Source organism: Pectobacterium polonicum (genome assembly GCF_005497185.1).
GTDB lineage: Bacteria > Pseudomonadota > Gammaproteobacteria > Enterobacterales > Enterobacteriaceae > Pectobacterium > Pectobacterium polonicum.
In genome coordinates this window covers 57,412-115,082 of sequence record NZ_RJTN01000015.1, presented here as the reverse complement: position 1 = coordinate 115,082, position 57,671 = coordinate 57,412, and the positions used below count along the sequence as shown (strand labels likewise).

General features: G+C 53.7%; 45 protein-coding genes (2 of these 45 only partly in view). 20 read left to right on the top strand and 25 right to left on the bottom strand.

The window, feature by feature from the left end:
- The 7 genes from EDI29_RS15315 to bcsR all read right to left on the bottom strand — a co-directional run.
- A protein-coding gene (locus EDI29_RS15315; RefSeq protein WP_137741576.1) for a ShlB/FhaC/HecB family hemolysin secretion/activation protein crosses the window boundary here: on the bottom strand, nucleotides 1-1,350 show its 5' portion. The gene continues 333 nt to the left of window position 1, outside the view; the window shows 1,350 of its 1,683 coding nt (coding positions 1-1,350); the start codon lies at nucleotides 1,348-1,350; the stop codon falls past the left edge of the window.
- 258 nt (nucleotides 1,351-1,608) lie between these two features.
- On the bottom strand, nucleotides 1,609-5,088 hold the full coding sequence (gene bcsC, locus EDI29_RS15310) for a cellulose synthase complex outer membrane protein BcsC (protein ID WP_137741575.1): 3,480 nt from the start codon (nucleotides 5,086-5,088) through the stop codon (nucleotides 1,609-1,611).
- Nucleotides 5,070-6,185, bottom strand: coding sequence for a cellulose synthase complex periplasmic endoglucanase BcsZ (bcsZ, locus tag EDI29_RS15305; RefSeq protein ID WP_137741574.1), 1,116 nt, complete (start codon nucleotides 6,183-6,185; stop codon nucleotides 5,070-5,072). The genes bcsC and bcsZ overlap by 19 nt, the downstream gene beginning before the upstream one ends.
- A gap of 6 nt (nucleotides 6,186-6,191) precedes the next feature.
- Nucleotides 6,192-8,513, bottom strand: a complete 2,322-nt coding sequence (gene bcsB / locus EDI29_RS15300; RefSeq protein ID WP_137741573.1) for a cellulose biosynthesis cyclic di-GMP-binding regulatory protein BcsB — start codon at nucleotides 8,511-8,513, stop codon at nucleotides 6,192-6,194.
- A 74-nt stretch (nucleotides 8,514-8,587) separates the two neighbouring features.
- On the bottom strand, nucleotides 8,588-11,287 hold the full coding sequence (gene bcsA, locus EDI29_RS15295) for a UDP-forming cellulose synthase catalytic subunit (protein WP_137741572.1): 2,700 nt from the start codon (nucleotides 11,285-11,287) through the stop codon (nucleotides 8,588-8,590).
- A complete protein-coding gene (gene bcsQ / locus EDI29_RS15290; RefSeq protein ID WP_137741571.1) occupies nucleotides 11,284-12,021 on the bottom strand; it encodes a cellulose biosynthesis protein BcsQ in 738 nt (245 codons plus the stop codon). Before bcsQ ends, bcsA begins: the two co-directional genes overlap by 4 nt.
- A gap of 2 nt (nucleotides 12,022-12,023) precedes the next feature.
- Nucleotides 12,024-12,233 carry a cellulose biosynthesis protein BcsR gene (bcsR, locus tag EDI29_RS15285; RefSeq protein WP_167494520.1) on the bottom strand — a complete coding sequence of 70 codons (210 nt, stop codon included), beginning with the start codon at nucleotides 12,231-12,233 and terminating at the stop codon, nucleotides 12,024-12,026.
- A gap of 514 nt (nucleotides 12,234-12,747) precedes the next feature.
- Between bcsR and bcsE the strand changes: the two genes are divergently transcribed.
- From bcsE to EDI29_RS15255, 6 genes are all read left to right on the top strand, one after another.
- Nucleotides 12,748-14,337, top strand: a complete 1,590-nt coding sequence (gene bcsE, locus EDI29_RS15280) for a cellulose biosynthesis protein BcsE (RefSeq protein ID WP_137741570.1) — start codon at nucleotides 12,748-12,750, stop codon at nucleotides 14,335-14,337.
- On the top strand, nucleotides 14,337-14,555 hold the full coding sequence (bcsF, locus tag EDI29_RS15275; RefSeq protein WP_137741580.1) for a cellulose biosynthesis protein BcsF: 219 nt from the start codon (nucleotides 14,337-14,339) through the stop codon (nucleotides 14,553-14,555). The genes bcsE and bcsF overlap by 1 nt, the downstream gene beginning before the upstream one ends.
- A gap of 1 nt (nucleotide 14,556) precedes the next feature.
- Complete coding sequence (gene bcsG, locus EDI29_RS15270) at nucleotides 14,557-16,218, top strand: cellulose biosynthesis protein BcsG (RefSeq protein WP_137741569.1); 1,662 nt, start codon at nucleotides 14,557-14,559, stop codon at nucleotides 16,216-16,218.
- Between the two features lie 360 nt (nucleotides 16,219-16,578).
- Nucleotides 16,579-17,727 (top strand): HAMP domain-containing protein, encoded by a 1,149-nt coding sequence (locus EDI29_RS15265; RefSeq protein ID WP_137741568.1) that lies wholly within the window; start codon nucleotides 16,579-16,581, stop codon nucleotides 17,725-17,727.
- A 318-nt stretch (nucleotides 17,728-18,045) separates the two neighbouring features.
- Nucleotides 18,046-19,338, top strand: coding sequence for a dicarboxylate/amino acid:cation symporter (locus tag EDI29_RS15260; RefSeq protein ID WP_107168638.1), 1,293 nt, complete (start codon nucleotides 18,046-18,048; stop codon nucleotides 19,336-19,338).
- 393 nt (nucleotides 19,339-19,731) lie between these two features.
- Nucleotides 19,732-21,234 (top strand): M16 family metallopeptidase, encoded by a 1,503-nt coding sequence (locus EDI29_RS15255; protein WP_137741567.1) that lies wholly within the window; start codon nucleotides 19,732-19,734, stop codon nucleotides 21,232-21,234.
- 67 nt (nucleotides 21,235-21,301) lie between these two features.
- Here EDI29_RS15255 and kdgK read toward each other — a convergent pair whose 3' ends face one another.
- Together kdgK and yhjD are read right to left on the bottom strand one after the other, a co-directional pair.
- A complete protein-coding gene (kdgK, locus tag EDI29_RS15250; protein ID WP_137741566.1) occupies nucleotides 21,302-22,234 on the bottom strand; it encodes a 2-dehydro-3-deoxygluconokinase in 933 nt (310 codons plus the stop codon).
- A gap of 167 nt (nucleotides 22,235-22,401) precedes the next feature.
- A complete protein-coding gene (gene yhjD, locus EDI29_RS15245) occupies nucleotides 22,402-23,424 on the bottom strand; it encodes an inner membrane protein YhjD (protein ID WP_137741565.1) in 1,023 nt (340 codons plus the stop codon).
- Between the two features lie 117 nt (nucleotides 23,425-23,541).
- On the opposite strand from yhjD, the gene EDI29_RS15240 reads away from it, so the two are divergent.
- Nucleotides 23,542-24,738 (top strand): MFS transporter, encoded by a 1,197-nt coding sequence (locus tag EDI29_RS15240; protein WP_137741564.1) that lies wholly within the window; start codon nucleotides 23,542-23,544, stop codon nucleotides 24,736-24,738.
- Between the two features lie 40 nt (nucleotides 24,739-24,778).
- Here EDI29_RS15240 and EDI29_RS15235 read toward each other — a convergent pair whose 3' ends face one another.
- Entirely contained in the window at nucleotides 24,779-25,345 is a 567-nt protein-coding gene (locus EDI29_RS15235; protein ID WP_137741563.1) for a DcrB family lipoprotein, read from the bottom strand.
- A 187-nt stretch (nucleotides 25,346-25,532) separates the two neighbouring features.
- Nucleotides 25,533-26,210 (bottom strand): 7-cyano-7-deazaguanine/7-aminomethyl-7-deazaguanine transporter, encoded by a 678-nt coding sequence (locus EDI29_RS15230; RefSeq protein ID WP_137741562.1) that lies wholly within the window; start codon nucleotides 26,208-26,210, stop codon nucleotides 25,533-25,535.
- A 216-nt stretch (nucleotides 26,211-26,426) separates the two neighbouring features.
- On the opposite strand from EDI29_RS15230, the gene tusA reads away from it, so the two are divergent.
- Nucleotides 26,427-26,672, top strand: coding sequence for a sulfurtransferase TusA (gene tusA, locus EDI29_RS15225; RefSeq protein WP_137741579.1), 246 nt, complete (start codon nucleotides 26,427-26,429; stop codon nucleotides 26,670-26,672).
- A 137-nt stretch (nucleotides 26,673-26,809) separates the two neighbouring features.
- On the opposite strand, the gene EDI29_RS15220 is transcribed toward tusA, so the two are convergent.
- Both EDI29_RS15220 and EDI29_RS15215 read right to left on the bottom strand, forming a co-directional pair.
- The gene (locus EDI29_RS15220; RefSeq protein WP_137741561.1) at nucleotides 26,810-29,167 is read right to left on the bottom strand and encodes a zinc/cadmium/mercury/lead-transporting ATPase; all 2,358 of its coding nucleotides are present in this window, start codon (nucleotides 29,165-29,167) and stop codon (nucleotides 26,810-26,812) included.
- A 94-nt stretch (nucleotides 29,168-29,261) separates the two neighbouring features.
- Nucleotides 29,262-29,891 (bottom strand): lysoplasmalogenase, encoded by a 630-nt coding sequence (locus EDI29_RS15215; RefSeq protein ID WP_137741560.1) that lies wholly within the window; start codon nucleotides 29,889-29,891, stop codon nucleotides 29,262-29,264.
- 181 nt (nucleotides 29,892-30,072) lie between these two features.
- On the opposite strand from EDI29_RS15215, the gene EDI29_RS15210 reads away from it, so the two are divergent.
- Entirely contained in the window at nucleotides 30,073-30,393 is a 321-nt protein-coding gene (locus EDI29_RS15210; protein ID WP_107168647.1) for a DUF1820 family protein, read from the top strand.
- Between the two features lie 82 nt (nucleotides 30,394-30,475).
- On the opposite strand, the gene EDI29_RS15205 is transcribed toward EDI29_RS15210, so the two are convergent.
- Nucleotides 30,476-30,751 (bottom strand): DUF1145 family protein, encoded by a 276-nt coding sequence (locus tag EDI29_RS15205; RefSeq protein WP_167494521.1) that lies wholly within the window; start codon nucleotides 30,749-30,751, stop codon nucleotides 30,476-30,478.
- Between the two features lie 29 nt (nucleotides 30,752-30,780).
- Nucleotides 30,781-31,356, bottom strand: a complete 576-nt coding sequence (rsmD, locus tag EDI29_RS15200; RefSeq protein ID WP_137741558.1) for a 16S rRNA (guanine(966)-N(2))-methyltransferase — start codon at nucleotides 31,354-31,356, stop codon at nucleotides 30,781-30,783.
- Nucleotides 31,357-31,705: 349 nt separating this feature from the next.
- Between rsmD and ftsY the strand changes: the two genes are divergently transcribed.
- From ftsY to rpoH, 4 genes are all read left to right on the top strand, one after another.
- On the top strand, nucleotides 31,706-33,112 hold the full coding sequence (gene ftsY / locus EDI29_RS15195; RefSeq protein WP_137741557.1) for a signal recognition particle-docking protein FtsY: 1,407 nt from the start codon (nucleotides 31,706-31,708) through the stop codon (nucleotides 33,110-33,112).
- A gap of 5 nt (nucleotides 33,113-33,117) precedes the next feature.
- On the top strand, nucleotides 33,118-33,789 hold the full coding sequence (gene ftsE, locus EDI29_RS15190; protein WP_005976428.1) for a cell division ATP-binding protein FtsE: 672 nt from the start codon (nucleotides 33,118-33,120) through the stop codon (nucleotides 33,787-33,789).
- Complete coding sequence (gene ftsX / locus EDI29_RS15185) at nucleotides 33,779-34,747, top strand: permease-like cell division protein FtsX (protein WP_137741556.1); 969 nt, start codon at nucleotides 33,779-33,781, stop codon at nucleotides 34,745-34,747. The genes ftsE and ftsX overlap by 11 nt, the downstream gene beginning before the upstream one ends.
- 321 nt (nucleotides 34,748-35,068) lie before the next feature.
- A complete protein-coding gene (rpoH, locus tag EDI29_RS15180; RefSeq protein ID WP_107168652.1) occupies nucleotides 35,069-35,926 on the top strand; it encodes an RNA polymerase sigma factor RpoH in 858 nt (285 codons plus the stop codon).
- A gap of 88 nt (nucleotides 35,927-36,014) precedes the next feature.
- On the opposite strand, the gene panM is transcribed toward rpoH, so the two are convergent.
- Nucleotides 36,015-36,461: an aspartate 1-decarboxylase autocleavage activator PanM gene (gene panM / locus EDI29_RS15175; RefSeq protein ID WP_107168653.1), complete on the bottom strand. Its 447-nt coding sequence runs from the start codon at nucleotides 36,459-36,461 to the stop codon at nucleotides 36,015-36,017.
- A 405-nt stretch (nucleotides 36,462-36,866) separates the two neighbouring features.
- Here panM and EDI29_RS15170 point away from each other — a divergent pair, with 405 nt between their 5' ends.
- The 6 genes from EDI29_RS15170 to EDI29_RS15145 all read left to right on the top strand — a co-directional run bounded on the left by EDI29_RS15170 (nucleotide 36,867) and on the right by EDI29_RS15145 (nucleotide 43,059).
- Nucleotides 36,867-37,979, top strand: coding sequence for a branched-chain amino acid ABC transporter substrate-binding protein (locus tag EDI29_RS15170; protein WP_137741555.1), 1,113 nt, complete (start codon nucleotides 36,867-36,869; stop codon nucleotides 37,977-37,979).
- Nucleotides 37,980-38,133: 154 nt separating this feature from the next.
- The gene (livH, locus tag EDI29_RS15165; RefSeq protein WP_107168655.1) at nucleotides 38,134-39,060 is read left to right on the top strand and encodes a high-affinity branched-chain amino acid ABC transporter permease LivH; all 927 of its coding nucleotides are present in this window, start codon (nucleotides 38,134-38,136) and stop codon (nucleotides 39,058-39,060) included.
- The gene (locus tag EDI29_RS15160) at nucleotides 39,057-40,331 is read left to right on the top strand and encodes a high-affinity branched-chain amino acid ABC transporter permease LivM (RefSeq protein WP_137741554.1); all 1,275 of its coding nucleotides are present in this window, start codon (nucleotides 39,057-39,059) and stop codon (nucleotides 40,329-40,331) included. Before livH ends, EDI29_RS15160 begins: the two co-directional genes overlap by 4 nt.
- Entirely contained in the window at nucleotides 40,328-41,098 is a 771-nt protein-coding gene (gene livG, locus EDI29_RS15155; RefSeq protein WP_014917046.1) for a high-affinity branched-chain amino acid ABC transporter ATP-binding protein LivG, read from the top strand. Before EDI29_RS15160 ends, livG begins: the two co-directional genes overlap by 4 nt.
- A 5-nt stretch (nucleotides 41,099-41,103) precedes the next feature.
- The gene (gene livF, locus EDI29_RS15150; RefSeq protein ID WP_137741553.1) at nucleotides 41,104-41,805 is read left to right on the top strand and encodes a high-affinity branched-chain amino acid ABC transporter ATP-binding protein LivF; all 702 of its coding nucleotides are present in this window, start codon (nucleotides 41,104-41,106) and stop codon (nucleotides 41,803-41,805) included.
- Nucleotides 41,806-41,868: 63 nt separating this feature from the next.
- Complete coding sequence (locus EDI29_RS15145) at nucleotides 41,869-43,059, top strand: aminotransferase-like domain-containing protein (RefSeq protein WP_137741552.1); 1,191 nt, start codon at nucleotides 41,869-41,871, stop codon at nucleotides 43,057-43,059.
- Between the two features lie 109 nt (nucleotides 43,060-43,168).
- Here EDI29_RS15145 and EDI29_RS15140 read toward each other — a convergent pair whose 3' ends face one another.
- The 9 genes from EDI29_RS15140 to ltnD form a co-directional block, all read right to left on the bottom strand.
- Nucleotides 43,169-44,815 carry a methyl-accepting chemotaxis protein gene (locus EDI29_RS15140; protein ID WP_137741551.1) on the bottom strand — a complete coding sequence of 549 codons (1,647 nt, stop codon included), beginning with the start codon at nucleotides 44,813-44,815 and terminating at the stop codon, nucleotides 43,169-43,171.
- A gap of 594 nt (nucleotides 44,816-45,409) precedes the next feature.
- Nucleotides 45,410-47,080, bottom strand: coding sequence for a methyl-accepting chemotaxis protein (locus tag EDI29_RS15135; protein WP_137741550.1), 1,671 nt, complete (start codon nucleotides 47,078-47,080; stop codon nucleotides 45,410-45,412).
- A 730-nt stretch (nucleotides 47,081-47,810) separates the two neighbouring features.
- On the bottom strand, nucleotides 47,811-49,481 hold the full coding sequence (locus tag EDI29_RS15130) for a methyl-accepting chemotaxis protein (RefSeq protein ID WP_137741549.1): 1,671 nt from the start codon (nucleotides 49,479-49,481) through the stop codon (nucleotides 47,811-47,813).
- Between the two features lie 278 nt (nucleotides 49,482-49,759).
- Nucleotides 49,760-51,442 (bottom strand): methyl-accepting chemotaxis protein, encoded by a 1,683-nt coding sequence (locus EDI29_RS15125; protein ID WP_137741548.1) that lies wholly within the window; start codon nucleotides 51,440-51,442, stop codon nucleotides 49,760-49,762.
- Between the two features lie 280 nt (nucleotides 51,443-51,722).
- On the bottom strand, nucleotides 51,723-53,081 hold the full coding sequence (locus EDI29_RS15120) for a GntP family transporter (protein ID WP_137741547.1): 1,359 nt from the start codon (nucleotides 53,079-53,081) through the stop codon (nucleotides 51,723-51,725).
- 192 nt (nucleotides 53,082-53,273) lie between these two features.
- A complete protein-coding gene (otnI, locus tag EDI29_RS15115; RefSeq protein ID WP_010303260.1) occupies nucleotides 53,274-54,056 on the bottom strand; it encodes a 2-oxo-tetronate isomerase in 783 nt (260 codons plus the stop codon).
- A gap of 33 nt (nucleotides 54,057-54,089) precedes the next feature.
- Entirely contained in the window at nucleotides 54,090-54,746 is a 657-nt protein-coding gene (gene otnC / locus EDI29_RS15110; RefSeq protein WP_137741546.1) for a 3-oxo-tetronate 4-phosphate decarboxylase, read from the bottom strand.
- The gene (gene otnK / locus EDI29_RS15105; RefSeq protein ID WP_137741545.1) at nucleotides 54,743-56,017 is read right to left on the bottom strand and encodes a 3-oxo-tetronate kinase; all 1,275 of its coding nucleotides are present in this window, start codon (nucleotides 56,015-56,017) and stop codon (nucleotides 54,743-54,745) included. Before otnK ends, otnC begins: the two co-directional genes overlap by 4 nt.
- Nucleotides 56,014-56,928 carry an L-threonate dehydrogenase gene (ltnD, locus tag EDI29_RS15100; protein WP_137741544.1) on the bottom strand — a complete coding sequence of 305 codons (915 nt, stop codon included), beginning with the start codon at nucleotides 56,926-56,928 and terminating at the stop codon, nucleotides 56,014-56,016. Before ltnD ends, otnK begins: the two co-directional genes overlap by 4 nt.
- 337 nt (nucleotides 56,929-57,265) lie before the next feature.
- On the opposite strand from ltnD, the gene ygbI reads away from it, so the two are divergent.
- On the top strand, nucleotides 57,266-57,671 hold the 5' portion of the coding sequence (gene ygbI / locus EDI29_RS15095; protein WP_137741543.1) for a DNA-binding transcriptional repressor YgbI. Its footprint extends 356 nt past the window's final position; 406 of the gene's 762 nt are visible here — the first part of the coding sequence; its start codon is at nucleotides 57,266-57,268; its stop codon lies beyond the right edge, outside the window.

Here is a 57,671-nt window from a genome sequence, read left to right as displayed (position 1 = left end):
GCCGCCGAGCGAGATGCGTTCGCTGGTATACAGGTTGTCCGGCGTGATTTGGCCGTAAAGGGATGTCAGGAAGGTCAGCGAAGGTGCAAGCGGATAGAAATAGCTGCTGCTGACGCTAAATTTGCGGAACTCGCTGCGCGGCAGGCCACTGCTCTCTTTTACGTCATCCGTCGCGCCCCAGCTCCGCAGGCCGTGGCTTAACATTGGGTTGAGCGTAAAATATCCCCCGGCCAGCGTGGTGCTATAGCTGAGCCCAAGGCTGGCGCTACTGACCGTAGGGCTGCTGACTTCAAGACGCTCACCCGCCATCCGGTTCTCGGTGCGTCGACGAGAGAATGCGCTATCCAACGCCAGCTTCTGTTTCCCATCCCGATAGAGCGTTCTGTTAAGGCTGAGCCGATGAGTATTACTTTGCCCTTCATAGCGATACGCGCTGCTGCCGATCGGGATCGGTTGGAAAAAGTCATTCCAGGCGTATTGGTAGCCGAGCGTCCAGTAGCCATAAGGCAAAGACATCCCGCCCGATAAGGCTTTGCTGCCATAGCTATGGCTGAACGCACTATCGCGGCTGGCGGTGAGCCACCAGCGATCGGCGAGCCGCAGCGGGTTGTCGAGGGTAAGGTGGGTCGAAAGCTGTTCGCGGCCCGTGTTTTTTTGTCCGCTGTTGTCAGCGCTGAGAGTGAGGGTGACAGGGCGGGCTTGTGTGGTGCGTTTGAGATAAACAATCGAACTTCCTGCTTGTTTTCCCGGTTGAATATCAATGGCAACCTGCCGCGAAGGCAGACGGTTCAACTGTTCCATCCCTTGTTCGATGTCGCGCAGATTAAGAATATGTCCTTCCAGCCTGGGGAAGGCCATCTTGATTGCGAGTGGCGTTTCCCCTTCCATGCGAATGGCTTCTATCTTTCCCTCGCTGACGCTGATGATGAGCGTGCCGCCGGAGAGGTCTTGCTCTTGTAAATAGGCTTGGCTGGTGACAAAGCCACGATTGAGGTAGGCGTTAGTGGTTTCCCTTACGGCGTTATGGATTGTGGCTAAATCAAGGCAGCGGCTTTGGTAGCGTTGCTGAATGGCCGTGCGATCTTTCGCTGGGAGTGACTCTGCATCATGAAAAACAATCTTTTGGATGGGGAAACAGACGGCATCCTTTATGGTTGGTGCGGTGACTGTCGGTATTGTTAAGGTGGTGCCGTTTTCCAGCGATAAACGCTGCTGTTTGGCCTGTTCCAGTAATGACTTTTGTTGGAATTCCAGCGCATCTCGATCCGTTGGGCTGATGGCGGTGGCTACAAAGGTTGAGCCGCTGAGACTCAAAAAAATAAGGCTTATAAAAGAAAGAGTTTTACACAAAATGAACGCAATCCTTACGTTGATTTACATTTTGCGCTTATATACACAAATGCCTTATGCCGTGGCTAGGTAAAATCGATACCCGATAGAAATTCGACAGAATGCATTGAGAAATTTAATTTATGAGAATAAAAATGATAGTCATTATCATTTTTATATAAATAGGCAGGTAACTCTATCGCAAGATAGCGTCATCTTTATATTTATCATAGGGTTTCCGCTATGATGGAAACCCTATAAAGTCTGAAGTGAGGACGGTTACTTAAAGTCTGCGTACGGTGTAAGCGGCTGCGGTGGGCTGTCGAGATCGCCCTGCCAGCCGGAGGCGGAGTAGCGCAGGTAAAGGAGGCCGTGGCTTGGGGTGTAGTCCTTCGCCTGCTGAATGTCGATACCGACACCCAGCGTCCAGTGTGAGCTGAGGCGGCGTTCGACGATGGCACGCGCCGTATAGCCGAAACCGGAACTGCTGCTGCCTTGTTCGACGGTGTCCCTGTCGGTGAGCGCGGCGTTACCGAGCAGGCCAGTTAGCGGATAGCGTCGCTGGTCTTTGGTAGAGGAGCGTGACCACGACAGCGATCCGCCAAGTTCCCACGACCAGTTTTCCGTCCGTTGCCGATAGTTTACCGGCACGCCCAGCGAGAAGTATTGCTGTGGGCTGTAGTAGCCGCCCTGACCGAGTGAGTAGCCGCTTAAGTCTTTCTGGTGTCGCCACCACATGCTGTTCAGACCGACCGTGACACGTCGGTTATCTTCGTTAATCAGCTTGTAGTAGTAGCCCGCCATCGCACGGGCGCGATCGTTATCAGCCACGTTTTTACCGGTAATCTGGTGGACGCTGAAATCACTCCAGACGCCGTGTGCTTCGCCCCGATCGTAGCTCAGACCAAGGCTAACACCCGTCGCACGTACGCCGCCCCAGGTAACGCCGGTGCCCGGATCTCTGGTGCCGCCGAATGCCAGTAATGAGCTGGAGATCGGGCGGCGTGAGGCGGTCGCCGTCCAGCCGATTTGCCGCCAGTCGCCGCTGTAGCTGGCACCGCCGACGACATCGACCACGTCAAAGCCGAGCGGCGTGGTGCCGATATCCGCTGACCAACGGTTGTTTTTCCAGCCTGTGGCGACGCTGGTGCCAGTCGCTTTCTGTGATTTCCCGTCGAAACAGTCCCGCGTGGCGCAGGTGCCGAAGGTTTCCCGGTAGGCACCGGTACTGTCTGCTGAGAAGGAACCGGCGTTCATCTGCACAGTATCGGTGCGGAAGAAGGCACGGCCATCGTACAGCGGCATATCTACCTGCAACAGGGTGTTGTGAGCGCTTAGATCGGAAATCCCCCCGGTGCCGCTCGAACTCGAGTAATCATGATCGAGGGTGACGGTAATATCCTGTTTGCGATACAGATCTGCGGCATCGGCGCGGATGCTGCGTTGTAGCCAGTCGTCGCTGCGATGATTACGCGTCAGTCGGGTGTAGTCGTCGTCGCTTTGTGGCAGCGCGGGGGTAATGCTGCTGGCAACCATGGCCTGTTTATAGTCCTGCTTTGCCTGCTCTGGTTGAGACTGCTGCTGTTCAACCCGTGCCGCATCGCGGTAGACCAATGCTTTGCCCTGACCGATCGGTTCTTTCTGGGCGTCGATTTTTAGCTGATGGAAAAGCGCTGTCGATTTTTGTGGATTCCCTACCGCTTGCCAGGCGTTGGCGACGCGCCGCTGGCCGTTGAGGGACTCTGCCGCCTGTGCTGAGAGCTGGTTCAGACGCTGGCGCGCGTCATCTTGCCGACCCTGCGCGATAAACGCGTCGATCTCGCCCAGTTGTGCGTCAGGGTTCTGTGGCTCACGTATGCGGATGCGTTGATATTCCGTCAGTGCCGTCGCGTATTCACCCCGTGCCAGCGTCCAGTCTGCCAACAATAGATCGATACGAGGGTCTGTCGGTTGTTGACGCAGGAATGCAATGGCGGCAGATTCGTTACCTGAATCGCGCATCGCTTCCGCTTTCGCAAGCCGGGTCTGCATTGCCAGACGCTGGGATAAGTCGCGCATATCATCGCTCCATTGCGCTGTGGGAAGCGTGTTCAGGTGAGCGAGTGCTTGCACATCCCGGTTGGTGGACGACAGGTAAAGTGAGTAAACATAGTTTTTTTCCGCGCTGGCGGGTGGAACGGCAGTAGCACGCTGTACCACGCTGTCCGCCTGCTGCGTTTTCCCCTGTTGGCGCAGTACCTGAGCATAGTGATAGGCCAGCCAGACGTCATTCGGGTCTTGCTGGTTCGCCTGACGGTATTTCTCCTCCGCCTGCGCCCATTGCTGCTGCTCTGCCAACCGATCCGCCTGCTGTTTCAGGATGTCGAGTTGCAGGGCAGCAAGTGTCTCTCGCTGGGTATTCTGCTGGCTGCGCGGCAGGCTGTTGAGGTAAGCGAGTGCTTTCTCCGGCGATTGGCGTTGGTAAATACCGACCAGACCGCGCAAGGCGTTGTCATTGCTGGGTTCGAGATGTAAAGCCTGTTGATAGAGTGGTTGTGCGGCGGCATCATTTTTACTGGCAACAGCCACGTCGCCCAGACCAATCAGCGCATAAGCATTGGTGTTATCCATTTGACGTGCCTGCTGATACTTCTGCCGCGCCAGCGGTAGGTTGTTAGCTTTCAGCGCGTTGTCGCCTTCCGCAATCGTGTTCCAATATTGCGTGCTTTGGATGAGACCTTCCCATTTACCGCTGTTGAGGCGATCAGTATCCGCCTGCAATGCTTTCTGGAACTGTGTCAGTGCTTTTGCCCGATCGCCTGCGCGCAGATAAACCAGACCCACTGCGCCGATCAGCTCAGGATCGTTTGGCGTGGCAGCCAGCGCTTTATTTAACTCGCCAAGCGTGGCGCTATTGCCGCCGCCATCCTCAATCTGTGCCAGCGCGCGCAGCCGACCCTGATAAACCGGGTCGGCGAGTATTCCCTGCTGACGACTGAGTTCTTTACGTGCGGTTTCTGCCTGCTCACCTTCATCAAACACGGTCAGAAAACGGTTTAGTTCAGCCACGCTTTGTGGTGTAACCAGCATCCGGCCAATAATTTCCAGCCACAGCGAAGCCGCCTGTCCACGTCCGACAGGATCGTTAGAAAGCTGCTTCAGTAGGGGATAGGCTTGTTCGTTACGATTCTGACTAAACAACAAGCGCGATAGCGCCATGCGCAGCGGCACATTATTAGGATAGGCCTGATCCAGCGTTTCCAGTTGCTTAATGGCAAGAGGTTGCTGGTTTGGCAAACGTGAAACCAGACGCCAATACTCCACGGCAAGCTCGAGCGTGGGTGGGTCGCCGTGAAAGAGCGCGTCATATTGCACTTTGGCTTCCGCATAGCGCCCGGATGCTGATAACAAGCGCGCCTGCTGCAATTGTTTACGCGGTTCTTCCTGCGTCAGCGCCAGCGTTATTGCTGACTGACGGTAGATGGCAGAGTTGGGTGCCACAGCCTTTAACTTTTCCAACTGCTGGCGCGCCTGCGCCTGATCGCCTTGACGCAGTACCAGCCGCAATCTGGCAGCGATAACATCGGGGTTATCCGGGTTGATCAGTTCCAGTCGATAGAGTGACTGGCGCACGATATCGTCTTTATTGCTGGCTTCTCCCAAACGCACTTGATCCATCAGGAACTGTTCTGGTGATGCGGTTTCTGCGCTGTAGGCCTGCGGTGCCGCAATCAACAATAACGGGAGGAGGCGCAGCCAGTTTACGGTGTTGTTGTGCATTGGCTACCCCGCGATGGTAAAAGTTGGCCTTGTGACGTGAAGCGGTAGCGCTTCTCATCCCATCCCTGACCAAAGAGCGTCAGAGAAGCAGAGAAATAGGCATCGTCACCCGGTGGATTCGCGGTGAGTCGTTGCCGCTGGGCGGCTAGCGCATCCGGCTGGCGGGATAGCATTGGCAGCAGTGAAGCGGAAAACCCTACCGACCCCTGTCCGGTGACGGCACCTGTTGCCGTGTCCGTTTTTTCAGGTGGTAGCCCTTGTTGGATCGTCTGCTGAATCATGGGCTGAAACTGTTTGATCAAGTCGGCTTTCCCTCTGCTGCTGTCAGCCATCATCCCCGCCCACAGATAGACGCGAATAGCGTCATAGCTACCGATATTGGGTTTGGTGGTATCGGGTTGCCAACCTTTGCCTTTTTGCCAGATGACCCAATCAGGTGAAAATCCTTTCGGTGCGGTTTCCAACAGCAGGCGCTGCGTGGTGCGTTGCATGGCTTTCCACGTTTCACCTAACGGAGCAAAGCGGGCCAGCAACTGTGGCGGCAGGTAGCTGGGGTTCAAGCGCCAGCTCTCTTTCTCTGCGAAACCCACTTTGCCGGGCAAGAGCATCACGCCCAGCCCCGGAATAGTCACGACCTCTTCCTTGGCAATACGTTTAAGTAGCGCCGTGCCCAGCGTGCTGTAGCGCGTATCTTTCCACAACCGACCCGCTTCAAGCAGGTTATAGGCGATCCACAAATCGGCATCGGACGCGGAGTTAGGGTCGAGCACCGTCCACTGCTTATCTTTGCTTTCTCCCCACAGCCAGGCGGGCAGATTGGCACTTAAATCGCCTGCGGACAGGTTGTCCTCCGTCCATTTCAGCAGCCGATCAAACATCACGCGATCGTTAGCGACCAGCGCAAAGAATAGGGCGTAGCTTTGCCCTTCGGACGTGGTGATTTTATTGGGTGTTGAGGTATCAATCACCCGTCCTTCCTCGCTGATGTAATACTGCTTGTACTGCTCCCAGGCGGGCCAGTCGCAGACAGCGGCGGTGGCCAGGGAAGTCCATAGCCACAGCAGCGTGGGGATCAGGTAGCGCAGCACGCGCGGCATGGTGCGTTAGTCCCTTTCATCCGGCGACAGACGACGGCGGCTGAAGAATTTCAGGCCACGCCACAGCAGCCAGGCAACAATAATCACGGTGAGCGTCGATATGACCGCGAGCCAGATGGGATGTTGTGCTAATGCGTGCCAGATACGTTCCCACCACGGCAGATGGCCGACGTAATAAACGTCTCCGACACGCAGATTATTGATGCCCGATTCGCGGATGACGGAAACGGAACCGAACAGAGAGGCTCTTTTTTCGCTGTCGATCAGCGCGTTATTGAGTAGCGTATAACCCTGTGGACTATCGGCCAGTAAGGCGACAACACTGCGCTGGTCGTGATACGGAGACTGAAAGCCAATAATCGCCGACATCGCACCAGTGCTGCTGACGGTGGTTTTACTGTCTGGTTTCGCGTCAGAGTCGGGCGAGCTGATGTCCGGGATAGCGGTCTGGCGTATCGGCTGCTTGATCCAACTTTGCGTTTGCTCGACCAGCAGATTGATTTTGCTGTTGTCGTGCAGCTCAGGCGGGATAGTGCCGATCATCAAAATATCGCTGTCCTGCTTGTCGACCTGTGTCCAATCATCGCTGAGCTGTACCGCCAATGCTGGGTAGCCAGTTTGTGCACCAATATTACCGATGGCGTTCAGCATGGCGCTGACCTGAGCGGGTTGCGGCTGTTTGTTCACCAGTACCAGCGTTTGTGATAGGTCAGCCAGTCGGCTGAATGGGTAGCCCGCATTGGCAAAAGCACGTAGATCCGGCATGGCCATAAAGTGGCGATAGCCAGAGAAGTTAATGGTTGAATTGCTATCGATGACGGCGTGATTCACGACCGGTGTATAGGTTTCACAGCGGTCAGCCGTGCCGCTGGAGAGCAGCGTGGTGTAATTGAAATCAAAGCGTAGCTGGTTGATGGTGCCCAGTTTCAACGCAGGGATAGTCAGAGTTTTGTTGGAATCCAATAACCCCTGTGTGAGCGGCAAGCGCATCAACAGGGAATTCTGGTCGTGTTCCGCAGCCAGCGAGAAGGCTTGTACAAACTGGTTGTTTAGATTGATGCTCAGACGTGAACCGTCCTGCACCTGCGGCGCGGTGTAGCGATATTTCAGGCGCATGTCGATACCCTGACTGCGGATAAGAAACAGATCAGGCGGCAGGTTCATCGTCAGTGAAATTGGCCGAGGTACGATACCGTCGGTTTGCAACTGCTCGTTGTATTGCTGAAGCTCGGCGAAGGTCATCGGGCGGTCGGTGCGTACCCAGTTTGGCGCATCATACGGTTGGCGTGGGGCGAGCTGTTCGACCTTATCGATGGTAACGCTTTGCCCACGGAACAGCGTGTTCCCCTGTGCAATGCCCTGCACGGCGGTGAGCAACTCATTATCATCACGACCCTGCACCAATAATAGCTTAACGTGGGGATCGTCAGGGTGGCTGATGAGAGACACCGTCGGTCCGTTCACGGCAGGGGCATCGCGCAGGAAATCAGGGCGCTTGTTGTTGGTGGCGAAAACAATGCCGTGGCGATCTGGCAGTTGGTTGAAAAGAGCAGGGAAAGATTGCCCGCGCCATTGTGCTTTGCTGCCAAACCAGGAGGCGAGCATGGCGGCGGCACGCTGTTGCACCAGATCCGGCTGGCCGGCAAAGACGATGGGCAATGTCAGTGGACGAGTATCGCGGCTGTCAAAAAATGGTGCAGGGAACGGCGATAGGTCGTCTTTCAGCGTCAGCTTCTGAAATTGCAGATTGAGCGCGCTGGCTTTGCTGATATCCAACCACAGGCTGGTGCTGGCCGGGTTTTCACAGATGTTTTGATAATGGCCGACGAACACCAGTTGCAGGCGGTTGAAGTCCGTGATGTAGCGCGGATCGATAGGAATACGAACGCGGTTGGACTTACCCATCTGCTCCTTGCTAATTGCGGTGACGCCCATCAGCTCATTGTTCAGGTAAACCTTGATATGAGATTCGGTGGGGATCAACGCGGGTGACGGCGTAAATTCGAGATCGAGCGAGGCCTGCGTTACAACTTCATCGCTGCGAACGCCGAATTCAATCTGTCCGTTGGGATTGATACCGCGTAGCGCAAATGTGCCCGGTGCAGGCGCGATTTGCGCAAACGGCAGCACCATGTTGCGCACGGCGGCGTTCTCCTGCGGTTGCGCCTGAGGGATCGCGGGCATCGCCGTCGCTGCGGTGGCAGCATTGGCGGGTGGCTGGGCGGCACCTCCCGCAGCCGGAGTTGGTGCATGCGGCGCGGTGACAGCCTGCGATAATGAGCTGACGCCTAAAGCCAATGCGGTGAACCAGATTATTTTTTTCGTCATTGTGTCATCATCAATGTTAAGGGTCTTTTTCTTTGTCGGGAAAAAGACCGTTGGTCACGGCCTGTGAATGGCAATCAAGCCACTGTCTTTTCTGTAAACAGGTTCTCTTGTGCAAATCGCGTTTCATGGGCAGACGGCGTATTGCCCCGATGTACGGCCTTTTTCGCCAGTACAGCATCTGGCGGGTCGGTTACAGCACGTCTTCCTACATAGCGCGGGATGAATGACACGACCCACACCACGATGTTGAGGAAGGCCAGGATGATATTGCGTATCACTGGCGGGGCGTAATCGGCCAGACGCAGGTAGCCGCGAAAGCCGAGAGCCAGCACATCGACCAGACTTTCGACGGGTTTATCCTGCGGGAAGCTGTCTTGCCAGAGCGCCCAGGTATCGGCGCGGGCAAAGGTACATTGAATGAAATCAATATGCTGGCGGATGGTCAGGTTGGTCATACGCAGGCCAATTTTGTTGTCGAATGCGCGGGTGACGCTGAAAGGAAAGGCGTACTCCTGCTGACCGCGTTTTAACAACAGCGAAATGTTGTCCCCGACCTGAAGAATGCCTGATTCACGGGCTTCAACGCCGACACCGCCATCAGAGTAGTCGCGTAGAACACAGGGGAAAAGGTGGCCATCGGCACGGAGGATGGCAGCGGACATCGACATCTCCACCCGGTGTGCCTGACGTACCTGCTTGGCTTCTACGGCAACCGCAACCGCACCGCCTAAAATGGTCATGTTATACACAACCCAGAGCAGGCTGATGAGCACCGTCATGATCTCTTCTGGCGGCCCGTAAATCAGACGCCAGATGCCATAGAGCACGCCAGCAATATTCAGCAGTACGAGCACCAGATAAGGCCGCGTAATCACCCAGTCGACATGCTGTTCTTCAACCAGTCCCCCCTTGGCCGTCACGTTGAATTTCCCTTTGTGTGGGTTAAACAGCGCTACGGTGGTAGGGCGGGCGATGTACCATGCCAGCACGGTTTCATAGATTTCACTCCAGAAAGAGTGGCGGTAGCGGCCCTGAATGCGTGAGTTGGTCAGGCTAGCGTGCACCATATGTGGCAGAACGTAGAGCGCAATCGCTAACGCCGGGGCGAAGATGATGTAAGCGTGCATCAGGAGAAACGCCAGCGGCGCGGTCAGGAAGATCAGCCGGGGAATACCGGACAGAAAGTGCATCATGGCATTGGCGTAACACAACCGCTGCCCGAGCTTCAGCCCTTTGCCGAATAAAGGGTTATCCAACCGGAAAATTTGCACCATCCCGCGCGCCCAGCGAATACGCTGACCGATGTGAGCCGAGAGACTCTCGGTTGCCAGTCCCGCCGCCTGCGGAATGCGGATATAGGCTGAACTGTAGCCACGGCGATGCAGGCGCAGTGAGGTATGGGCATCTTCCGTCACCGTTTCGACCGCAATGCCGCCAATCTCATCCAGCGGTTTACGCCGCAGGATGGCGCAGGAGCCGCAGAAGAACGTGGCATCCCACATGTCGTTACCGTCCTGAACCAGACCGTAGAACAGCGTGCCTTCATTGGGCGTGCGGCGGAAGCGTCCCAGATTGCGCTCAAACGGATCGGGCGAGAAGAAATGGTGCGGTGTTTGTAACATCGCCAGCTTTTTGTCTTTGAAAAACCACCCCATGGTTAACTGCAAAAAGGAGCGGGTAGGGACGTGGTCGCAGTCGAAAATGGCAACGAACTCGCCTTTCGCCTGCTTCAGGGCATTGTTGATGTTACCGGCCTTGGCGTGTTCGTGTGTGACGCGGGCGATGTAATGGACGCCGACTTCTTCAGCGAAGGCTTTAAATTCGGCGCGCCCGCCGTCATCCAGAATATAAATATTGAGCTTATCTTTAGGCCAGTCGATACCGAGCGCGGCATACACCGTCGGTTTCACCACGCTCAACGGCTCATTGTAGGTTGGGATCATCAGATCGACGGTCGGCCACGTATTGCTGTCGTCGGGCAGCGAAACGGGATGACGGTTCAGCGGCCAGATCGTCTGAAAATAGCCTAGCACCAACACCACCCAGGCGTAGGTTTCCGCTGCCAGCAGCAGCAGGCCGCATACCAGGCTGAGGGGATCGTCCCAGTTCAGGGTTTCGGTATAGCGCCACCACAGGTAACGACACGACACCGTGAAAGAGAGTGCGATCATCATGAGCGTCGGCATGCGTCCCGGCATGTTGCGAACGAGCATGGCGATGCCCCACAGCAGCGTCATAAAAATAAACTGCGATAGCAAATCAAACGGCTGCGTGATGCACAGAAGTGCTAGCGCCGCACACAGCAGACTCAGTGCCACCGTGACCAGACTTTGTACGCGGTTCGTCGATGTGGTGCTTGATTGACTGTCTTCACGATCGTCAGTATTGGCGTGGCTAAAGCGGGTAAATAGCTTTTGCTGCGTGTTCATGTAGCGCTGCCGCCAGCGCGGTAGCGCGGAGAAGACACGGCGGCGTGATGTGGGTAACTGGCCGTTTTTGATAGTTAGCAGCCAAATACCCTGTGTCAGATAGCGAAGCACATCGGCTGGGCGCGGGCGTTGAGGCGAGATGTGCGGGAACCAATAGGTTCGCTGCGCGCGGATTTGTTGCCAACTGTCAGATTCCAGCCGCAGGACGATCCAGCCGAGTATCGCAAACAGCGTAGCGAAAAAAGCAGCAAAGGCGGAGGCACCCTGCTGACGATAGCCGCGATAACGCCGCTGTATCGCCTGTCTGGCGGGCGGAACGAGGAATACGCGCAGGATGCCACTCATACGCCGCTTTCCTTGACGTGAATCAGGCACCAGTTTGCCAACGTCATGATCTCTTCCGCCGCCACGCTGTCCGGGCGGCATTCGCCTAGTGGCTGTTTTAGCATCAGTGATTCTGCCAACGCTTCGTCACGATGTACCACCAGCGGCAGCAGGTGTGACAGCGTGTGTAGCCAGAGCTGGTGTAAATCCTGCTGGAGCGTACTGAGGGTAGAAAATTGATTAACCAGAAAATGGCACTGGCGCGGTAACGCCTGTTGATGTAGACGTGAATGGCAGTTGGCATCCGCGACAACCACCTGAAAAACCGTGTTGGCGGTAGCTAACGCTTGTCGCGTAAGCGGGCTATTGTCTGCCGGCACGTCGATCAGTATCCAACGGTGGCGACCCGCCGCGCTGAGCTGCGCCAGATTGTTTTGCCAGAGTGCGGCGTGTTGGTGGTAATGCTGTTGAAGCGTGGCGACTTCCTGCATGTTCAGGCGACCAAACGGCAGAAAATCCAGACCGGGGAGATACTGCATGGCACCCGTTTGCCACGGTGCGCCGTCGGTTTCCGCCCGCGCCCAGCCGCGACGCTGCTCAAACGACATATTAAAGTTAATGCGTAGCAAATTGTCCGGCGAGAAATCAATCACCAGTGCGGATTCGCCTAGCCGTTGGAAGGCCCATCCCAGTGCGGCGGTTATCGAGGTTGTTCCTACGCCTCCGCGGATTCCTTGCAATGCAATAACGGGCATTGTCAGTTGCTCCCAGCCGGTTCTTTTAATTCATCCAGCAGCGGCCAGCGAGCCATCATTTGGCTCAGACGCGCCTGACGGGAAATATCGATATAACTTATTTCAGGCAAAGAAAAAGCCTGACTGAGGACCCGTAGATCGTCATCGGTTCTTGCGTTTTCGGTTAAATCGGCGCGTGTACGGGTATCTATACGAGTCGGTTCGTTATTCATTCCATGCCTCTGAAATAGGCTATCCATTATCATTGAGATCGATAAAGGGAAACATCTGAATGGCAGATGTAGTGGTTCTTGCACCCATAACGGACAGTCTGGCAGATGAAGGACAATACCTCTGCTGTCTTTAATAATAATGTAGTCAGGTGTGCCAATTAACTATAGCAATGAATTCGCGATTGCAATGTGAATAGCCAAAAATAGTAATGAGGTGATTTATCAAGGGATCGGAATAATTAATGGCGGGACGTTGTGATCCTACAAGGGGCTGCTAGAGTTTATTTTGACTGCGTCATTCTCGTCATACTTCGAGTTGCCTATGCGTTGACTTTCTTAAGTACCCGGCCCGCCGTAAAGGGCCGCGGCAAGCAGCGTTCAAATCTGCTTCCAGCAGGTTTGCCACGCCAGTCTCCTACTGGTGTATGTCCTATCGCCGCCTGCCTGCAATTCGAATTATCTAGGGAATATTTAAGGGTTGGTTGCTGCCATTAACGGAAAAGAAAATCAGTCTATGAAGCAGAACTTTTCATTAGGTATCCGTCACCTTTGGGATGAGCTGGCTACGCTCCAACTGGCGGGATTTTATTGGGTAAATATTGATCGACAGGTTGATGCCGCATTATTTTGCCAACAAGTTATGCATAGCCAAAATAACGACGCGAGAGTGGCGTTAATCGGCTGTGGGGAACGGTCTGACGCGCTGTTGACGACATTGTTTAATACCGAAACAAAACAGTTATCTTGCTATATATTGCCGGAAAATAAAGCCGCGTTGCTGAATTTAACCGACGACTTGATGCGCGCATTACGTCCGGAACATCGTCTGTTAGTGCTTTATGCTCCCGCCAGCCTGTGGCGAGATATTTCACCGGAAAGACTACAGCGTTGGGTGGATGACACGGCAGTATGGCTACATCAGCGCCAGTGTACACTGGTGGTTCTCAGCCATAGCAGCGGCGTAACCCGTTTGAGAAATATGCTGATCTCCCAACACCGCGGGCTTTACGGCTTGGCCAGCCTGCAATGGCAGCAGGATCGCGCACAGTATCTGGTGTCATGGTGGGCAACGGAAAGAGGCGTGCGGGCGAATAAGGTACAAATGCTGCAACCCGATAATGACGGTTGGCAAATGCTGGCGGAAGAGGAGCCCATCCTCACGCCATCTCTGAATGACGATGGGCTCTTTCTGATGGAAAAGAGCGTGATGGAGGGGGCCCCTGCGCTGTCAGAAAATTGGCAGTTACTGGAGGACAATGCCATTTTGGTACAAACCGGCATGTTGACGAATGCGGCGACGCTCGTTTTTGCACTGAATCAAACCAATCAGGTGGATACACTCGTCAAACAGGTTCATAGCCTGCGGCGGCAGCGTGGTGAATTGCTGAAGATTGTGGTGCGGGAAATGAAGCCCTGCCTGCGCGCCAGCGACGAACGCTTGTTATTGGCGTGTGGTGCAAATCTTATTGTCTCCCATTCGGAACCGCTATCTCGCTTCCTGACACGGATTGAAAGCGTGCAAGGGCAGCGCTTTACTAAACATGTTCCTGTCGATGTTGACGTCTTGCTGACCACCATGCGGCCGCTACAGATTAAGGGCTACCAGCCTCCAGAGACATTTCGGCAGTCTGTGCAGATGTTGATTGATAGCACGCTGATGCCAGAAGGCAGCAAAGGTGTGCTGGTCGCATTGCGCCCCGTGCCGGGCGTGCGGGCGGCGCAGGCGTTGACGCTGTGTACACTGCGACGCTTTGGTGATGTCGTCACGATCGCGCAGGGTCGCCTGTTTTTGTTCCTGTCCAATTGCCGTCTGAATGAGCTGGATATCGCGTTGAAATCCATTTTCCGTCTGCCGGTGGATGAAGCGTTCAGCAATCGGATTGTCTGGTCACAAGACTTACAGATTCTGGCAGAAGTTAAATCGCTGGTGCAGGGCGATACGCTGGAGCAAGAGCGGCAGATTAACGACTATGTCCAATTGCAGCAGACCGAATCGGCACCGCGCAGCCAGACGCCGCGGCGTGAGCCTATTGCGATTGATTTACTCAAACCTGATTTACTGGGACCCGATTTACCGGCCCGTGTACCGGGAGAACCATCATGATGAATCTGATTGATATCGTTCAACTGGTGCTATTAAGCGCAGTCATCTTCTTTACGCTTGGCTATCTGGCGCACCGTGTGATCCCCCACTGGCTTCAGTATTGGAAAAACAGGCTATTGTCGCCGCGCTACCTGAAGCCAGCCAGTGTCTGGATGCGTAGCCCTTCTTCAACCAAGACGGTCTCAACCACGCCGACTTCAGCAGAGACTAAAAAATAAAATGGACGAAAAAACACGCAAGCAACAGCAGGATATGCAAAAACAGCAGGATATATGGCGCTACTGGCGCGGGCTCGGTGCCTGGAATGTGTATTTCTTGCTGAAATTTGCCCTGTTATGGTTTGGATACCTGAATTTTCATCCGCTGCTTAACCTGGTATTTCTGGCGTTTTTGTTGTTTCCGATCCCCAATGTCACGCTGCACCGCTGGCGTCATATTATTGCTATCCCACTCGGTATTGGGCTTTTTTACCACGATACCTGGCTGCCGGGCATCAACAGTATTCTCAGCCAAGGGACGCAGGTTGCTGGCTTTAGCGCCGCTTATTTGCTGGAGCTGTTAAACCGCTTCATTAACTGGCAAATGGTCGGTGCGGCTGTGGTTATCACCGTGGCCTACCTGTTTTTCGCGCAGTGGATTCGTATTACGGTGTTTACCGTGGCGGCGCTGACATGGCTAAATGTTGTCAATCTGGCAGGCCCTGCCGTTTCGCTGATGCCTACGGCCTCGACGACGCCCGCGTCCTCGGCGGCGGCTTCCCCAACGGGCGGGGATACTGCGCTGCCGGAAGCAACGTTACCGCCAACGAACGCGAACCTCACCGCTTATTTGAACCAGTTTTATACGCGAGAAAAGTCGCGAACTACGGCGTTCCCGGCTACGCTGCCACAGGATGCGCAGCCGTTTGATCTCCTGATTATCAACATTTGTTCGCTGGCATGGTCGGATATAGAAGTGGCGCAGTTGGAAAATCATCCGCTGTGGAAGAAGTTCGATATCCTGTTCCGTCAGTTTAATTCCGCTACCGCGTATAGCGGGCCTGCGTCAATTCGCCTGCTGCGCGCAAGCTGTGGTCAACAGTCTCACACCGATTTGTACCAGCCTGTGAACCAGCAGTGCTTCTTGTTCAGTAATTTGGTGAAGCTGGGTTTTGAAGAGCAACTGATGCTCGATCATTCCGGCGTCTTTGGGAATTACCTGCGTGAGGTGCGTGAAGAGGGTGACATTCAGATTCCGATGCTGTCGCAGGAGGGCATCAGCCACCAGATTACCTCGTTCGACGGCGAGCCGATTTATAATGATTTGGAGCTGTTAAATCGTTGGTTGGGTGAGCGAAATAAAGCAACGACGACGCGTAACGCGACCTTCTTTAACCTGATTCCGCTGCATGATGGTAACCGCTTCGTGGGCACCAACCAGTCGGCGGACTATGCGCCACGGGCGAAGATTCTGTTTGATCAACTGGATGCTTTTTTTGACGTGTTGCAGAAATCTGGCCGCAAAGTCATGGTGGTGGTTGTACCGGAGCACGGCGCAGCGCTGGCTGGCGATAAGATGCAAATGTCTGGGCTACGTGATATTCCCAGTCCGAGCATCACGCATATTCCTGTCGGCGTAAAACTGTTTGGTTTGCAGGCTCCGCATCAGGGCGATGCGCTGGAAGTGACATCACCGAGCAGCTATCTGGCAATTTCGGAATTGGTTGCACGGATGGTGGACGGCAAAGTGTTCACCGCGCCTTCTGTGGATTGGCAAACGCTGGCGAGCACACTGCCGCAAACGGAAGCGATTTCGGAGAATGAGAACGCGATAGTGATGCAATATCAGGGAAAACCCTACATTCGTTTGAACGGCGGAGACTGGGTGCCATACCCGCAATAGCGCTGACGAACATATCCTATCGGGTTGCCGCGAAGTTGCCGCAGCCCGCCTTCCTTTATCGCTCGTTATCTTCACTCTGCCCCTGAATAGCCATACTGGCTTATGCAGGGGATATCCCCTATTCTGAGGCCGCGTTACGGCTCCCGCCAAAGGGGAGCCTAGGATTAAGATGAAATCCCCTGAGCACCAGCAGAAAACAGCGTTGAGGCGGCGATAAGCTGCCTTATACTGTTTGCGGCGCGTTACTGGTGCGCGTGGCGGTGCGTTTTTCGCGCTGTGTATGGGGCAGATATTCAGATCTGCATAAAAGGTTGACGGAGAAAGCGCTTGCGGCTCAGACGTTCATTAACGATTAAACAGATGACAGCCGTGTCTGCTGTGGCACTGGTGACGATCAGCCTGTTCATCGTCATACAGCTTTTCCACTTCGTTCACCAGCGCCGTGAAGATTATGCCAAGCAGTTGGAGAGCATCGCCTATTCCGTGCGTCAACCCCTGACGGACGCGGTGCTACAAGGGGAGGTGCAACGCGCTGGCAATATTCTGGATAGCTTGCTGCCGGTTGCCTTTCTTAGCCGGGCAGATGTATTGCTGCCGGATGATTTTCAGACGCTCCACGCCAATTTCCCGAAAGAACGCCCGGTGCCGGACTGGATCGCGCGGGTCTTTAAGCTGCCGATCCGTATCTCTATTCCACTCTATTCGCCCCCGCAGACGCAATATTCGGCACCGCTGGCGCATCTGGTCTTACAGGCAGATTCCTATCGGATGTATCAATTTATCGTCAGCACCTTTTCAACCATGTTGGCGACGTATCTGCTGCTGGCGTTGATTATGTCGATCGCCATTACCTGGTGCATTAACCGACTGCTGATACACCCGCTGCGTGGGATTATTGTCGAGCTACAGAATCTACCGCCGGATGCGATGCTTCACCGCCCTCTCACGCTGCCACCCTGGCACCAGGATGACGAGCTGGGCGCGCTAGTGCGCAGCTACAACCGTAATCAACAACTGCTGGAGCAATCTCTCTCTGCCAGTGCTGAAGGCGTGGGGTTGCCGGACAACGCACATTTTATACGACGCCTTGAACAACGTCTGGCGGATGCGACTCCGTTTAGCCTGCTCGTTTTTGGGCTTGATTCCTCCGCCAGCCAGAGTGACATGGCTGCGCTGGCGGAGCAATTCCGCGCGGTGATAGAAGAACAACATGAGGCAGGGAGCCTTTATCTGGCTCGCCTCGATTGTGACGAGTTCGCCATCATCGGGAAGACGCTGGACTCCGCTGGACGAGCGCAAGATTGGGCACAAAACGTGATGCTGGCGATTAATTCCCCCTTTTTACCTACGGGATCGCACCCTGCTCGGGCTGTCAGCGCCGGTGTCCTAACGATTACCGAGCCTCTGCCAGAGGAGGCGGCGCTGCGTTTGTCACAGGCGCGTTTTGCCATGCAACTGGCGCGGCGTGATAAGAAATGCGGTATTCATCTCCTTATCGCGTCTTCCTGAATATCAATAGGTAACGGAAATGTTACTTTTTATCGTGGTGTTTCCTGAACGGCATCTTCCCCGTATAGCGGGGCTTTGAGGGCTTTTCACGGATTTTTTCTGCTGTAAAAATGTGCATCTGTTACAAGTAAATTGCACTGATGTTTCTTTATAACTCTTGCTGACGTGATTCAGCTCTTGTTTTTAACCTATCGTTCACAAACTAAACTTATAAAACATTCTCAGCTTGTTATTGCAATGTTACTTTCCGGCGCAATCACAGGCGGCATTTTCGTACCCTATTCCCCTCCTGTGTTTTCCCCACCATAGGACGTATGTATGAAAACATCAATTTTTAAAAGTCTTTATTTTCAGGTTCTTGCCGCCATTACGATAGGGATACTGTTGGGGCATTTCTACCCCCAGCTTGGTGAGCAAATGAAGCCGCTGGGCGATGGGTTTGTTAAATTAATTAAAATGATTATTGCGCCGGTTATCTTCTGTACGGTCGTAACCGGTATCGCAGGCATGGAAAGTATGAAGTCGGTCGGTCGTACTGGTGCGGCCGCTCTGCTGTATTTTGAAATTGTGAGTACGATTGCGCTGATTATCGGTCTGGTCGTGGTCAACGTGGTGCAACCAGGCGTGGGAATGAATATCGATCCGAGTACGCTTGATGCATCTGCGGTGGCGGTCTATACCCAACAGGCTTCGCAACAGGGTCTGATTCCATTCCTGATGGATGTGATCCCGGCGAGTGTGGTCGGGGCGTTTGCCAGCGGTAATATTTTACAGGTTCTGCTGTTTGCTGTGATGTTTGGCTTTGCGCTGCACCGCCTGGGGCCAAAGGGCAAGGTCATTTTTGATGTGATCGACAGCTTCTCCAAGGTCATTTTCGGCGTCATTAACATGATCATGAAATTGGCTCCTCTGGGTGCGTTCGGTGCCATGGCCTTCACCATCGGTAAATATGGCGTTGGTACGCTGGTGCAGTTGGGGCAACTGATCCTCTGCTTCTACATCACCTGTGTTCTGTTTGTATTCCTGGTGTTGGGCAGCATTGCGAAAGCGACGGGCTTCAGTATCTTCAAATTTATTCGCTACATCCGTGAAGAACTGCTGATCGTACTGGGGACGTCCTCTTCTGAATCCGTGCTGCCACGTATGCTGGAGAAGATGGAGAAGGTCGGTTGTAAGAAATCTGTCGTCGGTTTGGTTATTCCTACCGGCTATTCATTCAACCTGGATGGCACCTCGATCTATCTGACAATGGCGGCCGTGTTTATCGCTCAGGCAACCAACAGCCACATGGATATCTGGCATCAGATTACGCTGCTGGTGGTGTTGCTGCTGTCCTCTAAAGGCGCAGCAGGCGTGACGGGAAGTGGATTTATCGTGCTGGCAGCAACGCTGTCTGCCGTAGGCCATCTGCCTGTTGCTGGTCTGGCGTTGATTCTGGGTATTGACCGCTTCATGTCAGAAGCCCGTGCGTTGACCAACCTGATTGGTAACGGTGTTGCGACTATCGTGGTAGCAAAATACTGCCGCGAGCTGGATGAGAAGAAACTAGACGCTGAGCTGTCCGGTAACAATAAGGGCGATAACGCTGCCACGCCAACGGCACAGTCGTAATTCCAGCATGCAGTTGTAATTTAAGCATCGTTCTCATGAGCATAGTTTTCTAAATCAATTCCCTACGGTGTTCTGCACCGTGGGGAATTTTTTTGTCTGTAAATTGTTTGTGTGTAAATAAGCCGCCCCAACCCAACGGTTTCCCCTCATTTTTTGCACGTCCCAAAACGTAAAAATATTGTTAAATATGACTATTTTTATCTTTTTTGCAGATTATTTCTCCTCCTGAAGTGACATAGACAAAAGCGCGCTGTCCAAGGGAATGGTACACTTCGCGTCTTCAATTTTTTTCCGTGATATATCCACGAGAGTGTGCGGTGGCAGACGCAAGGCCACCATAATGATCAACAATAACCACATTATTATGTTGGATAGCTATAAGTAGGGGTTCACATGCAGGGCACCAAAAAGGCGCTTTTCGTTGGTGGTGTGTTGCTGGCCATGGTCAGCAGCAGCGTGCAGGCTGAAGCACTACAGCCCGATCCTGCCTGGCAGCAGGGTAAACTGGACAATGGTTTTACCTGGCAGTTATTGACCACGCCACAGCGCCCCGGCGATCGGGTTGAGCTGCGTCTGGTTGTTAATGCTGGATCGCTGCTGGAAAATGCCCAGCAGGTAGGTTTTGCCCATTTTCTTCCCCGTCTGGCCTTAGCGCCGGGCGATAAGCTGTCCGCCGCCCAGCGGCCTTCCATGTGGATGCGAGACGCTAATAGCTCACGCGTCCTGCCTCCAGTTATTGTCTCGTACGATTTCACGTCGTATAACCTGAGCCTGCCGAATAATCGCCCTGAACTGCTGAAAGAAGCGTTGACGTGGCTGGCGGAAAGCGCAGGGCAGATGACGTTCGACGAGAAAAGGCTACAGGCTGCGCTGAAGGTTCCCGATCAGGTGACCACCTTTCCGATTAACCCGCAGGACCCGAGCTGGCGCTATCGCCTGAAAGGCTCACCCCTATTGGCGCATGATCCTGCTCAAGACGTCAAACCGCCTCTGAATGGCGAGCAACTTCAGCAATTTTATAAAACCTGGTATACGCCAGATGCGATGACGCTCTACATCGTTGGCCATGTGGATAACCGCAACGTGCTCGAGCAGATCGGTAAAGCCTTCTCCCCGTTGGAAGGCAAACGCGAAACGCCAGCGCCACTGCCGACATTAAGCCCGCTGCCGCCACAGGCGATCAGCCTGATGAATAACAATGCCCAGCAGGATACGCTGTCGCTGATGTGGGATGCGCCGTGGCACCCGATTCGTGAATCTCAGGCGCTGGTTCGCTACTGGCTGGGTGACATGACGCGGGAAGCGATGTTCTGGCATCTACAACAGGCGTTGGAGAAGAGCCCGCAGAAGGGCAACAATCTCCGTTTCGACTGCAACGTGTTTTATACCCGTTCTCAGTGTGCAATTCATATGGATGTCCCGAATAGTGAGAGCGTCGAGCCGGGTGTGACGTTTATGGCACGCGAGCTGGCTACACTGCGTGAAAAAGGGCTGACACAACCAGAGTTTGACGCATTGATCGCGCGTAAGACGGACGAGCTGAACAAGCTGTTTGCCACCTATGCGCGTACCAGCACGGACATCCTGATGGATCAGCGCTTGCGATCCCAGCAGAATGGCGTGGTGGATATTGCTCCCGAGCAGTATCAGAAACTGCGTCAGACTTATCTGTCCGCCTTAACGCTTGATATCCTGAATCAGGAACTGCACCAGCAGCTGGTACAAGATACGACGATGATGTTGATCCAGCAGCCGGGTGAACCTGAAGCGAATATGAAGGCGTTGCAGGAAACCTACGACCAGATTATGACGCCAGCCGTCGAACCGGTTGCCAGCGCGTCTGCGGCAGCGTCTGAAGAGGCTAAATTACAGGACAAGGTTCCCGCCGCGCAGTAAACCCGTAATCAATAAATAGAAAAGGCCGCAGTCGCGGCCTTTTGCTTATTATCACACTATGTCATGTTTACGCAGGCATCGCGTCAAGCGGGATGATCGCGCCACGGTATTGAATGACTGTGCTGGCTGTCAGGTGGCCGCGCTCTGCCGCTGCCTGCGTGCTGCCGCCGTTCAGGCGTACTGATAGATAGCCCGCGCTGAAGGAGTCGCCTGCTGCGGTGGTATCAACCACTTTCTCTTTTGGCAATTTGATCGCGGGAACATCAACCAGTTCTTGCCCGCGCTCTGACACGATGCAGGAATCGGCACCGCGTTTAATGACCACTTCGCTAACGCCCAAACCGTGCGTCCGTTCCAGCACCGCTTCCAGCGGCTTCGTACCCCACAGCATGTCTTCGTCATCCAGCGTCAGGAAGGCAATATCCGTACAGGACAGGATGTCGGTGTAGGCCTGTTGCGTTTCTTCCTTGCTCTGCCACAAGCGTGGGCGGTAGTTGTTATCAAAAATCACTTTACCGCCGTTGGCGCGGCAGGCGCGCAGCAGGGCGAGCAGACGCTGACGGCTTTCGGCATTCAGAATCGCCAGACTGATACCGCTCAGGTAGAGATAGTCAAATTGAGCCAGCGCCTGACCAATTTTTTCTGCTTCTGGGCTGTCCAGCCAGTAGCGTGCCGCAGCATCGTTGCGCCAATAGTAGAATGTGCGCTCGCCGCTATCGTCGGTTTCAATGAAATATAAACCGGGCAGTTTGTTATCCAGTCGCTGGATCAGGTCGGTTTTCACCCCTTCGTTTTGCCAGGCGGCAACCATTTCTGTACTGAAGCTATCGGTGCCGAGTGCGGTCACGTAATGCACGCCCAGCTTTTCAGCGTTTACCTGACGGGCAATGTAAACGGCAGTGTTCAGCGTATCGCCGCCAAATCCACGGTTAAGATCCGTGCCCTTCTGCGACAGTTCGATCATGCATTCGCCGATTACGGCAATGTTAGTAGTTGTCATCACTTTTGGCCTGTTTGAAAAGGTACCCTGGGACGCGAATTATTCGGGTATAAAAAACGCGAAATTAACCTCAGTCTCAACATTACGTGAGACTGAGTCAATAGCCTTGAAACGATGTTTTATTTTTTCATGACGCAGATCGGAAAACCAGCGCTTTCCCGCTGTTTTTAGCGAGGCGGGGGCGGTGCTTTCTCTTTTTCCTGTTCATTCTGATCTGACGAGGTGTCGCCTTTGTAGTTCGCCGTCGCGATCCAGGCGGCGCAAAACAGCGTTAGGCGCGCGAAGAAATAGAAGAACGCCATCAGGCCAATGACCGAACCGAACGCGGCTCCCGAAGGAGAACTGGCCAGTTTAGGCAGCGCGACGGTCATCGCAAATTTGATGGCTTCAAAACCGACTGCGGCAATCAGCGTGCCGCGAAAGAGCGCTTTGCGCTTGGGTTTGTGGCGCGGTAAAACAAAAAATATCCATAGAAATAACAGGTAGTTGGCGAAGATGGAGATTGACAGCGCAATCAGTGTCAACGCGGGACGTAGCCATTCGATGCCATCCAGCCCCAGCGCGGTGACGATCATGTTTTGCGCGGTGCCAGCAACAGAAGTCAGGAAAAGCGTAATAATGAGCGCAATAACCAAACCGGTCAGCGACAGGAAGTCCCGCGTGTACTGAAAGTAAATCTTCTCTTCATCTTTCGGGTTCCGCTCCCAGACGTCGCGCGACTGGGCGCGAATCGCTTCACGCAGGTTTCCCATCCAACTGATGCCAGAATAGAGTGCGATCAGCAAACCGGTAAGCCCGACGGTGGTACGCTGCTGCACGGCGGTGTTGACGGTACTTTTCAGCGTATTAGCCAGATTGGGATCGCTGATACTGTTAACGATGCGGTTAATCAGCCCGGTCAGCAGGTCGGGGTTAGAGGCCAACACAAAACCCACGGCGGCAAAAGACACCATGAGAATGGGGATCAGCGACAGAAAGGAAAAATAGGTAATCGCCGCGCCAAACTGGTTGCCCATGCGATCGTTGAAACGTTCGCCTGCGCGAATCAGATGTGCCACGCTGGGAATCGCCTGAATTCGTGCGGCCAGACGTTTGCTCTTGCCCAGAAACGAGAGCGGCTTCTGTGGCGATGTGTCCCCTTCTGGGGTTGACGATGTTGGTTTGCGATCCGGGTCTGCCGGTACAGGCATTGCGTTTCTCCTGTGTTCGGGATTATAAGATTGATTATAACCAACAATATAAGAATGTTACTTTTCGATGTTTTTTGAACGTACGTCATACACGGACGTTAAGCGAGTGAATTTTCCATGCCAACACCTTCCCCATCCGAACCGGCGCTGAGCGGTTTGCGCCTCAATTTACGCATCGTTTCGATTGTGGCGTTCAACTTCGCCAGCTATTTGAATATTGGTCTGCCGCTGGCGGTGCTGCCGGGGTATGTGCATGACCACCTTGGCTATAGCGCATTCTGGGCCGGGTTGGTCATCAGCCTGCAATATTTCTCCACGCTAGTGAGCCGCCCTCATGCCGGCCGTAGCGCTGATGAAAAAGGGCCGAAGAAAATCGTCGTTTGGGGATTGGTCGGCGTCATGCTGAGTGGCGTATTTTACCTGCTCGCTGCTTTTAGTGACGGCTCTCCTGCCATCACGCTGCTGCTATTATGCCTCGGGCGCGTCGTGCTGGGTGCTGGGCAGAGTTTTGCCGGTACAGGTGCAACGCTCTGGGGAGTTGGCGTCGTGGGTTCCCGGCATATCGGGCGCGTGATTTCGTGGAATGGTATTGCGACTTACGGCGCAATGGCGATTGGCGCACCGCTCGGCGTCTGGCTCAATCATGTTGGTGGGCTAAAACTGCTTTCCGTATGCATTATCCTGATCGCAGCCGTGGCGATTATCTTCGCGCTGCCGCGTCCAGCCGTGCAGGTCGCGCCTGGTAAAAAGATTCCCTTCCGCGAAGTGCTGGGGAAAGTCTGGGTTTACGGCATTATTTTGGCGATCGCCTCTGCGGGTTTTGGCGTGATCGCCACCTTCATCACGTTGTTTTATGCCGATCGTCACTGGGATGGCGCGGCGCTGACGCTGACTATTTTCAGCTGTGCTTTTGTTGGGGCGCGGCTGGTTTTCCCCAACAGTATTCAGCGGTTTGGCGGGCTGCGCGTAGCGATGGCGTGTTTTGTGGTTGAAATTGTAGGCTTGCTGTTGGTGTGGGGCGCGGTGCAACCGCTCATGGCGGAAGTCGGAGCATTCCTCGCGGGGGCGGGCTTCTCTCTGGTATTCCCGGCATTAGGCGTCGTCGCCGTCAAGGCGGTATCACCACAGAATCAGGGCAGCGCGTTGGCAACCTATACGATATTCCTCGATCTGTCGCTGGGCATCGTCGGGCCAGTGGCGGGCGTACTGATGGGCTACACCGGCATCGCCTCTATTTATCTGGCGGCGGCAATGCTAGGAGTGGCTGGTTTGACGCTGACGTGGCGGCTGACCCAGCGCACGGTAAACGGGTAAATCAGCCACCGAAGTGGCTGCTATTTGGCGATAACGTCGCTTATTTCAGCTTCAGCGTGTGGATGATGCCTTCCGCTTCGCTTTGTGCCTGTTGCTGATTGCTGGCTGGCAGCGTGATCTGCAAGGTCAGCAGTTGGTTTTCCACTTTCCCTAGCACCACAGAGGAATAAGCCTGCTGTCCGCTGCTGGTGATAATGCTGTCGAGCTGTTGCAGTTTCTTGCCGTCAACGTCGATGGTTTTGTTAGTGACGACCTGAAGGTTGGCGTCACGCGTGCGCTGCTGATCTTCCAGACGTTGCGCCAGCACGGTCAGTTCTTCCGTGGTGTTATCACCGAGGATCACGATCACGGCTTTCTGCCCGTTGTCATTGGCATAAACGTGCATGTTGTTCGCTTGCGTACCGACTTTACCGCTTTGGTCACGCATATCGGCTGGTAGAGTAAACGCAATTTTACCCTCCATTAATTCAATGTTCTGGCTCGCGCTGGCTTCTGCGGTGGGTTTACCTTGTGCGCCCGCTTTTGCGGCGTCATCCGTTTTGCCATCACAGGCAGCAAGCAGGCCGACAAGCAAGCCGACACCGAGGTATTTGATTACATTCGACATAGGTTCCCTTTCTCTCGTTTTTGAAACAGATAATCGTTTTTAAATAGGTAATAGCAGTATGGCACCCTATTCAGATAGCAAAAACAAGCGTTTTGTTGTTGCAAACCGTTGTTGCTGCCTGCGTTTTTTTACAAAGCGATGAGTGACCTAAAAGGAAAAGGCGGCGTAAATGGCCGCCCGATTGGCATTAATGGTGGCTGCTGACAGAATGGTAGTCCGTCGAGTCTTTTTGTTCACTCAGACGTTTGAGCACCATGTTCAGCATGACACCGTACATCGGCAGGAAGAAGGCCAGACTGATAAGCAGTTTGAAGGCGTAATCGACCATCGCAATTTCGACCCAGTTTGCCGCCATGAAGGCATCGGTGCTGCGGTAAAACGCGATGAAGAAAAAGGCCAGCGTGTCGCTGAAGTTACCAAACACGGTTGAAACGGCGGGGGCTACCCACCATGCGCGTTTCTGGCGCAGTCGATTGAAGACGTGAACATCCAGAATTTGACCGAGAACATAGGCCATGAAGCTGGCGCAGGCGATACGTGCCACGACGATATTCACCTGACTCAGCGCCTCGAATGACTGCCACGATCCCTGATAAAACAGTGACGAAACCAGATAGGAGATTGCTAACGCAGGCACCATGACGGTCAGAATGATACGACGCGCCAGCGGTGCACCGAAAACCCGAACCGTCAGGTCAGTGGCCAGAAAAATAAACGGAAAGGTAAAGGCGCCCCAGGTGGTATGAAAACCGAAAATCAATACCGGGAGCTGAACCAGATAATTACTCGACGTAATGATCAGGATATGGAACAACGATAGCCAGATCAGCGCCGTAAGCCGCTGCTGGGGGGTAAAACGATACATAATGTGACCTTTTTGGTTATTGGGGTTAGGGAACCCAAGGGATAACGTGCAGATTTATGCTGCAACGCGGCGGCATAATACGCAATTGCTTTGCTAATGCAATGTGTTTTGCCAGGAAAGTATGGTTGTTTTCTGCGCAAACGTTGTCGTCGCTTGCGTCGGGAAATCCTCAGCGTAAACTAAGGCGGTTTTTTGATTCCAGCACTGAGAACGTTGATGACCGATCCCTTTACCAACCCGGATAAAACCCTTGATGCACAGGGGCTGCGTTGCCCTGAGCCTGTGATGATGGTGCGTAAGACGGTGCGCCAGATGGAAACCGGGCAAACGCTGCTGGTTATTGCCGACGATCCGGCTACCACCCGCGATATTCCGGGTTTTTGCGTCTATATGGAGCATGAGCTGCTGGCGCAGGAAACCGAACAGCTTCCCTATCGTTATCTGCTGCGCAAAGGCCACTGATATTCAGGGCGTTATACCGCACGCTGAAGTGTGTTATTAGGATAAACACGGGGATGAGGTTCCCGTAGGGAGACCTCGCCCCGTGGTCGCTCTGTGTATCTCGAGCCTTCAACCAACAGCCAGCATTAACGGTAATATCAGTCCTGTTTTCTCAATAGCCGTAGCGCGTTGGCGGTGACTAACGCCGTTGCGCCGGAGTCTGCCAGCACCGCCAGCCACAGTCCGGTAATGCCCAGCACGCTGGTGACCAGAAATACCGCTTTCAGCCCCAGTGCGATCGTAATGTTCTGACGAATATTACGCTGCGTCGCCCGTGACAGGCTAATCATGGCCGCCAGCCCGGTCAGGCGGCTGTGGGTTAATGCTGCATCGGCTGTCTCCAGCGCCACATCGGTACCGCTTCCCATCGCGATGCCGATGGTTGCGGCTTTCATCGCCGGCGCATCGTTGATGCCGTCGCCCACCATCGCTACGGGGTGCTGCTTGCTCAATTCGCTGACTGCCGTGACCTTATCAGCAGGGAGCAGGCTAGCGCGGTAATCGATCCCTAATGTTGCCGCAATGGCTGCCGCCGCACGGGGATTATCGCCCGTGAGCATGACGCCGCGAATCCCCAACTGCTGTAAGGCATCCAACGCTTCACGCGCATCGTGGCGTAGCGTATCGCTCAACGCCAACAAGCCTAGCAGCCTGTCGTCTTCTTGCACCACCACCACCACGGTTTTCCCTTCGTTCTCCAGCGCATCAATCCGTTGCAACCAGCTGGCATCAAGTAAACCCGGTGCGACGCGAGTCGGGGCGCTGACCTGAATCCGCTTGCCGCCTATCGTGCCTTCAACGCCGACACCCGCCAGCGCTTTACGGTTTTCTGCCATCGGCAGGAATGTGCTACTGGACAGCGCATGCTGGACGATGGCTTTGGCAAGCGGATGGTGCGAGCCTGACTCCACCGCGGCGGTACGCGTTAGCAGCGCCGTTTCGCTAATGCCTGCGGCGGGCAATACGTTCGTCACCTGCGGCTTGCCTTCCGTCAGCGTACCCGTCTTATCAAACGCGATGGTCTTGATGCTGCCCAGCGACTCCAGCGCGGCACCGCCTTTAATCAGTGCCCCCCGGCGCGTTGCCGCAGCCAGCCCAGATGTAATCGCCGCAGGCGTTGAGATCACCAGCGCACAGGGACAGCCGATTAACAGCAGCGTCAAACCGCGATAAATCCACTCTTGCCACGGCTGTGCCAGCAGCAGTGGCGGCACCAAAATCACCAGCAGCGACAACAGCATGATGGCCGGCGTGTAGTAACGGCTGAACTTATCGAGGAAGCGTTCTATCGGTGCACGGCGCTCTTCCGCTTCTTCTATCAGTTGCAGAATGCGGTCAATAGCGCTGTTGCCCGGCTGTGACACCACGCGTAGCTGCACGACCCGATCGACACACAGGCTGCCGGCGGCAATTTTTTCACCCGGCGTGCGCTCAACGGGCACCGATTCACCGGTCAGGGCGCTTTCATCAAAGCTGGCATCGCTGTTCAAGAGTTCCGCATCGGCAGGGAGCCGCCCGCCGGGGGCGACTTCAATGACATCGCCGGGAACCAGACTGGCGACAGGAACGAGGCGTCGCTGCCCGTTGACGATTGCCGTGGCGTCTTCAGGAAGCAGCGCCATTAGTGCGGTTACACCCCGCCGTGCGCGATTGGCTGCGTAAGATTCCAGATATTCGCCCAGCATAAACAGCAGCAGGATGACGGTGGCTTCGGTGGTGGCGCCAATCAAGAGCGCACCGATGGAGGCCACGCTCATTAGCGTCTCAATTGCAAAGGGTGTACCCGTGCGAATGAGCTGTATCGATTTTTTCAGTATCGGAACCAGCCCGACAATTGTGGTTGCGATAAACGCAATCTGCCCGCCGCGCTCGCTTAGCAGGGAAAGTCCCCAGCTTGCAGCAGCCAGCAGAGTGAAAAGTATTAAGAAACCATATTCATGCACGAAACGACGTAAGGTAGACGTGTCAGGTGGGGCGAGGGGGAGTGCGGTATCCTGCAAGGCGAAGCCCGCTTGCTGAACGGCATGTTGAACCTGAAGTCGAATATCGGTGTCGGCATCGACAACCAGTTTTTCGGTGGCGAACAGCACTTTGGCTTGTTCAATTCCGGTGAGATTTTTTACTGCATTTTCGATTTTACGTGCGCAGCTGGGACAATCCATCCCGCTGATTTTCCAGCTGAAACGCTGGTTGGATCGGGGCCTGTCGCTGTCTCCGCCGTCGGGGTCGTCTGAATCCGCGCTACCGCCGCTGTCCGACGAATGCTGCTCTGTGCCACACGCGCTCTGCACTACGGCGTCAGACGTGTGTTTGGTTGAACAGCAGCTGTGGTCGGCGTGGTTTGAATGCTGTGTGTGCTCGTTGCAGCAGCTTTTGGTGCTGCGTGGCGCGTGGTGAACGCTGTTATTGCAGCAGGCTGATTTCTCAGCGCTGTGGTTATGCTGATGAGAGTGCATTTCTTCCTCCTGGGTTATTAGTGATAGCCATTCTCATCAGGAACTTTACACCGCCGCTTAATGCTTAGCCAGATTTTCGTGAGCGCCGCGAACGTCAGAAATAGAGAGAGCGAACGATCAGGAAATGGCCGCCAAAATAGCCCGCCGCGACAATCGCCTGATGGGCGCGGAATGGAAAACGGTAATGGTGAATCAGCCAGGCCGCATGGGCGATAAACAGCAGTACGGTGCCCGTCAGCAGGGAGAAATTCGCGTTTGTCCCCAGCGCAAAATAACGTTCACCGGCAATCCAGACCATCAGCGTCGTCATGATGATAAAGGCGCAAGCGGGCCAGCGCTGTGCGTCCAATCGCCCCCAAATAATGGCGATAAGCAGTGCGGCCACCACGATCAGCGTCAATGCCAGCGGCCAGAAAAACGTGAACGAGACTTGCCCGGTAAAAAAACCGATGGTGTACAGCAAATGGGAAAGGAAATAGGCCGCAAAGGCATAAAGCAGGCGCTGAGTCGGCAGCAACAGCAGGGTATCTGCCACCAGCGTTGCCAGTAAACCCAGCACGATCAGATAGCCCGGCACGCCGAGTAGCGGCGTCTGCCAAGCCAGAGCCAGCAGCAATAGCATGGTGACGGGTTTGAATAACCAACGCTGCCACGTTGGGCCACGATAGCTGGCGTCCACATACAGCCAACCAGAAAAAAGCACAGCAATAAATGACCAAAGCATAGCGTGTCCTTTTTGTGTTTTTGTTTGTGTCAGGATAAAAATAAACCGTTCTTTATCCAGTGTAGGGGATTGTGAGGAAGTTAAACAACACGGCGTGAGACGGATACGCCTTTCGTGAGCTTCATGGTATGTTATCGCCCGTTTTTACGCCGCGACGTCGCTGAAGGGAGCATTGTGTTGAATGAGTAATGAATCCGCACTTTATCGTATTCAATTTATAAATAACGGTAAGAACTACCAGCTTTATGTGCGTGAGTTGGTGCAAAGCAGCCTGTTCGGTTTTATTGAAATTGCCGACTTTGTATTTGATAGTCAGTCTACGCTGTTGGTTGACCCGTCGACCGAGAAGCTAAAAACGGAATTCTCCGGCGTTAGCCGCAGTTTCATCCCTTTGCAGGCGATTATTCGTATTGATGCCGTGACGGAAAAAGGCAGCGCTCGCATTTCTGATTTAGGCGATAACGTCACCGCGTTCCCTTACCTTCCCGGTAAAAAATCCTGATTTTTGCGCTGCGCCCTCTGTGGGACGAAAGGGCACCGTATTGATACCTGGTTCCCCAGGAAATATTGTGCCCCAGAAGCGGTTACGGTTTAGGCGATTTAGGCTGTTTTTTCTGCCACGCCAGTAGTTCAAACACGCCAAAAAGGAAAATGCGTGCCTGAAGCGCACGGTTTAGCGCAGGACTATCTTTCGGTTGGCTGGATTTCAACAGCAGCAGTTGGAAACCGTGCATCAGGATCATAAATATCATCGCCACGGTCATGAAGATATTCAACGGCTTGGGAAACGGCTGAATCAGATTAAGCAACAAAAATCCCCACACGCCCAGCATCAATAATCTGCCAAGGTTAATCAAAATCATCTCTTACCCTTACGTTGCTGCAAAGATCACTGACGGATGTACAAACGGTAGGCAACCTGACCCGCAATTTTTTCACGGTGCAGTTGCCAATTCTCTGGGATGGTCAGCTGCGCATTTTCCGCTTCGGTTTCCACGTAAATCCACGCGTCTGGTGCCAGCCAGCCCTGTTGTTCCAGCAGAGCAAGCGTGTTGTTCATCAGCTCCTTGCGGAACGGCGGATCGAGAAACACGACGTCAAACGGCGTACCCGGCTTCGCCAGCCAGCTCAGGGCATCAGTATTGACCACCTCAGCGTTTTCCGCCCGAAGCAGCGCCAGATTTTGCGTTAATTGCTGGGCGACTGCACGTTCCATCTCCAATAATGTGGCATGAGCTGCATAACGGGACAGCGCTTCTAGCCCGAGTGCGCCGCTGCCAGCAAAGCAGTCCAGGCAGCGCGCCTGTTGAATCACGGGAGCCAGCCAGTTAAACAAGGTTTCCCGCACGCGATCGGTGGTGGGGCGTAAACCGGGGCTATCAGGTACCGGGAGTTTTCTGCCGCGCCATTGACCACCGATGATTCGGATTTGTCCGGCGGCTGACGATGCATTTTTTTTAGCCATAGCTCACAGGGTTATTGTTGTGCCGCATCATCATGGTGTGGATGCGGGCAGGAAATTTCTGGCGCTATTCTAACGGCGGTTACGTGTAGAGGGAATGTTAAGATGGGAGTTAAGGCGCTCAAGCCAAAATTTTGTGCTGTCGGCGGCCTTCCGGTAACGCGCGGCGTTTGACACACTTCGTTACGGACATTGCCTTTCGTTACGAAGATTGTGAGTAGCGAGGAAGATTGTCTGCCATTGCTCCTGCTGGCTGCGTGTTGCTGTCGGCAGGAAAGTGTTAAACTTGTTGTTTAAATATGATTTTCATTGATTGATTCGCTGCGGTGAGCAGCGTGGAGCGCGATCGTACATGTCAAAAGAAAAGAAGCGCGGTTTTTTTTCCTGGCTGGGACTCGGGAAACAGGAAGAAAAACAACAAGAACAGCCGCAAGAGAAGCCCGTTGTTGCAGAACAGCCGATAGCATCGGAGCCAGATGCCGCCGCATCGACTCACCAACGCGTTGAGCCTACGCCGGAGCGCGTAGAGCAATCACTGCCGGAAAAGTCGGTAGTGGAAGAAAATAGCGTCGTTGAAGAAAAGATAGAGGTTGAAGCCCAGACGTTGGCCCCATTGGTCGCCGAGCGTGAGGTTACCGTTGAGGCAGACGAATCGACACATGTTGCCCCGGACGTTAGCGCGTCGTCCCCGATTATTCCTGCAACAGACGATTGTGACCCGATCGAGCATGACGTTCTCGACCGAGATGTCGTCGATCCGATCGTGCAGGACGAAGAACAAGAACCCGCGCAGTTAGATGACGTGCCTGTTGTGGCGCAGGAACAAGAACGCCCGACGAAAGAAGGTTTCTTCGCGCGCCTGAAACGCAGTCTGGTGAAAACGCGTCAGAATCTCGGTTCCGGATTTATCGGATTGTTTCGCGGTAAGAAAATCGACGACGATCTGTTTGATGAACTGGAAGAACAACTGCTGATTGCGGATGTCGGGGTTGAGACGACCCGTAAGATCATCAGTAGCCTGACAGAGCACGCCAGCCGCCGCCAACTGAAAGATGCGGATACGCTTTTTGTGAAGCTGAAAGAAGAAATGGCGGAGATTCTTGCTAAGGTGGACGCCCCGCTGAATATCGAAGGTAAAACGCCGTATGTCATTCTGATGGTTGGCGTTAATGGCGTGGGCAAAACCACCACCATCGGTAAAATGGCACGTCAGTTCCAGGCACAGGGTAAATCTGTGATGCTGGCGGCGGGAGATACCTTCCGTGCGGCAGCCGTCGAGCAGCTTCAGGTCTGGGGACAGCGCAATAACGTGGCGGTGGTCGCGCAGCATACCGGTGCGGATTCGGCATCGGTGATTTTCGATGCGATTCAGGCCGCGAAGGCGCGCGGTATTGATGTCCTGATTGCTGATACCGCTGGGCGTTTACAGAACAAAGCGCACCTGATGGAAGAGCTGAAAAAGATTGTGCGCGTGATGAAGAAGCTGGACGAGGACGCGCCGCATGAAGTGATGCTGACGTTGGATGCCAGCACTGGGCAGAATGCGGTGAGCCAGGCCAAGCTGTTTAATGAAGCGGTCGGGCTGACAGGTATTACCTTGACTAAACTGGACGGCACCGCGAAAGGCGGGGTGATTTTCGCCATTGCCGACCAGTTTGCGATTCCTATCCGCTATATTGGGGTAGGTGAAGGCATTGAAGATTTACGGCCATTCAAGGCCGACGATTTTATTGAGGCACTTTTTGCCCGAGAGGATTAAAACGGATGATTCGTTTTGAACAGGTCAGTAAAGCTTACCTCGGTGGGCGTCAGGCATTGCAAGGGGTGGATTTCCATCTGCGCCCAGCGGAAATGGCGTTCCTGACGGGTCATTCCGGCGCGGGGAAAAGTACCCTGCTGAAGCTGATTTGTGGCATTGAACGTCCCAGCGCGGGTCAGATTTTGTTTGGCGGCCACAATATTAGCCGCCTGAAAAAACGCGAAGTCCCATTCCTGCGACGTCAGATCGGCATGATCTTTCAGGATCACCACCTGCTGATGGAGCGCACGGTCTATGACAACGTCGCCATGCCGCTCATTATCGCGGGTGCCAGCAGTGAGGATATTCGTCGTCGGGTATCTGCGGCGCTGGACAAGGTTGGCCTGCTGGATAAAGCGAAGAACTATCCTATCCAGCTGTCCGGCGGTGAACAGCAGCGTGTGGGCATTGCGCGCGCGGTGGTGAACAAACCCGCCGTGTTGCTGGCGGATGAGCCGACTGGTAACCTGGACGAAGCATTGTCAGAAGGGATTTTACGCCTGTTTGAAGAATTCAATCGCGTTGGTGTCACTGTCCTGATGGCGACGCATGATACTGGGCTTATCGCTCGCCGTCATTACCGTGTGCTGACGCTGTCGGATGGCCGCATGGTGGGGGGAAACCACAATGGCGAATAACGTCCGTAATGCGAAAAAGCCTGTCGCAAAAGCGAAAGCGCTGCGCGGCGGCTGGCAGGAACAGTGGCGCTATGCCTGGACCAATACGCTGGCCGATATGCTGCGCCAGCCGCTTGCCACTTTTCTGACCGTGATGGTCATTGCCATCTCGCTGGCGTTGCCCAGCATCTGTTATCTGGTCTGGAAAAACGTGAGTCAGGCCGCCACACAATGGTATCCATCGCCACAGTTGACGGTGTATCTGGATAAATCACTGGATGACAACGCCGCGCAGGCAGTCATCACGCAGCTACAATCTGAAGACGGCGTTGATAAAGTCAATTATCTGTCGCGCAATGAAGCGATGGGCGAGTTCCGTAACTGGTCTGGTTTTGGCGGCGCGCTGGATATGCTGGAAGAAAACCCGCTGCCGGCCGTCGCGATTATCACGCCGAAAATGAGTTTTCAGGATTCCACCACGTTGACGACGCTGCGCGACCGCGTGGCGGCGACGCAGGGCGTGGATGAAGTACGGATGGACGACAGCTGGTTCGCACGACTGGTGGCGTTGACCAACCTTGTCGGACAAATTTCCGCGACGATTGGCGTCCTGATGATTGTTGCCGTCTTCCTGGTCATCGGTAACAGTGTGCGTCTGAGTATTTTTAGCCGCCGTGAAACCATCAATGTAATGAAGCTGATCGGTGCGACGGACGGCTTTATTCTGCGCCCGTTCCTGAACGGTGGGGCGGCGATGGGTCTGGGCGGGGCGGTGCTGTCGCTGATTTTATCGCAGGCGCTGGTTTGGAAACTGGATGCCGTGGTGGCGCAGGTTGCTGCCGTCTTCGGTACGACGTTTGTCGTCAAAGGGCTGAGCTGGGATGAGTCCCTGCTGCTGCTGTTAATTGCCGGTATGATTGGCTGGCTGGCCGCCTGGCTGGCAACGGTACAACATTTACGTCGTTTTACACCACAGTAAGCTTTTTCTGGTATAATTTTCCCCTGTAATTCAGACCGTATTGCAGGGGAAACCTCCTCAGCGCCATCTCTTTTTTGTACTTCCCGCTGCGCTTTCCCCTTGATTCACCGTTCGTTTGTCTCCTGCTTGATCTCTGGCATGAGGTGAATAAAATGATAGGAACTTGCGAGCGAAATCACAGTCTGAATAGACGGATTTTAAGGTATTCGATAAATACGCTTTAAGGTGCCGCATTTTGCCATTTTCGCGCAAAACGATGCGGTGAAGCAGTGCTAAGATAGCCGACTGTAATATGACGAGCAGAGTCACTGAGAGGGTTGAATGACCAACGATATGCAAACTTTCACCTTAGTTCCCCAGGGCAGTCTGGAAGGGTATATTCGTGCCGCCAATGCCTATCCGATGCTGACGGCGGAGGAAGAGCGGGCGCTGGCTGAACGACTGCATTATCAGGGCGATCTGGAGGCTGCTAAGCACCTGATTCTGTCACACCTGCGCTTTGTTATTCACGTTGCCCGCAACTATTCCGGCTACGGCCTACCGCAGGCGGATCTGATTCAGGAAGGGAACATCGGCCTGATGAAGGCGGTACGTCGCTTCAACCCTGAAGTTGGCGTGCGTCTGGTTTCTTTCGCCGTGCATTGGATCAAAGCTGAGATTCATGAATACGTGCTGCGTAACTGGCGTATTGTGAAGGTGGCGACCACTAAAGCACAGCGTAAGCTGTTCTTTAACCTGCGTAAGACGAAAACGCGCCTCGGCTGGTTTAACCAGGACGAAGTCGAATTGGTTGCGCGTGAACTTGGTGTGACCAGTAAAGACGTGCGTGAGATGGAATCCCGTATGGCGGCGCAGGACATGACGTTCGATCCGACGCCGGAAGAGGATTCGCACGACGGCAAAGCGATGTCGCCGATGCTTTACCTACAGGATAAATCGTCTGACTTTGCCGATGGCATTGAAGAAGACAACTGGGAAACGCATGCGGCCGATAAGCTCACTTACGCGCTGGAAGGGCTGGATGAACGTAGCCAGCACATTATTCGCGCTCGCTGGCTGGATGATGACAACAAATCCACCTTGCAGGAACTGGCCGACCGATACGGTGTTTCCGCCGAGCGTGTGCGTCAGTTAGAAAAGAATGCGATGAAAAAACTGCGAGCAGCAATAGAAGCCTAATTGCTTTCATTGTGTCTTGGTAAGCGACCGGGTAATGCCCGGTCGTTTTGTTTGTGTCTGCTGTGAGCGTCAGGAATTCGAGGAAGGTTTACGGCTTCTCTGAATTGATGGCGTCAAGAATCAGCGGCGTTTCTTTTCTGCGAATATAACGCCAGCCGCCAGATACGGGTGAGAAGCCGCAGGACACCATAAACCGTGCCAGCACGTCCTCTTTGATCGCGGCATGATTGGCCGTTGCCAGCCACCACTCTTTAACCTCAGGAAGCTGACGACGCGCTTCGTCAATCAAAAGCTGCCCTACACCACGTCGCCGCGTGACTTCTCGCACCATCAGATCGCTCAGTTCTGCATATTCCCCTTCAATCTCGACCAATACTCCGCCTAACAGCCGATCGTTAAAACGGGCGGTAAACAACCGCCGATCGAGCGTGAGTCCCTCTTCGAGTAACTCAATGTTCTGATGTGGCCAAATTTTCGCCAGATCAATTTTATCCTGGGGGCTGAACCGGGTGAGGCATTCAACGGTTAGTTTCATTTTTATCGGCACTCCATCATGTGAGTGAAGAATAATGTAGTTGTTTTGTAGTGGAACGGTTGTGTAATTTGAGCGTTATGGTTAATAGGGCAAATGTTTTTCTCATTCTTTGTTTTTCGAGTAATCCATCAACAATTAATGCATAAAGTAGAATATCTGACTATATATAAATTAAATGCTGGTTTTTGCATCTGGCGTTTTATGCTGTTTGCTCCGCTTGTTTCTGACAGTGTTAGTTGATTTGCAGCATAATATTCCTGTTTAATAATATGAAAAATAAAGCCTTATTAGAAATTATTACTAATAATAACCTAAGCCTTTCTTACTTATAAGAAAATAGTCAGGTTATGGCGGATGGCGGTCAGGTTTTCGGCAATATCCATAATGACAGATGGGGTAAAAAGAATGAAATTCAGTAAAGGTAAAGTATTGCTGATGAGTTGCGTGGCGATGGCGTTTAGCCACGCTGTTAATGCTGCCGATATTAAAGTTGCGGTTGTTGGCGCGATGTCTGGTCCCGTTGCGCAGTATGGTGATATGGAATTCATTGGCGCACGTCAGGCTATTGCCGATATCAACGCAAAAGGCGGCGTAAACGGCAACAAACTGGTTGGCGTTGAATATGATGACGCGTGTGACCCTAAACAGGCGGTTGCCGTCGCGAACAAAGTCATCAATGACGGTATCCGTTACGTGATTGGACATCTGTGTTCCTCCTCCACGCAGCCTGCGTCTGATATCTATGAAGAAGAAGGCGTGATCATGATTACGCCTGCGGCAACCAACGCCGATTTGACCACGCGCGGCTATAAAATGGTGCTGCGCACGACGGGGCTGGACTCCGATCAGGGGCCAACTTCGGCGAAATACATTGTCGAAACCCTCAAACCACAGCGTATTGCCGTGGTTCATGACAAACAGCAATACGGTGAAGGTCTTGCCCGCTCTGTTCAGGATAGCCTGAAAAAAGCCGGTGCGAATGTTGTGCTGTTTGAAGGTGTGACGGCGGGTGACAAAGATTTCTCCACGCTGGTTGCGCGTCTGAAGAAAGAAAACGTGGATTTCGTTTATTTCGGCGGTTACTACCCGGAAATGGGGCAGATTCTGCGTCAGGCGCGTCAGGCTGGTATGACAACCAAGTTCATGGGCCCAGAAGGTGTGGGTAACTCCTCGCTGTCTAACATCGCAGGTGATGCCTCTGAAGGCATGCTGGTGACGCTGCCGAAGCGTTATGATCAGGTGCCAGCTAACCAACCGATTGTGGATGCGCTGAAGGCCAAGAAACTGGACCCAACGGGCCCATTCGTCTGGACGACCTACGCTGCGCTGCAATCACTGACCACGGCGATGGCTCGTACCGGTAGCGATGAGCCGGAAAAACTGGTCGCGGATCTGAAAGCAAACTCCGTGGATACCGTAATGGGACCATTAAGCTGGGATGCAAAAGGCGACCTGAAAGGGTTTGAATTTGGCGTATTTGAGTGGCACAAAGACGGTACTTCCAGCGCAGTGAAATAATCATCATGCTGGGAGGTGGTAACGGATAAATGCCGTTGCCTGCCTCTTCGGCGTGGAGAGCATTCTTCGCTTTCTGAGTGTGTACCACTACTAATCCCTCAATACCGAAGCCCCCGTTGCCGCAAGGCGCGGGGGCGGCATTTAAGGTTAAGGTATGTCCGAGCAGTTCCTCTATTTTCTTCAGCAGATGTTCAACGGCCTGACGTTGGGCAGCACCTACGCGCTGATCGCCATTGGCTACACCATGGTTTACGGCATTATCGGCATGATTAACTTCGCGCACGGCGAGGTTTACATGATCGGTAGCTATGTTTCCTTTATCGTTATTGCGGCCCTGATGATGATGGGCATCGATGCTGGCTGGCTTCTGATTAGCGTCGCCTTCGTTGCCGCAGTGGTCATTTCCAGCGCCTACGGCTGGAGTATCGAACGGGTAGCCTATCGGCCTGTTCGAACGTCAAAGCGTCTGATTGCACTGATTTCTGCCATCGGGATGTCGATTTTTCTGCAAAACTACGTCAGCCTGAATCAGGGCTCGCGTGATGTTGCGCTGCCGAGTCTGGTGACCGGGCAGTGGGTGTTGGGCGAAAGCAATGGCTTTGCCGCCACCATTAGCACCATGCAGTTGACCATCTGGATTGTGACGTTCCTCGCCATGCTGGCACTGACGTTATTTATTCGCTATTCCCGTATGGGACGCGCCTGTCGCGCCTGTGCGGAAGACCTGAAAATGGCCAGCCTGCTGGGTATCAGCACCGACCGCGTCATCTCTCTGACCTTCGTTATTGGCGCGCTCATGGCCGCCGTTGCTGGTGTGTTGCTGGGACAATTTTACGGTGTTATCAACCCCTATATCGGCTTTATGGCCGGGATGAAAGCCTTTACGGCTGCGGTGCTGGGTGGGATTGGCAGTATCCCAGGCGCGATGATCGGCGGGTTGATTTTGGGTGTAGCCGAAGCGCTGACGTCCGCTTACCTGAGCACGGAATACAAAGATGCAGTGTCATTTGCGCTGCTGATAGCGGTGCTGCTGGTGATGCCAACCGGTATTCTGGGTCGCCCGGAGGTTGAGAAGGTATGAAACAGCTCAACCTGTTTAATGCGTTGGTTTCCGCGTTCATGCTGCTGGTGCTGGCCTCGTTTTTAATGGGCATGCAACTGGCGCTGGATGGCACCAAATTGGTAGTGCGTGGTGCCGATGAAGTTCGCTGGTACTGGATCGGTGCGGGCTGCATCGTGGTGTTCTTCTTCCAGTTGATTCGCCCGTTCTTCCAGCAAAGCATCAAGAAATTTTCCGCACCGTCACTGGTTCTGCCGAGCTTTGATGGCAGTACGCCACGGCAGAAGGTATTGGCTGCGGCATTGATTATCGCCGCGATCGCCTGGCCGTTTCTGGTCTCGCGCGGTACGGTAGATATCGCTACCCTCACGCTGATTTACGTGATGCTGGGTCTGGGCTTGAACGTCGTCGTCGGTCTGTCCGGTCTGCTGGTTTTGGGCTACGGCGGGTTTTACGCCATTGGCGCGTATACCTATGCGCTGCTGAACCACTATTATGGCCTGGGCTTCTGGGAAAGTTTGCCGCTGGCGGGCATGGTGGCGGCGCTGTCTGGCTTCCTGCTGGGGTTCCCGGTACTGCGGTTGCGCGGCGACTATCTGGCGATTGTGACGCTTGGGTTCGGGGAAATTGTCCGTATCCTGCTGTTGAATAATACCGACATTACCGGTGGTCCGAACGGCATCAGCCAGATCCCTAAACCGACCTTCTTTGGTCTGGAGTTTGGTCGCAGCGCGCGCGATGGCGGATGGGATACGTTCCACAACTTCTTTGGCCTGCAATATGACCCCAGCGACCGCATTATCTTCCTGTACTTGGTCGCGTTGCTGCTGGTTGTGCTGACCCTGTTTGTGATTAACCGTCTGCTGCGGATGCCGCTGGGACGCGCCTGGGAAGCACTGCGCGATGATGAAATCGCCTGTCGTTCTCTGGGCCTGAGCCCAACGCGTATTAAGCTGACCGCTTTCACCATCAGCGCCGCGTTCGCTGGATTTGCCGGTACGCTGTTTGCCGCGCGTCAAGGGTTTGTCAGCCCGGAATCGTTCACGTTTGCCGAGTCGGCCTTTGTGTTGGCTATTGTCGTGCTGGGCGGCATGGGCTCGCAGTTTGCGGTCATTCTCGCTGCGATTCTGCTGGTCGTGTCCCGCGAACTGATGCGCGATCTGAATGAATACAGCATGCTGTTGCTGGGCGCATTGATGGTTCTGATGATGATTTGGCGTCCGCAAGGCTTGCTGCCGATGAAGCGTCCTGAAATGAAGTTGAAAGTCGCGAAGAAGGAAGAGCAAGCATGAGCACGCAGCCACTATTATCAGTCAGAGGTCTGATGATGCGTTTTGGCGGCCTGCTGGCGGTCAACAACGTTGAAATGGATATTCATGCGGGCGAAATTGTCTCGCTGATTGGTCCGAACGGGGCGGGGAAAACTACGGTCTTTAACTGCCTGACCGGTTTTTATCGCCCGAGTGGTGGCACCATCATGCTGCGCGATCGTCATTTGGAAGGGCTGCCCGGACAGGCGATTGCCCGTATGGGCGTGGTGCGCACGTTCCAGCACGTTCGTCTGTTCCGTGAAATGACGGTGATCGAGAACCTGCTGGTGGCACAGCATCAGCACTTGAAAAGCGGCGTGTTTGCCGGGCTGTTGAAAACGCCGGGCTTTCGTCGTGCGGAAGCGGATGCGCAGGAGCGCGCAGCGGTGTGGCTGGAGCGAATCGGCCTGCTGGATTTAGCGAACCGTCAGGCGGGAAATCTGGCTTACGGCCAGCAGCGCCGTCTGGAAATTGCTCGCTGCATGGTGACGCGGCCTGAGCTGTTGATGCTCGATGAGCCCGCAGCAGGTCTGAACCCGAAAGAAACTGATGAGTTAAATCAGCTGATTGCGGAGCTGCGCGATAGTCATCAGGTGTCCGTTCTGTTGATTGAACATGATATGAAGCTGGTGATGGGAATTTCCGATCGGATTTATGTCGTCAATCAGGGCACGCCGCTGGCACAAGGCACTCCAGCTGAAATTCGTAACAACCCGGATGTCATCCGTGCCTATCTGGGTGAAGGATAACGTTTATGCTGTCATTACATCAGGTTTCGGCCCATTACGGAAAGATTCAGGCGCTGCACCAAGTTAGCCTGCATATTAATCAGGGCGAGATTGTTACGCTGATCGGTGCCAACGGTGCCGGTAAAACCACGCTTCTGGGTACGCTGTGCGGCGATCCGCGTGCGACGGAAGGCACCATCACGTTTGACGGTAAGGACATCACAAACTGGCAGACTGCGCAGATTATGCGTGAGGCTATCGCGATTGTCCCGGAAGGCCGTCGCGTCTTTTCCCGCATGACGGTAGAAGAAAATCTGGCGATGGGTGGTTTTTTTGCCGAGCGCGATCAGTATCAGGAGCGCATCGCGCGCGTCTACGATCTGTTTCCGCGTCTGTATGAGCGACGTGCCCAGCGTTCCGGCACCATGTCTGGCGGTGAGCAGCAGATGCTGGCGATTGGCCGCGCGTTGATGAGCCAGCCGCGTTTACTGCTGCTGGACGAGCCGTCGCTGGGGCTGGCACCGATTATCATCCTGCAAATCTTCGACACGATCCAGCAACTGCGCGAAGAGGGCATGACCATCTTCCTGGTAGAGCAAAATGCCAACCAGGCGCTGAAACTGGCTGACCGGGGTTATGTACTTGAAAACGGTCATATCGTGTTGGAAGATACCGGTGCGGCATTGTTAGCTAATGAAGCGGTACGCTCGGCCTATCTGGGCGGATGATATTAATAAATAGTCGATATCGGGCCGGTTTACCGGCCTGTTTCGTAGAAGGGTTAAGAAGACATGGCTATTGAAGGGTTGTTGGCGCACCGCATCGCTCAGTTAAAAAGTTCCGCCATCCGTGAACTGCTGAAACACAGCAAGATGGAAAACATTATCTCGCTGGCTGGCGGGATTCCGTCAGATGCCTTGTTTGATTTCGAAGGGTTAAATCAGGCCACGCAGTTAGCGATTACTGAACAGCCGAAAACGGCGTTCCAGTACGGCTTAACCGAAGGCAGCAGTGTGTTGCGCGATCGCATTGCCGATCTGTGCGCGGTGCGCGGTGTAAAAACACGCGGCGACGATATTGTTGTGACGGCCGGCTCACAGCAGGCACTGGATCTGATCATGCGTGCGATGGTCGATCCGGGCGACGTGTTCGTCGTTGAACGTCCGACTTATCTGGCGGCGCTGCAAACGCTGGAGCTGGCGCAGGCGCAGGTGATGTCGGTGTCATCCGATGCTGATGGCATGGTGGTCGATGAGCTGGAAGAACTGCTGAAGACACAGCGTATCAAAGGCGTTTATATCGTACCGAACTTCGGTAACCCGAGCGGCGTGACGCTGAGTTATGAACGTCGCCTGCAATTGATTCAACTGGCGGAGCGCTATGGGTTTGTCATTATCGAAGACGACCCGTATGGTGAGCTACGCTTCACCGAAGAACGCAACCCGACGCTGTTCCAACTGGCGCAGGATAAGTTGGGTAGCACGGAATACGTGCTGTATACCTCCACGTTCTCGAAAGTACTGGCACCGGGGCTACGTCTTGGTTGGGCGATTCTGCCGGATTGGCTGTTGCACAAAGTGGCGATTATTAAACAGGCCGCCGACCTGCACGCCAGCGCCTTGTCGCAGACCGTCGCAGAATGCTATCTGGGGCTGGGACGTCTGGATACGCAGATCGAAAAAATCCGCCATGCCTATAAGCACAAAGGCGAGCTGTTGGCACAGCTTATTGAGAAGGAACTGGGTGATGTGATCACCTTTAACCAGCCGAAAGGCGGGATGTTCCTGTGGGCGAAGTTTCGTCAGGACGATTTTAACACCACGGAATGGCTGAAGAAGACGCTGGAACAGGGCGTTGTCTTCGTGCCGGGCGAGTTCTTCTTCCCAGATAACATTGATTACTCAACGCTGCGCCTGTCCTTTGCGACGGCAACGGATGAGCAAATGCATGAAGCGGTGGCTCGCCTGCGTCGGGCGCTGTAATTGCTGTAAAACGTAATCTGTTAATGAAAAAACCGCTGAAATATCAGTAGTCTGAAGCCGCCCAGGAGGGCGGCTTTTTACTGTCGGTTGTAGCGAAAAGCTTCGTGGATTAAAACGTTTCCCAGTTTGTGTTACTCGAATGACTGGCTAACGCCAGTTTCGGTCTGGAGAGCGTAGCCACTTGCGGTGCGGCTCGCTGTGGCTGGACGCTGTCAATTTTGAACGCGCCCATCAATTCAAGCAGGTTTTTGGCCTGTTGGCTCAGGCTATCTGCGGCGGAAGCCGACTCTTCAACCAGTGCCGCGTTCTGCTGAGTGACCTGATCGAGCTGATTGACCGCATCATTGACCTGAGAAACGCCCTGTTCTTGTTCGTGGGTGGTCAGGCCGATCTCATTAATTAGGTCGGCGACACGCTGTGACTGCTCTACGACTTCTCCTATGGTGACGCCCGCTTCGTTAACGAGCGCTTCACCGGCTTCCACTTTTCCTACGCTAACGCTAATTAGATCCTTGATTTCACGCGCAGCAGAAGCGGAGCGTTGAGCCAATGAGCGAACTTCTCCGGCGACGACTGCGAACCCGCGTCCCTGTTCTCCAGCTCGCGCGGCTTCGACGGCGGCATTGAGCGCCAGAATGTTGGTTTGGAAAGCAATACCGTCAATCACGCCGATAATATCGCCGATTTTACGTGAGCTAGCCGTGATCTCTTCCATGGTCCGCACGACGTTGTTGACGACATCCCCTCCTTTACGGGCGGCGGTGCTGGCCGAGTTGGCGAGCTGTGTGGCGGTACGCACGGTGTCGGCGTTCTGTTTAACCGTGGTATTCATTTCTTCCATGGAAGCCGCAGTTTCTTGCAGGTTGGCGGCCTGCTCTTCTGTACGCTGACTGAGATCGGTATTCCCCATCGCAATCTGGCTGGCGCCCGTGGCGATAGACTCGCTGCTTTGATGGACTTGCCCGACGATATTGCTCAGGCTTTGGCGCATGTCCTCCATTGCGGCGAGGACGCTGGTGGTGTCTCCGGCACGTCGTTCAATCGCGACAGCAAGATTCCCCTGTGCAACCTGACGGGTAATCTCCAGCGTATAGGCGGGTTCCCCACCAAGCTGGCGCTTGATTTTCCGGGTAATCCACCAGGCAACAACACCTCCCAGTAGGGCAGAACCCAGTGCGATGATCAGCATTAGGGTGCCAGCGCGTAACGCATTATTCTCAGATTCATTGGCGAGCGTGACGGTCAGCTGTTTTTGCATCTCAACCATTTTATCCAGAATATCGAATACGCTTGCTTGCGTGGTGCGCACTTCCGTCAGCAGAAAGTGACGAAATGCGTCGTGTTCGCTGGTCATAGCCAGTTCGATGGCTTTTTTCATGCTGTTGGTATACGCAGGGCGAGCCTGTTCCAGCGTGGCGAGCAGTGTTTTAGCCTCGCTATCCACTGCGTTTTTACGTATTTGTGCGAGCAAGTCGCTATTACGTGCGATGGTTTGTTCGATGCGATCTTTTTCCACCTTCATTTGCTGCTGATCGGTCAGAAGTGCAATATTTCTGATGGATCGTGCCGCGATGTTGACGTTGTCTTTAACTTCCTGCATGAGCAGGAGATTGGAAATACGTGTTTGTGACAAAAACTGAATATTTCCCCCGAGTTTTTCTAATTGCACGCGACCTAATATGGCGACTAAAAAACCAATAACGATAATGAGCGTAAAGCCTGCTCCTAACATTTTTCCCAAACTTATATTCTTCATGATGTTCCTTTTTTATTTATTGAAGTCTGACACAGCAGGTGTCGTTGTTTTATGCTAGGGGTGATGGTACAGATGCGATTCGCCCCACAGACTCTATTGTTTTCATCATTCCGTTTATCTCCCAACGTTTCTTCGATGCAGGAGTATCGGCGACATGTATGTCCAGTCGCTGCATTGGCGAAAGGAAATAATTGTCGCTTTCATACGCGTATGGAGTGCCTGTTGGGGATATTTACAGGCTAAGGGAATGACAAATAAAGTGTAGACAGTAACGTGATAGGTTGATGGCAGAATAAACGTAACAAAAACCCCTGATTTATTAGGCGGCAGAAATTTAATATTATTTTCTTATGGTAATTAGGATAGGTAATAAATATCAATCAATAAATTTATACCTAATAAGAGGTATTTATTTTATTTATTGCTATTAGTTTGTAACTTGTTATTTCTAATTGTGATGTTTATTATTTTTTGCGGTTTTTTTAACCTTGTTATTTATTCTTGCTATTCCTGGACGATAAAAAAGCCGCTGAGGGTTCAGCAGCTTTATTTTTATGGTTGACCTCGAAGGAGACGCTAGATCGGTCGTATTCGTTAAAAGGTTTCCCAGTTATCGCTGGTGGCGTTACCTGATTGGCTAGCTAAAGCCAGTCTCGGCGCAGCTGGCTGTTTCACCTGTGACACCAGTCGTGGTGCGTGTGCTTGAATGCCGCTGATTTTGAAAACGCCCATTAATTCGAGCAACGTTCTGGCCTGTTCACTCAGGCTGTCGGCGGCAGAGGCTGATTCTTCCACCAGTGCGGCATTCTGTTGAGTGACCTGATCGAGCTGATTCACCGCATCATTCACCTGAGCGACACCCTGTTCTTGTTCATGTGTCGTCAGGCCGATTTCACTGAGCAGGTTAGCAACATGTTGAGATTTTTCTACAATATCTTTGATGGTGATGCCTGCGTCGTTAACCAGTTTCTCACCCATTTCTACATTGGCTACGCTCGTGCTAATCAGATCTTTGATTTCACGCGCGGCGGAAGCGGAACGCTGCGCCAGAGAGCGCACTTCACCCGCGACCACGGCGAAGCCACGGCCTTGCTCACCGGCTCTGGCCGCTTCAACGGCGGCATTCAGTGCTAAAATGTTGGTCTGGAAGGCGATACTGTCGATGACGCCGATAATGTCGCCGATCTTGCGAGAACTGGCCGTAATATCTTCCATCGTTCGCACCACGTTATTAACCGCGTCGCCGCCTTTTTGTGCCGTAGAGCTGGCGGAATGGGCTAACTCCGTTGCGGTGCGCACGGTTGCTGCATTCTGCTTCACGGTGGTATTCATCTGTTCCATTGAGGCGGCGGTTTCCTGAAGATTCGCGGCCTGCTCTTCTGTACGTTGGCTGAGATCGGTATTTCCCATCGCGATCTGTGTCGCACCCGTGGCGATAGATTCGCTGCTCTGATGTACCTGGCCGACAAGGTTACTCAGGTTTTGGCGCATGTCTTCCATCGCCGCCAGTACGCTGGTGGTGTCTCCATCGCGCAGTTCAATCGTAACGGCCAGATTCCCTTGTGCAACCTGACGTGTCACTTCCAGCGTGTAGGCTGGCTCTCCCCCAAGCTGACGTTTAATAGTCCGGGTGATCCACCATGAGATAAGCATGCCCAGCGCGACAGAAAGCAGGGCGATAATGACCATCAGCGTACCTGCGTTCGTCGCATTTTTTAAAGACTGGTCGGCGATTTCAACGGTGAGCTTCTCTTGCCAGTTAACCATGTCATTCAAGGCATTAAAGACAGAATCCTGCTTGGCTTTTACATCGGTTAATAACAGGTCGCGTGCTTCGCTATTCTTACCTGCCATCGCCAGCGTGACGGCCTCTTTCATGATGCTGCTGTAGGCTGGACGTACCTGTTCCAGTATTGCTACCAGTTCTTTGGCATGCTTATCGACAGTGCTACCGTCTATTTTGGACAGTAAGGCGTTATTGCGGGAGATTATCTCTTCGATACGCGCTTTCTCTTCCTGCATCTGTCTCTCGTCTTCCAGCAATACCAGGTTCCTGACGGCAATCGCATTGGTGTTGATGTTATCTTTAAACTCTTCCATCATCAGGAGGTTGGCGATACGGACTTGCGACAATACCTGAATGTTTTCGCCGAGTTTGTCTAACTGGATACGACCAAATACCGCCACCAGAAAACCGATAGCGATGACCAGAGTAAAGCCTGTCCCTAGCATTTTACCCAGGCTGCTATTTTTGATGAGATTCATTTTGTCCCTTATTATATGTTGAAAGCGATTAGTGTTAAAACTGGTGTACTTTTAATGTGAAAGAGACGTTGCGAGAACATATTGATTTTGCAAGCGTCATAGCGTTTATGTTTCCCTTTACTCATTGCCCGTTTCCTTGTGGTAATAAACGCAAGCTGCGCTTACTGGTTCCTGTGACGTTATTCGTTAAATGATGACGATGGATAAATGCGGTGTGCTGTGAGTGTGAGCCCGATCGGAAGAACGTTTACATATAAGAAGAGATGATGGCGCAGCAGTATAGAGGGGTGAAAGGAAAGCCGCAATATCGGTAGGGTTTATATTTGGCGCTAGCGGAGGTGGGTAAGTGTAATGTTAAATTGACAGCGATGTTAATAAACGTTGCGATTATGATTTTTTGCTTATTTATTCATCCCTAAATCGATCTTTGTTTTTTATTCGTTCTTTTTTTTCGAAAGATATGATGTTTTTACCATCATATATTTGATGTTTTTATAATCTCAAACCGTCGTTTTTCTTATTTTTCATTGATTTCATTCTATTTCACTTAATATACAGTCAAGTGCTGATTTTTATTTTTTATTAATTGTTTTTCCCTATTGAAAGTGTTGGCTATTTTCTTCAATTTACGGTGTAAACGTACCGTGTGGCGATGTGATGAGCGCCTGTCATCAAGGGATAAAAAAAACCGCCGATCGCGCAGCGGTTTTAGATTTCTTTCGATTAGCTGTTAAAAGGTTTCCCAATTTTGGCTACTGCTTCCCGTTTTGCTCTTCGGATTGGCGAGGGGAAGCGTTGCGCTGGTGGGCCTTTTCAGCGGCGATGCAACGTGCTGTGATGACCCGCCTTCAATGATGAAGACTTTCATCAGTTCTACCAGATGAGCGGCCTGATCGCTCAGGCTATCGGCTGCGGAAGTAGACTGCTCAACAAGCGCAGCGTTCTGCTGGGTGACCTGATCGAGTTGGTTAACGGCATCATGAATCTGTGAAACGCCGGACTCTTGTTCCTGCGTGGTGACGCCAATTTCGTTGATCAAGTCGGCAACGTGGCGAGCCTGACGGACTAATTCTTCGATCGTTGCTCCCGCATCGCTGACGAGCGCGGAACCGGCTTCGACTCTCTCTACGCTATGGCCAATTAGCTCTTTAATCTCTTTGGCGGCGGTGGCGGAGCGCTGTGCCAGCGAGCGCACCTCGCCTGCGACCACGGCAAAACCACGCCCTTGCTCGCCAGCGCGTGCGGCTTCTACCGCGGCGTTGAGCGCCAGGATATTGGTCTGGAACGCGATGCCGTCAATAACGCTGATAATGTCGCCAATTTTCTGCGAGCTGTTGGTGATTTCTCTCATGGTGATAACAATATTGCTGACGGCTTCACCGCCTTTAGCCGCGGTGTTGCTGGCGGCCTGCGCTAGTTGGGCGGCGTCACGCACCGTATCTGAGTTCTGGCGTACGGTTTGGCTCATTTCTTCCATGGAGGCGGCGGTCTGTTGCAGGTTAGCCGCCTGTTCTTCCGTGCGTTGGCTGAGATCGGTGCTGCCTGCGGCGATTTGGCTGGAACCGGTCGCGATAGATTCACTACTTTCTCGCACCTGTTCAACAATGCCACTCAGGCTTTTGCGCATGTGGTTCATGGCGGACAATAGGCTGGTGGTGTCGCCTGCCGCCAGATCAATCGGTATGGCGAGATTACCTTGGGCGATTTCCTGCGTGACCAACGTCGCGTAGGCGGGTTCACCACCCAGTTGTTTCTTGATATGGCGAGTAATCAGCCAGGCGATGCATCCGCCAATCAATGACGCTATGCCCGCCAGCATCAACAGCGAATTGCCATCATAGTAAGACTCTTCAATCGCATTGGTGGCCGTTTGCGTGGTGTAGTCTTTCTGCAACTGAATCATGGTGTTCAGATTGTTAAAAAGCTTGGTTTGTATCGGTTCAAGCTGGGTTTTAACCAACTCGATAGATTCAGCCTGCCTTTTGCTGAGTGACAGTGCGACGGCCTGGCGGCCCACGGTGGCAAATTCAGTGCGATTTTGCTGAAGTTCACCCAGAATATTGCGGACCTCGGTTGCCCGTAAATTTTCTTCTAACTGAGCGACGAGCTTGGTGTTTTTGGCGCTCGTGGTTTCAATCAGCTTTTGATTGTCTTCCAGAACCTTTTGTTCGGTCGCGATAAGCATACGCAACGTGGCTTTGATCGTGACGTTAAGATTATCTTTCAATTCTTGTAGCACGATGAGGTTGGCAAGGTGGTGTTTGGCCAGCCTGTCAGTGGTATTACCGAGGCCAACCAGATGCATTCTGCCGAAAATGGCCACTAATAGGCCGATAACAATAACAATGGCAAAACCCGAACCGACCTGAGTACCCAGTTTCATTTTTCTTTTATTCTGCATGTTATCCTCATGACTTATTGACACTGTTTATTGTTATTAAGCGGATTTTCTTCTGCACGACAAGAGCAATGTACGACTGAGGTTTCTAAATCCTTCTGATGAATAACCAAGCAGTCCACTCTAGGATATCGGCATGACCAGCGAAAACATTGATTTTAATTGTCGATATTGCCGCATGCGGATGAGGAAAAAACGGGAAACGCAGGGAAGGGATGATGTTGGCGGTGAAGGGATGTGAAAGTGGAGTGGGGGATGCGCGATCCATCCCCCGCGTAGAATTAGAATTGTTCCCAGTTTTGGCTATCGCTTCCCGTGCTGCTTTTATTAGGATTCGCGAGAGAGAGTTTGGCGCTGTCAGGCCGTTTCAACGGCGGTGTAATGCGCTGTGACGACCCGCCTTCAACGATGAAGACTTTCATCAGCTCTACCAGATGGGCGGCCTGATCGCTCAGGCTATCGGCAGCGGATGCGGATTGTTCGACGAGTGCGGCGTTCTGCTGAGTGACCTGGTCGAGTTGGTTAACGGCATCATGAATCTGTGAAACGCCGGACTCTTGTTCCTGTGTGGTGACGCCAATTTCGTTGATCAAGTCGGCAACGTGACGAGCCTGACGCACTAACTCTTCGATCGTCGTTCCTGCATCACTGACCAGAGCCGAACCCGTCTCAACTTTCTCGACGCTGTGGCCGATCAGCTCCTTAATCTCTTTGGCGGCGGTGGCGGAGCGCTGTGCCAGCGAGCGCACCTCGCCTGCGACCACGGCAAAACCACGCCCTTGCTCGCCAGCGCGTGCGGCTTCTACCGCGGCGTTGAGCGCCAGGATATTGGTCTGGAACGCGATGCCGTCAATAACGCTGATGATGTCGCCAATTTTCTGCGAGCTGTTGGTGATTTCTCTCATGGTGATAACAATATTGCTGACGGCTTCACCGCCTTTAGCCGCGGTATTGCTGGCGGCCTGCGCCAGTTGAGCGGCGTTACGCACCGTATCTGAGTTCTGGCGTACGGTTTGGCTCATTTCTTCCATGGAGGCGGCGGTTTGTTGCAGGTTAGCCGCCTGTTCTTCCGTGCGCTGACTGAGGTCGGTGCTGCCTGCGGCGATCTGGCTGGCGCCGGTCGCGATAGATTCACTGCTCTCACGTACCTGTTCAACAATACTGCTCAGGCTTTTACGCATACCGTTCATTGCCGCGAGTACGCTGCGATCGTCTCCGGGGCGTAGATTGACCGCGACGGCCAGATTTCCCTGTGCAACCGCTTGGGCGATTTGTGCGGCGTAAGCCACTTCGCCGCCCAACAAGTTTTTGATGGTGCGGGTAATTAGCACAGAAACCAGAATACCGACGAGAACCGCAATCGCTGCGAAGAAGATCAGGGTGTTACCATCTGAGCGTGCTTCCTGCATGGCGCTTGTCGTCATCTCCAGCGTTCGCTTTTTCTGTAATTCCGTCATGCTGTCAAGCGCGGCGAAAACCGGTGCCTGCGTAGCCTGCATCTCGTTGACCATGAGCTGTACGGCTTGTGCTCTTTCTTCCGTTTTTTCGGATACGCCAAGCTCAACCGCTTTATTCACCGCATCTCGGTAAGCTGGGCGTGCCTGCGTCAGGTTGTCTAGCAGGCTGCGGGTTTCTGGCTCAGACAGGTTTTCATACAGCTTGGACAGGGTTTCCGTATTACGAGCAATTTGCTGATCGATCAGGCGCTTTTCTTCCTGAATACGGCTCCTATTGTCTGTCAGGCCGATAGTACGTACCGAACGTGCCACCGCGTCAAAACCGCTTTTAGCATCCTGTATCAGGATGAGGCTGGTGAGGTTTTTTTCGGACAGCGACTCAATATCCTCGCCTAGGTCGAGCAAATGCACACGCCCCAGAACGGCGACCATCAGACCGATGATAATGACAGAGGCGAAGCCCGTACCCAACATGGTGCCAAGCTTCATTTTTGCTAAAAAATTCATAATGTTCCTTTATTATTTTTCATCGGTTGGTGCAGGTTTAGCCTTATGGATTGGGCTGCTATCTACGATAGGTCAGGAATAGGGCGTATTGCTGATGACATGCACGTGTTATGCAGACTTGCCTGACAGGAGAGCGTGTTGTCTCTTGCCGTGGATATATTATAAAGACAGTGCATGGATAGGCAGATGTGGAATATAAGAGTAAAACGGGCGTATTTTTTGGCATAAGGCGGAAAACCGCCGAATATCAGCGGTTTTCCGTAGTGAAACGTTGAAATTCTTACATGACCAGCCACAGCGCCCAGGTAAAGAGGAACCCGGCAAGCCCGAGGAGGGTGGTCAGCACCGTCCAGGTACGCAGGCCATCGGCGACGGACAGCCCCAGATATTTGGTGACGATCCAGAAACCGGAGTCATTGACGTGCGACAGACCCAGCCCACCAAAGCAGGCAGAGAGCGTCACCAGCACCAGTTGCATCTGATTCAGACCGCTGACGGCTTCGCTCAGCAGGCCGCAGGTGGTAAGAATGGCAACGGTGGCCGAACCTTGCGAGGCACGCAGCGCCAGCGACAGAATAAAGGCGGCAGGCACCAGCGGCAGGTGAATGCTGGTCAGCGTATCCGCCAGCGCTTTACCGATGCCCGACTCCACCAGCACCTTGCCGAACACACCACCGGCACCGGTCACCATGATGACCATTGCAGCGGTAGGCAAGGCATCGCCCATTACGCCGCTGGCTTTTTCCAGCGACCAGCCACGACGCAGGGCAATCAGCCAGAACGCTAATCCGAGAGCAATCAGCAGCGCCACGGCGGGAGAACCGACCAGCGACATCACGTTACGCACCGGGTGTCCGGCAGGCAGAACGGTTGCGGACACGGTGCCGAGCATAATGATGGCGATAGGAATGGCGATCAGCGCGGCGATCAGCCCAGCCGAAGGGGCAGAAACGGGGGCGGTATCCGGTGTTGAATCTTCCGGCTTCGCCAGTTGTAATTGCTCTAACACGTCGACGGAAAGCGCATACTTACGACGGTTCATGGCCTTGGCCGCCCAGTAGCTGATGATGCCGACAGGAATCGACACCAGCAGGCCAATGATGGTCAGCCAGCCGATATCCGCATTTAACAGGCCAGCGGCGGCGACCGGACCGGGGTGCGGCGGCAGCGCGACGTGCACCGTCAGCATCACGCCCGCGACGGGCAAGCCGAATTTAATCGGGGAGACTTTCGCGACTTTCGCAAAGCCGTAAATAATCGGGGCAAGGATAATAAAGCCGACATCGAAAAAGACCGGAATACCCAGAATAAAGGCGGAGATGGTTAAGGCTGCCACCATTAATCCCGGCCCCATTAATTGGGCAAAGCGGTGCGCTAAGGATTCCGCGCCGCCGGACACTTCGATCATTCTGCCGAGCATGGCGCCGAGGCCGATAATAATCGCCACCGAACCGAGAATACCGCCCATGCCGGAGGTAATCACCTTCATCACGTCAGCAGTAGGAATACCCGTTGCTAAGGCAACAAGTAAACTGACGACTAGCAGGGCGACAAAAGGCTGGATTTTAAATTTAATGACCATCAGCAGCAGGAGTAATACCCCGGCGATAGCGATGCAGAGTAAGAGCGAGGTGGCCATGTTCTTATCCTCATTGACCCATTTTGCAATTCAGAGGCTGAAAAGGTATTGGGTTATTGTTTTATTTGAAGAAAAGGGTGACCTGATTCCCGCATCGGAATAATGCGGGAACCTGACCTTTTCTCGATATTTTATAAATATGTCTCTGGTGTTTATTCTTTTATGGGAACAGTAATATTTTCCCGCGATAACTTATTTCTTCAGATAGGGTTTAGCCCATCCCAACCCGTCTTCCGTTTTACCGCGTGGGTTATATTCACAGCCAACCCAGCCGGAGTAATTCACGCGATCCAATTCGGCAAAGATGAACGGATAATTAATTTCTCCTTCATCGGGTTCATGCCGGGCAGGCACCGAGGCAATTTGAATATGTCCGATGCGCCCAGCCAAATCGTGAATAATTTGCGTCAGGTTGCCATCGACAATCTGTGCGTGGAAGAAATCGAGCTGGATATAAACGTTCGGCCTGTCGATCAGATTGGCTAATTCCAACGCCTGATACTGACTGGCGAACAGGTAATTCGGCTTCACCTTCGCGCTCAGCGCCTCAATCATGATGTTGATGCCGTGCGGCGCAAATTTATCGGCGGCGTAGCGCAGGTTATCGATGAAGGTTTGCTGATAGGCAGCACGGTCTTCACCGGGCGGCACCACGCCCCCCATCACCAGTACTGAAGGGCAATTCAGCGCCAGCGCATATTCCAATGCGTTATCGATATCCCGGCGGGCATCTTCAATACGGTCGGGCAGGGCGGAGACGCCCCATTCTCCTGCCGCAATATTGCCGGGTGCGGTATTGAACAACACCTGCTTCAGGCCATTTTCCCGCAGCTTTTCCGCCAGCAGCGGTGCCGGATATTCATAAGGAAACAGGTACTCGACCGAGGTGAAACCCGCATCGGCAGCGGCTTTAAAACGATCGAGAAACGGCACATCAGTAAACAGCATAGAAAGATTGGCAGCAAACTTAGGCATGGTTAACTCCATAGCTCAGTAAAAAGTCACTCATCAAGAGAGCTCGGTAATTTCGTCAGCGGTGAGGTAGCGAATTTTTCGATCGCCGAGAATAAAAATCAGCTTGGCGGTTTCTTCCAGCTCTTCCATGTTGTCTGCCGCCGCCCGTAGATCCTTACCGGTGACGACGGGACCGTGATTAGCCAACAAGAACGCTTTATAGCGCGATGCCAGCTTCGCCAGATCTTCACCGAGTCGTGCATCGCCGGGGCGGTAATAAGGGACGACGGGCACTTTACCGACTCGCATCACCACATAGGGCGTGAACGGCTTGATGGCATCCTGCGTGTCCAACCCTTCCAGACACGAGAGCGCCGTCAGATAGGTGCTGTGCAGGTGGACGATCGCTTTGCATTCGGGATCGTTACGGTAAATTGACAGGTGAAAACTGACTTCTTTCGACGGTTTATCGCCGGAGATCCACTCGCCACTCATGCTGACTTTGGACAGCCGCTCGGCATCCAGTTCGCCGAGGCAGGAGCCGGTCGGCGTTGCCAGCAGCGTGCCGTCATCCAGTAGCAGTGAGAGATTGCCCGCGGAACCGGTGGCGTAGCCGCGCTGGAAAAAGGACGCGCCCAGCTTGACCATTTCCGCGCGTGCACGCTGTTCGCGGTTCAGGGCTGCTTCGGTGCTGTGGTGTTTTTCACTCATGCGGCAAACTCCTTTTGGGCGCGGGCAAAAAAGTCTTCATCGCCGAAATTGCCGGATTTCAACGCCAGAGAGAGCGGATGAGTGGTCGAACGCACCCACGGCACGCCGGGAGAAATAGACGGCCCGATATGGAATGCGTGGATGCCCAGCGTCTGTACCACGATGCTGGAGGTTTCACCGCCCGCGATGATGAAGCGCTGGAAACCATCTTGCTGAAGCTGGCGGGCAACGGCGGCAAACAATTTCTCTACTGCCTGACTGCTGGCTTCCGCGCCCCAGCGCTGCTGAATTTGCGCCAGTTCGTCGGGTGATGAGGTGGCGTACAGCAGCGGCGCGAGTGGGTCGTCACGGTGTGCCTTCACCCAGTCGGCCAGCTCCTGAACGTAGGCTTGCTGAGCGTCATTGCTCTCTAAGCAGCGTGCGACGTCAATCGCACGACCTGCCGCCTGTTTCAGGTAGTGGGCGACCTGCTTATTCGTCATCACTGAACAGGAGCCTGATAGCACAACGCCTGCGCCGGACTGCGGCTTGCCGGCGTCGGTTGCGGAACCGGTTTGTGTCGCGGGTTCCGCCCACTGACGTGCCAGTCCAATCGCCAGGCCGGAGCCACCAGTGACCAGCTTCACATCGCGCAGCGCCTCGCCCTGCGTTAACAGGTGCTGTTCGTTCAGCGTATCCAGCACCACGTAGCGAACGCCTTGTTCTTTCAACTGCGCCAGACGCTGTTTGACGGCCTCTGCCCCCTGATCCATCACGGCATACGGCACCAAACCGCAGCGCCCGGCAGCTTGCTGCTCCATGACGCGCATCAGGTTGCTGTCCGTCATCGGTGTGACTGGATGATGGCGCATTCCAGATTCGGACAGCAGTTGATCCATCACGAATAGGTGACCCTGATAGACGGTTCTGCCGTTCACCGGCAGCGCCGGAGAGATGATGGTTTGCGTTTCGCCAAGCTGCTCTAACAGCGCATCGGTCACCGGACCGATGTTGCCTTTCGCGGTGCTGTCAAAGGTGGAACAATATTTGAAGTAGAACTGCTGACAGCCCTGCTGTTGCAGCCACGCCAGCGCCTTGAGGGAATCCGCCACCGCCTGTTCCGCCGGGCAGGAACGTGATTTCAGGCTAATGACCACGGCCTGTGTCTCAACCTTAAAGTCGGACGGCGGCACGCCGTTGAGCTGGACGGTCGGTAGCCCGTTGTTGACCAGAAAGCTGGCGATATCTGTGGCACCAGTAAAATCGTCGGCAATCACACCTAGCTTGATCATGGCGCCTCCTTCTTTTCCGGCAGCGTAATGCCGTTAAAAATCTTGATGACCGCGCTGTCGTCTTCTTTACCAAACCCAGCGTTGCTGGCGGCGGTGAACATGTTGAACGCGGTGGAGGCCAGCGGTAGCGGGAAGTGCAGCGATTTGGCGGTGTCGGTAACCAGCCCCAGATCTTTGACGAAGATATCAACGGCGGATTTTGGCGTGTAGTCGCCGTCCACCACGTGGCGCATGCGGTTCTCAAACATCCAGGAATTCCCGGCGGCGTTGGTCACCACGTCGTACATGATATCCAGCGGGATATCGGCGCGAGCGGCCAGCGCCATCGCTTCTGCACCAGCGGCGATGTGTACGCCGGCCAACAGCTGGTGGATGATTTTAACCGTCGCACCTAGCCCGATCTCTTCACCGATGCGGTAGACCTTGCCTGCGACGGCGTCGAGTACCGGTTTCAGCTTCTCAAAAGCCAGATCGGAACCGGATGCCATTACCGTCATGTCGCCTGCGGCAGCTTTCGCTGCCCCGCCGGATACCGGTGCATCCAGCATGATGAGCTGATGCTCGGACAGACGCTGCTCGATATTTTTGGCATCCTGCGAGGAGATCGTGGAAGACACCATGACTACGGTGCCGGGTTTGAGTTTCGCGGCGACCTGCGGCTCACCGAACAGAATTCCGTTGACCTGCGCGGCGTTCACCACCAGCAGCACGACCGCATCCAGCCTGTCAGCGAAAGCATCAATGCGCGTGTCAGCCTGCGCCGCACCCGCCTGACGTAACTTTTCGAGTGCCTGCGGATTGATATCGACGCCGTATGTTGTCAGGCCAGCGTTGATACAGGACGCCGCAGCGCCAAAGCCCATGGAACCCAGACCGATAACGGCGACAGCATAATCAGAAGTCTTTTTCATCGTGGTTGCCTTGTTAAAATTAGTGATTTTTTGTTCTCTGGTGTTAAATATAAGGACTATTAGAACAAATTATGGTGATTTTTATCACATAAATTAACATTGAAATCGTGATGATTCAGTGTAGCTGAACCCCGTCGGGAAGATGGGTTGACTTATTATCTTTATATATCAGTGGATTGTATCTATTTTGGCAGTGAGTGATGAGGAAGGTTGTTATGTCTGGCGTGGTTTATGGCGTGAATTTATGGTAATTATCGTCATTAAACGGGGTGTTTCTCACAATCTTTACCAAACCGACTTTATCTGATTAGCATTGATCAAACAGGGAACGGACAGCGTGATTCCAGTAGAACGTCATCAACAGATTATGGCGCTGATCGCCGAGCGTGGCGCAGTAAGCATTAACGAACTGACCGAGCGGCTGGGTGTGTCACATATGACGGTGCGGCGCGATGTGCAAAAGCTGGAGCAGGATGGCCTGCTGCTGAGCGTCTCCGGTGGCGTGCGTTCGCCTGAACGGCTGGCGATTGAGCCGTCGCATCAGGATAAATCTGTGATGTTCAGCCAGCAGAAAGAAGCGATTGGCAAGCTGGCGGCGCAGCATATCCCGTTCAATAGCTGCATTTATCTGGATGCGGGCACCACCACGCTATCGCTGGCGCGTGAACTGGCCGAGCGTGACGATCTGCTGATTGTCACTAACGACTTTGCGATCGCGGCCTTTCTGATTGAGTCCAGCCAGT

What these genes read in the sequence shown, in the direction of transcription:
- EDI29_RS15230 (WP_137741562.1), bottom strand. Translation starts at nt 26,210, where the DNA reads ATGTATCGTTTTACCCCCCAGCAGCGGCTTACGGCGCTGATCTGGCTA.
- EDI29_RS15170 (WP_137741555.1), top strand. Translation starts at nt 36,867, where the DNA reads ATGAAATTCAGTAAAGGTAAAGTATTGCTGATGAGTTGCGTGGCGATG.
- livG (WP_014917046.1), top strand. Translation starts at nt 40,328, where the DNA reads ATGAGCACGCAGCCACTATTATCAGTCAGAGGTCTGATGATGCGTTTT.
- rpoH (WP_107168652.1), top strand. Translation starts at nt 35,069, where the DNA reads ATGACCAACGATATGCAAACTTTCACCTTAGTTCCCCAGGGCAGTCTG.
- EDI29_RS15240 (WP_137741564.1), top strand. Translation starts at nt 23,542, where the DNA reads ATGCCAACACCTTCCCCATCCGAACCGGCGCTGAGCGGTTTGCGCCTC.
- EDI29_RS15125 (WP_137741548.1), bottom strand. Translation starts at nt 51,442, where the DNA reads ATGAATTTTTTAGCAAAAATGAAGCTTGGCACCATGTTGGGTACGGGC.
- EDI29_RS15140 (WP_137741551.1), bottom strand. Translation starts at nt 44,815, where the DNA reads ATGAAGAATATAAGTTTGGGAAAAATGTTAGGAGCAGGCTTTACGCTC.
- bcsC (WP_137741575.1), bottom strand. Translation starts at nt 5,088, where the DNA reads ATGCACAACAACACCGTAAACTGGCTGCGCCTCCTCCCGTTATTGTTG.
- kdgK (WP_137741566.1), bottom strand. Translation starts at nt 22,234, where the DNA reads ATGACAACTACTAACATTGCCGTAATCGGCGAATGCATGATCGAACTG.
- EDI29_RS15235 (WP_137741563.1), bottom strand. Translation starts at nt 25,345, where the DNA reads ATGTCGAATGTAATCAAATACCTCGGTGTCGGCTTGCTTGTCGGCCTG.
- EDI29_RS15160 (WP_137741554.1), top strand. Translation starts at nt 39,057, where the DNA reads ATGAAACAGCTCAACCTGTTTAATGCGTTGGTTTCCGCGTTCATGCTG.
- otnC (WP_137741546.1), bottom strand. Translation starts at nt 54,746, where the DNA reads ATGAGTGAAAAACACCACAGCACCGAAGCAGCCCTGAACCGCGAACAG.
- otnK (WP_137741545.1), bottom strand. Translation starts at nt 56,017, where the DNA reads ATGATCAAGCTAGGTGTGATTGCCGACGATTTTACTGGTGCCACAGAT.
- EDI29_RS15220 (WP_137741561.1), bottom strand. Translation starts at nt 29,167, where the DNA reads ATGCACTCTCATCAGCATAACCACAGCGCTGAGAAATCAGCCTGCTGC.
- livF (WP_137741553.1), top strand. Translation starts at nt 41,104, where the DNA reads ATGCTGTCATTACATCAGGTTTCGGCCCATTACGGAAAGATTCAGGCG.
- ftsX (WP_137741556.1), top strand. Translation starts at nt 33,779, where the DNA reads ATGGCGAATAACGTCCGTAATGCGAAAAAGCCTGTCGCAAAAGCGAAA.
- rsmD (WP_137741558.1), bottom strand. Translation starts at nt 31,356, where the DNA reads ATGGCTAAAAAAAATGCATCGTCAGCCGCCGGACAAATCCGAATCATC.
- bcsF (WP_137741580.1), top strand. Translation starts at nt 14,337, where the DNA reads ATGAATCTGATTGATATCGTTCAACTGGTGCTATTAAGCGCAGTCATC.
- bcsR (WP_167494520.1), bottom strand. Translation starts at nt 12,233, where the DNA reads ATGAATAACGAACCGACTCGTATAGATACCCGTACACGCGCCGATTTA.
- bcsA (WP_137741572.1), bottom strand. Translation starts at nt 11,287, where the DNA reads ATGAGTGGCATCCTGCGCGTATTCCTCGTTCCGCCCGCCAGACAGGCG.
- EDI29_RS15265 (WP_137741568.1), top strand. Translation starts at nt 16,579, where the DNA reads ATGACAGCCGTGTCTGCTGTGGCACTGGTGACGATCAGCCTGTTCATC.
- ltnD (WP_137741544.1), bottom strand. Translation starts at nt 56,928, where the DNA reads ATGAAAAAGACTTCTGATTATGCTGTCGCCGTTATCGGTCTGGGTTCC.
- ftsY (WP_137741557.1), top strand. Translation starts at nt 31,706, where the DNA reads ATGTCAAAAGAAAAGAAGCGCGGTTTTTTTTCCTGGCTGGGACTCGGG.
- bcsB (WP_137741573.1), bottom strand. Translation starts at nt 8,513, where the DNA reads ATGACGAAAAAAATAATCTGGTTCACCGCATTGGCTTTAGGCGTCAGC.
- EDI29_RS15130 (WP_137741549.1), bottom strand. Translation starts at nt 49,481, where the DNA reads ATGCAGAATAAAAGAAAAATGAAACTGGGTACTCAGGTCGGTTCGGGT.
- panM (WP_107168653.1), bottom strand. Translation starts at nt 36,461, where the DNA reads ATGAAACTAACCGTTGAATGCCTCACCCGGTTCAGCCCCCAGGATAAA.
- EDI29_RS15260 (WP_107168638.1), top strand. Translation starts at nt 18,046, where the DNA reads ATGAAAACATCAATTTTTAAAAGTCTTTATTTTCAGGTTCTTGCCGCC.
- otnI (WP_010303260.1), bottom strand. Translation starts at nt 54,056, where the DNA reads ATGCCTAAGTTTGCTGCCAATCTTTCTATGCTGTTTACTGATGTGCCG.
- EDI29_RS15210 (WP_107168647.1), top strand. Translation starts at nt 30,073, where the DNA reads ATGAGTAATGAATCCGCACTTTATCGTATTCAATTTATAAATAACGGT.
- bcsG (WP_137741569.1), top strand. Translation starts at nt 14,557, where the DNA reads ATGGACGAAAAAACACGCAAGCAACAGCAGGATATGCAAAAACAGCAG.
- EDI29_RS15135 (WP_137741550.1), bottom strand. Translation starts at nt 47,080, where the DNA reads ATGAATCTCATCAAAAATAGCAGCCTGGGTAAAATGCTAGGGACAGGC.
- bcsZ (WP_137741574.1), bottom strand. Translation starts at nt 6,185, where the DNA reads ATGCCGCGCGTGCTGCGCTACCTGATCCCCACGCTGCTGTGGCTATGG.
- EDI29_RS15145 (WP_137741552.1), top strand. Translation starts at nt 41,869, where the DNA reads ATGGCTATTGAAGGGTTGTTGGCGCACCGCATCGCTCAGTTAAAAAGT.
- EDI29_RS15120 (WP_137741547.1), bottom strand. Translation starts at nt 53,081, where the DNA reads ATGGCCACCTCGCTCTTACTCTGCATCGCTATCGCCGGGGTATTACTC.
- bcsQ (WP_137741571.1), bottom strand. Translation starts at nt 12,021, where the DNA reads ATGCCCGTTATTGCATTGCAAGGAATCCGCGGAGGCGTAGGAACAACC.
- bcsE (WP_137741570.1), top strand. Translation starts at nt 12,748, where the DNA reads ATGAAGCAGAACTTTTCATTAGGTATCCGTCACCTTTGGGATGAGCTG.
- ftsE (WP_005976428.1), top strand. Translation starts at nt 33,118, where the DNA reads ATGATTCGTTTTGAACAGGTCAGTAAAGCTTACCTCGGTGGGCGTCAG.
- livH (WP_107168655.1), top strand. Translation starts at nt 38,134, where the DNA reads ATGTCCGAGCAGTTCCTCTATTTTCTTCAGCAGATGTTCAACGGCCTG.
- EDI29_RS15215 (WP_137741560.1), bottom strand. Translation starts at nt 29,891, where the DNA reads ATGCTTTGGTCATTTATTGCTGTGCTTTTTTCTGGTTGGCTGTATGTG.
- tusA (WP_137741579.1), top strand. Translation starts at nt 26,427, where the DNA reads ATGACCGATCCCTTTACCAACCCGGATAAAACCCTTGATGCACAGGGG.
- EDI29_RS15255 (WP_137741567.1), top strand. Translation starts at nt 19,732, where the DNA reads ATGCAGGGCACCAAAAAGGCGCTTTTCGTTGGTGGTGTGTTGCTGGCC.
- yhjD (WP_137741565.1), bottom strand. Translation starts at nt 23,424, where the DNA reads ATGCCTGTACCGGCAGACCCGGATCGCAAACCAACATCGTCAACCCCA.